Raw genomic sequence first — 55,669 nt, 5'->3', positions numbered from 1 at the left:
AGCATCGCCGGGCCGCCGAAATCGACCGCGATCGCGCCAAACAGCGCCCCGGGGCGCCTCCGGGCCGGCCAGAAGCTCGATAGGTGCCGCGCCACAACGTTGCTGCAGAAATGGCGTAAACCAGACGCTGCGCAACATCGGCGCGGCAAGGCCAACGCCCACCATCCCCCGGCCTGTGCGCTTGCGCGGGGTGGCCGGGGGCGGTGCGATCAATTGGCCGTGTAGGCCGGCGCGCCGTTCTTGTAGCTGATCGTCACGAACGAATTGTCGCAGACGTTGATGCCCGACCAAATCGCGTTCGTGCTGTCCGAAAAGGTGGCGCGCACGTCGTAGCGGCAGGCATTGTCCTTCTTGTCGAAATGGACCGTGGTGCGCCCGCCCACCTTGACCACCTTTTCCTTCTGATCTTCCTCCAGCCTGTTGGTCTGCCAGTCTCCGGCGCCGGTCGGGCTCAGCTCGATCTTCTTGATCTCCTTGCCGGCGTTGTTGACGAGGATGAAGTCCCAATCCTCTGCCGCGGCCGGCGCGGCGATCAGCATCGCGGCAACCGCAGAAATCAGCGCGTAACGCATGTCGCTCCCCTTCCGAATTTCGTTGCGTAGATGCGCCGGTTTCGCGGGCGGGGCAATAGGTGGCTATCCTTAGAGGCCGTGACCGGCGCGGGCTGATTCCGGTCCGCCGAATGTGGGAACGCGCCTAATGCAGCGCGCGGACGAGCCGGACGGCGCGGGCGATCCAGGCCGGATCGGCCACCACCTGCTGCCGCGCGCCCGCGCCGAGGGGCAGGAGATGGAGCTTGCCGCCGCCCTGCGCATTGCCTTCCTCACGCCCGATCAGCCGCCCGAACAGGAAGCGCCCCGCCGGGCGCGGCACCAGCACGTCGCGGTTGAGCGCATGGGCGAAGGCATCGGGCGTAAGCCGCTCGCACCAGATCTCGTCGCCGGCGCGATAATCGCCGATGCCGCCGGTGACGGTCACCGCCACCATCCCCGCATCGGGCGACGGCGCCACCACGCTGGCCGCGCGGCGAGGCGCCTGCGCGCCGTTGCCGTCGATCGCGGCCGCCACGGGGATGGAGGGGCGTTCGGGCAGCGTCACCAGCGCCGCCGCGTCGACGCCCAGCGCCGCAGCGATCCGGTTGAGCCAGGCCACCGATACGGTGCGCGTGCCGGTTTCCAGGCGGCCGATCGTCTGGGCGGTGGTGGGCGGCACGCATCGCTGCGCGACCTCCTCCAGCGTGAGGCCCTTGGCACGCCGGACCTCGCGAATGGCGGTGATCATATGCGCCTCCCCATATAACCCATGTGGTTCGTGTACTTTCCTACATCCTAGCCATTATGGCAAGCCCCCGGCATTCGATTCGACAAGGGAGATTGCGGCATGCGCGAGCTGGTGGAACGGGAGATCGACGGTGACGGGGCGATCGTGGCGCGTCGGGCCGGGGCCGGGCCGCGGCGGCGCAGCGTGACGGTGAACCTGGCGGAATCGCCGCTTTCATGGCTGTTCGCGCGCGGCCACGCCGACGCCCGCCAGTTCGAGGCGGGCGAGCGGCTGCGCGCGGATTACGAGACCGCAGCACTGCCGCCGCGCGTCACGATGCGCTGGGATGCCGGCCCGCGTTCGGCCGGACGGCGCGGGCCGGACGCGCCGCTGGACCCGACCCTGGCGCAGATCGCCGCGCGCCGCCGCTTCGATGCGGCGATGGCCGCGGCCGGCCCGGGGCTGGCCGATATCCTGTGGCGCGTGGTGTGCGCCGGAGAGGGGATGGGGGCGGCGGAGCGCGCGCTAGGCTGGCCCAGCCGCGCGGGCAAGCTGGTGCTGGGGCTGGCGCTCGATCGCGTCGCGGATCATTATGGGCTGCATCGCCAGGCTCGCCCCGCGGCCGGCGGGTGAAGCATGGAGCTTAGTTGCATATTGCAACGCAATTGTTACGATGAGCGCGTCCTGTCATTAGAGGAACCCGGCCATGATCGTATTTGGATCCACGCTCTCCCCCTATGTCCGCAAGGTTATGGTATTCGGCGCGGAGAAGGGCCTCGACCTGGAGCTCAGGCCGGCGGGGATGGGCCGGGGCGGGCCGGATTTCGAGGCCGCGAGCCCGTTCCGCAAGATGCCCGGTTTCATGGACGGCGATTTCAAGATATCTGATTCGACCGCGATTGTAACCTATCTGGAGGCAAAATATCCCGATCCTAACCTGATCCCAGAGGCGGCGGAGGCGCGCGCCCGGACGATCTGGTTCGACGAGCTGGCCGACACGCTGATGATGGCGGCGGGCGGCGCGATCTTCGGGAACCGCTTCGTGCGCCCGCGCGTGCTGAAGCAACAGTGCGACCATGCCGCCGCGATCGCCGCCGAGCGCGAGCTGCTGCCGCCGATCTATGACTATCTGGAGGGCGTGATCCCGCAGAGCGGCTTCCTGATCGAGGACCGGCTGACGCTGGCCGATATCGCGGTGGCCAGCCCTGTGGCGACGCTGGGCACGATCGGCGTGCATATCGACGGCGCGCGCTGGCCGCGCCTGGCGGCGTATGTCGCCGCGCTCCACGCGCGGCCCAGCTTCGCCGAGATCATCGCGCGCGACAATGCGATGGTCCAGGCGATGGGTGGTCCGGTGATCGAAATGGCGGGCGCCGAATAGATTTGCCCGTGACGAACGCCTAGATGGGGGCGATGCGTATCGCCTTCATCAAATGCCACGGATCGGGCAATGATTTTCCGCTGATCGACGCGCGCGCGATCACGCTGGCCGATGCCGAATGGGCGGGCATCGCCCGCGCGCTGGCCGATCGGGCCGGGCCGGTGGGCGGCGACGGACTGCTGCTGCTGACCGCGGGCGACGCCGAACATGGATTCGGCATGCGGATGTTCAATTCCGACGGCAGCGAGGCGGAGACGTGCCTCAACGGGCTGCGCTGCGTGGCGCGGCTGGGGTTCGAGGTGCTGGGGATCGATCGCGCGCGGGTGCGGCTGAAGACGAGCAGCGCCGATGCGGCGCGCGCCGATTCCGTTGCGCCGGGCGTGGTGACGATCGAGACGCGGGCTGGGCCGGCGGGCGTCGGCGCTTTCGCGATCGGACTGCGCACGGGGCTGGATGCGGTGGTGGAGGCGGCGGTGCCCGAGCTGCCCAGCGCGCGGCGCTTCACCGCGGTGGCGATGCCCAACCCCCATCTGGTCGCCTTTGTCGAGCAGGTGGACGAGGACGAACTGGTGGCGCTGGGCGACTGGTGCGAGGCGCGGCCGGAAGCGCTGCCGGAGCGGGCGAATGTGTCGTTCGTCGAGCTGCGCGGGGCCGACCTGTTCGTGCGCACCTATGAGCGTGGCGTGGGGCTGACCGACAGTTGCGGCAGCGCGATGGCGGCGTCGGCGTTCGCGGCGGGGCTGACCGGCCGGATCGGCTTCGGCACCGCGATGACCGTGTTCAACCGGGGCGGGCTGGTCCATGCGGTGGCGGTGGCGCCGGGCGACGGCGGCTGCGTCACCATCCGGGGCAATGCGACCTTCCTCTACGATGCGATGGTGGAGGTGGACCCGGCCGCCGGCGCGGCGCAAGTGCCGGTGATCCTTGCCCGGCGCGACAACGAGGCCGCCGCGTGGGAGGCGGCGGTGGCGGCTATTCGCTGATCGTAGCCGGCGGCGCGATGCGCGCGGCCGCGACCTCTGCGCGGGTGAAGGGCAGGCGGAGCCAGCGCTTGGCGGAGAAATCGCGTGTCCCGTCGGCGAACCAGGGGGATTCGGGGTCGCTCGATTGCGAATAGGCGAGGATCGAATCCGCGACCGGGCCGTGCCGGTCCCAGCCGACGACGAGCAGATAGGAGGTGCCGTGATAGGGCACCACGCCCTCCGGCCCAGCGGCGCTGTGCATCGCGTTGAGCACGCCCGCGGCGCTCGGCCCGCCATGGATGCCGATGCGCTCCCCCAGGCGCGGCGAGACCTGGACCTGGCCCAGCGGCGCGTCGATCGCGATGCCTGCGGCGGCCAGATCGGCGGCGGCGGATTGCAGCGCATCGAGAACCGCGTCCCCCGCGACCGGGTTCAGCATCCGCGGCGTGTTGGCCGGATCGGCGGGATCGAAGGGCACGGCCCAGATGTCGCGGATCGCCGCGGCCTTGCGCCAGAAGGCGAAGAACAGCGCCGCGCCGCGGCTGCCGGTGTCCGCGTGCCGGTCCCATCGCGCCAGCACCTCGCAGGCGCGCGCCAGCGAAGGGCGGCCCGGTCGGATCGCGAGCAGCCCGTTGAGCGTCAGCTCGGCTGCGAGCACGCGGTTCTCCAGCGACAGGCGGCGGACCGCGGCCATGTCCACCGGCCCGGCGGCGAGCGCTCCTTCGATCGCGCCGATCGATGCGCGGGTGCGCAGGGTCTGGCGCTTGCCGTGCGGCCCGAGGATCGGCGACAGCGCGGCCATCGGCTCCGGCGCGTGGGTAAGCCAATAGGAATCATTGGCGTTCTGCACCCAATCCCGCCGGACCATCGCCGGCAGCCGTGCGGGCGGCATCAGGCCGGGGACAGGGCCGGCCGGGTCGACCTCCCAGGCGCAGCCGTTGCGCGTGCCGTCGAGGATGTAGATTGTCGCCGTATCGGCCCCAGGCGTGGCGCCTTCGGCGACGACGCATTCGGACAGCCGCTGGGCGCTGAGGAATGGTATCGCGGAAGTATCCGAGAAGAAGGCGCTTCCCCTGGAATCGGCGGCGATGGTGTTGACATAGGGGATGCCCAGGTTGCGCGTCAGCGCGGCGTGGACCCGGGTGACGTCGCGGGCGCGGGCAAGCGCCAGCCAGGTGTCGCCCGAGCGGACATTGCCCAGCTCCGCATCGCGCAGCGCATAGGCGCGTGCCGCTCCCCAGCCGAGCCCCGCCCCGGGGATCGCGATCATCATCCCGAAGCGGGTTGCATAGACGGTCCGCGTGACCGGCGGCGCGTCTTTAACCGCCACCGTGATCGATCGCCGCGTCATGGACTCATAGGCGCCATCGACGCGGTATCGCGTGGGGTCCGCTGGATCGAGCGCCAGCGCATAGAGCGACTGATGCTGCGAGGTGGAGACGGTGTGCGTCCAGGCGACGTGCCGGTTGTAGCCGATCGACACGAACGGCGAGTAGCTGAGCGCCGCGCCCATCACGTCCATCTTCCCCGGGATGGTGAGCTGGATTCGGCGGAATCGGTTGTGGCCGGACCAGGGGAAGTGGGGGGCGGCGGCTAGGAGGCCGCGGCGGTTGGGGGTGGCGGCGGCGCCGAAGGCCCAGGCGTTGCTGGCGCCCGCCGCGTCCGGGAGCGGGCCGGGGAGGCGCAGGCGCGGCGGGAGGCCGGTGGCGGCGGCCCGCGCGGTTCGTCCGTGGCTGTCCGGCAGGGCGGCGGCGCCCGGTTCGCCGGAGGGGGGCATCACCGGGGCACCGCCGGGCGACGGCGCCGGGCCGGGCGGGGCGGCGCCGGGCACGGGCGGCGCGGCGGCGGCGATATAGCGCGCATAGGGCGCCGAAGCCCCCTGCAGCGCCCCCGCCTGGACCATCAGCAGCACGTCATCCACCGTCATCGGCCGCAGCCACGCCGCGCCCCGGCACGCGGCGGCGAAGCGCCCCGGCTCCATCCGCAACACCCGGTTATAGCCCGCCGCGAACCCCGCGATCATCGCCCGGTGCGCCGCCGATGTGCCCGCCAGCGCCGCGCGCAACGCATCCACGTCGCCCACGATCCGGTGATAGAAATCGCTTTCCAGATTGGCGATTTCGACGAACCCCACGCTCACCCGCCCCGCCGCGCCGAAGAAGCGCGAACGATCGCCCCGCACCGTGAGCAGATGATCGGCGATCACGCAGCCATTGTCCTGCGCCGCGGCATAGCCCGAGCCATAGCCGAGCGACCCCCAGTCGCGCGCGACGACATGCGGCAGGCCCTGTGCCGTGCGCGTGATGGTGGCGGTGTAGCGCGGGCGGGCTGCGGGCGCGGGCACGGGCTGGGCGGGCGCGGCACCGGGGAGCGCGGCGGGGACGGCGGACTGGGGGAACAGGCCCGGGCCGAGGCCCGCGGCGGGCCGCTCAAGCGGACGACCCGGCGTGCGCCGCGCGGGGGCAGGGTTGCGCAGGGATTGCAATGGCGGGGGAGGCACGGCGGACAGCCCCCATGCCAACCCGGCGTCGGGCAGGCCATGCCCACGGCCCGGCCAGAGCGGCGCGGGGCGCGGGGCGCCCGCCGTTTCCGAAGGGGCGGGGCTCAGCGGCGCGGGGCGTGGGGCGATGGGGTCACGCCCGGACTGCGATGGCGGGGGCAATGCCGATGACAGCCCCCACCCCAACCCCTCCCCTGAAGGAGCGGGGCCAAGGGGCGCGGGGCGTGGGGCGCCCGTCGCTCCCGGAAGGGAGGGGCCGAGGGCAGCGGATGCGATAACGGACGCGGCAACCAGCGCGTGACGGACGGACATGCTCCTCCCCGGAGGTTTTGCGGGAGGTTAGGCGGATGGCGGGCGGGAGGGAAGACTGGGGGCTTATGGGTTTCCGGGCTTGTCGGGATCGCGTCCGGATATCGGGAGGGGAAGCGGCGCCTGATCCCAAGTCGTCCCGGCAAGGCGAAGCCCGGCGCGTTCCCATGCGGCGGCGTGTTCGGCATCCGCCTGTGCCGGGGTACGGTAAAGCGATTTGCCGCGCCGCCGTGCCGTCTCTGTCGCGGCCCTGGCGCGCTTTGCCGTTTCCTTCACGCCGACCTGCCGTTCGGCCCGGAGGCGCTGCACCCCCGCCTCCTCGACCAGCATCGTAAGATACTGAGGCGGCAACTGGCACCATTCGAGCTTGTCTTCGTACATCAGCGCGCGGATTCCGGCTGCGTTGGTCCCGGGCAGCCTGGCCGCACGCGGGATCGGGAGCCAGCGGCGTCCGTCGATCCCATAGCTGGGTTTCAGCGCCATCCTCTTTGCCCCCCCCCCCGCCCGGCTTCAGCCCGGCCCAGTCTATTGCCAATCCGGGATTCGGATAGCGGTTTAAACCGGCGGTTGCGCTGCGCGATTGCCCGGCCGTGCAGAACGGCTAGAGTCTGTCCGCCTTTGCCGCCTTTGGCGGAATCGGCACCGGCCCGCTCCCCCACCCGGCCACCCATGGAATAGACTGCCGCTGGGTGGCCGGGTTGGGGAGCGGGCGGAGCAGCCCAAGGTTCCGGCGATGTGCAGCATCGTTGGAAAGGTTGCGGAGGGCGGTGCCGCCTGAACAGGACAGACTCTAGGAACGTTGCATGACCGCCGCGCGAACCGATGGACGAAGGCCCGGATGACCCCGCATGAATTCCTGACCAAGTGGCGCCATGTCGAACTGAAGGAGCGCTCCGCATCGCAGAGCCATTTCAACGACCTGTGCGCGCTGCTGGGCGTGGTGGACCCGGTTTCGGCCGATCCGACGGGCGAATGGTTCACGTTCGACAAGGGCGCGGCGAAGACGAGCGGCGGCGACGGATGGGCCGATGTGTGGCGCCGGGGATGCTTCGCATGGGAATATAAGGGACGGCACGCCAATCTGGACAGCGCATACCGCCAGCTTCAGCAATATGCGGTCGCGCTGGAAAACCCGCCGCTGCTGATCGTTTCCGACATGGACCGGATCGTGATCCGGACCAACTGGACCAACAGCGTGCAGGAGGCGCACGAGTTCGCGCTGGACGACCTGATCGACGGCGCCGTGCGCGACCGGATCAAGGCGGCCTTCACCGATCCCGAACGGTTCCGGCCGAAGAAATCGCGCCAGGAACTGACCGAGGAGACGGCGGGCGAGTTCGCCGGGCTGGCGCAGCGCCTGCGCGACCGGGGGCATGAGCCGCACCGGGTGGCCCATTTCGTCAACCAGCTCGTCTTCTGCATGTTCGCGGAGGACGTGGGGCTGCTGCCCGACAGCCTGTTCAGCAAGATGCTGGAGGTAAGCCGGCGCAATCCGGCGGAGTTCGCCGAGAATGCCCGCACGCTGTTCGGCGCGATGGCGCGGCAGGGCGGCAAGGTGGGCTTCACCCAGATCGAATGGTTCAACGGCGGGCTGTTCGCCGACGATTCGGTGCTGCCGGTCAGCGACGAGGATGTGGACCAACTGCTGAAGGCGGCGGGGCGCGACTGGTCGCAGATCGATCCTTCGATCCTGGGCACGTTGTTCGAACGCGGACTGGACCCGGCGAAGCGCAGCCAGTTGGGCGCGCACTATACCGATCGCGACAAGATCATGATGATCGTGCGCCCGGTGGTGATCGAGCCGCTGGAGGCCGAATGGGCCGGGGCGCTGGAGAAGATGAAGGCGCTGGTGGCGAGCGCGCCCCAGCGCACGGCGGAACGGCTGCTGACCCCGGCGGAGCGCCGCAAGGCGGAGCGGGTGAAGGCGGAAGCCGCGGCGATCCATTCGGCGTTCGTCGAACGGCTGGCGAATTTCCGCGTGCTCGATCCCGCATGCGGATCGGGCAATTTCCTGTATGTGGCGCTGCGTTCGTTGAAGGACCTGGAGCATCGCGCCAACCTGGACGCCGAGGCGCTGGGGCTGCCGCGCGGATTCCCGCGGGTGGGGCCGGAATGCGTGCTGGGGATCGAGCTGAACCCCTATGCCGCCGAACTGGCGCGGGTTTCGGTGTGGATCGGCGAAATCCAGTGGATGCGGCGCAACGGATTCGACGCGGCGAAGAACCCGATATTGCGGCCGCTGGAGACGATTGAGTGCCGGGATGCCGTGCTGAACGCGGACGGCACGCGGGCGGAGTGGCCGGAGGCGGATGCCGTGGTGGGGAATCCGCCGTTTCTGGGCAACAAGAAGATGCTCGCCGAACTGGGCGAGGAATATACGGTTGCCCTGCGCAAGGCGTGGCCCGAGGTGCCGGGCGGCGTCGATCTGGTGTGCTACTGGTTCGCCAAGGCTTGGGCGATGATTGCCAGCGGCGGCGCGCAGCGCGCGGGGTTTGTGGCGACGAACTCGATCCGCAGCGGAAACAACCGTGAAGTCCTCAGGCCCATCGTCGAGCATGGCCGAATCTTCGAGGCGTGGAGTGACCAAGAATGGACAGTCGATGGCGCCGCGGTTCGGGTGTCGCTGGTTTCCTTTGATCTTACGCCTCTGACGCGCGCCACACTGGACGGTCTTCCAGTCGGAAAAGTCTTCGCAGACTTGTCCGTTGAACGGGGCGGCGTCGATCTCACCTCTGCTACGCGCCTCTCTGAGAACCGGGGAGTAGGTTTTCAGGGACCGGTTAAAGTGGGAGCTTTCGACGTAGAAGGCGACGTCGCCCGCCGATGGCTCTCGATGCCGGTAAATCCAAACGGTCGTCCTAATTCAGATGTCGTACGACCGCTCTTAAACGGCCAGGATATCACACAACGAGCGTCTGGCCGCTGGATCATTGATTTTGGAGTTGCGTCCGAAGTCGAGTCAGCGGTCTATGAGGCTCCATTCGAGCATGTTCGCGCGGTCGTAAAACCATTCCGGGACGCAAACCGCCGGGAACGAAGGCGGTTGTTTTGGTGGCAGCACGGCGAAACTGTCCCCGGCATAAAGAAAGCAGCACGAGGACTACAGCGGGCAATCTTCACTCCGCGCGTTGCAAAATATCGTCTGTTTGTTTGGGCCTCTCCAACCGTAGTTCCCGACAGTAGGGTGGTAATCGTATGCCGAGACGACGATACGACATTCGGCATACTTCACTCGAAATTGCACGAGGCTTGGTCGCTCGCGCTCGGCGGCTGGCACGGTGTAGGCAACGACCCTCAGTATACTCCGTCGCTCGGTTTCGAGACCTTCCCCTTCCCCGAAGGGCTGACCCCGGACATCCCTGCGGCCGATTATGCCGATGATCCGCGGGCGCAGGCGATCGCGGCGGCGGCGGCGCGGCTGAACGAACTGCGCGAGAACTGGCTGAACCCGGCCGATCTGGTGGTGCGCGTGCCCGAGGTGGTGGCGGGATATCCCGACCGCATCCTGCCGAAGGACGAGGATGCGGCGAAGGAGCTGAAGAAGCGCACACTGACCAACCTGTATAACGCGCGTCCGCAATGGCTGGCGAACGCCCATGCCGCGCTGGATGCGGCGGTGGCCGATGCCTATGGCTGGGGCGAGGACTGGCGCGCGGGCAGGCTGGACGAGGACGAGATACTGGCCCGGCTGTTCCGCCTGAACCAGCAGCGCGCGGGGAAAATAACCAAATAGGCAAATCGCTCTTGACATCGTCACGCTGTTCCGGTACATAACGGGAACGCTGAAGAATTGCGATTCGGGCCGGGGCGGTGGCGCTTTCCGGCCCTTTTCTTTTCGACATGGAGGGGATGATGGGGGAGCGGCGGGTGACCACCGGATGGACGCGCGTGCGCTGGACGGCGGCGATGCGCGAGGCTTTCCTGGATACGCTGGCGCGCGAATGCAACGTCACCCTGGCCGCCGAGGCCGCGGGCGTGCGCAAGGAGAGCGCCTATCTGCTCCGCCGCAAGGAGCCGGCGTTCCGCGACGCATGGCAGGAGGCGCTGGCGCTGGGATATCAGGCGCTGGAAACGCGGATGCTGGCGCGCGCGATCAACCCGGCGAGCGAGCCGGACCTGGACGAGATGCTGGGCTTTCGCCTGTTGACGCGCCACGGCAACGCGCTGAACGGCAAGGTGCCGCGCACCGGCGTGCTGCCCCGCGCCGCGACGCGCGAGGAGACGGACGCCGCGATCCTGAAGAAGATCGAGATGCTGGAGCGCGCCCGCGCCAAGGGGCTGGCGTGACGGCGGGCGCGGCGGGCGCGGCGGCGGCGCGGCGGCGCGGGCGGCGGCGGCGGCGGAAGGCGGCGCTGACCAGCGGGGAGATCTTCGAACGCTTCCTGGCGCTGGGGGCCGAGGAGCGCGCGGTGGTGGTGCGATCGCTGACCTCGGCGCAGGCGCGCGAGTTCAGCGAACGCTGGTGGCTGTGGGCGCTGAAGGCGCAGCGCGAGCCGGCGGGCGACTGGCTGGTGTGGGTGATCTGCGCCGGGCGCGGCTTTGGCAAGACCCGCGCCGGGGCGGAATGGGTGAGCCAGTTCGCCCGCGACAACCCCGACGCGCGCATCGCGCTGGTGGGCGCCACCGCCGACGACGCGCGCCGCGTGATGGTGGACGGCGAGAGCGGGCTGCTGGCCGTGGCGCGCACCGGCGAGCGCGAGGCGATGCGATGGACGAAGATGGAGGGCGTGCTGCACTTCGCGTCGGGCGCGGTGGCCCAGGTCTATTCGGCCGGCGCCGCGGAGGCGCTGCGCGGGCCGCAGCACCATGCGGCATGGTGTGACGAGCTGGGCAAGTGGCAGCGCGGCCTGGGCGACAAGGCGTGGGACAACCTGAGGCTGGGGCTGAGGCTGGGCGATCGGCCGCGCATCATCGTGACCACCACGCCCCGCCAGACCAGGCTGATGCGCGCCGTGCTGGCGATGGAGGGCGTCCACCAGACGCGCGGGCGCACCACCGACAACGCCTGGCTGCCCAAGAGCTTCATCGAGGCGATGACCGCCGAATATGGCGGCACGCGCATGGGCCGGCAGGAGCTGGACGGCGAGCTGGTGGCCGAGGCGGAGGGCGCGCTGTGGAGCCGCGCGCTGGTCGAGCGGCAGCGGACCCGCGCGGCCCCGGCGCTGGTGCGCGTGGTGGTGGGCGTGGACCCGCCCGCCAGCGCCGACGGCGACGCCTGCGGCATCGTGGCGGTGGGGCGCGACGCGGCCGGGCACGCGCATGTGCTGGAGGACGCGACCGTCGCCGGCGCATCGCCCGAGCGCTGGGCCAGCGCGGTGGCCGGATGCGCGGCGCGATGGCAGGCCGAGCGCGTGATCGCCGAGAAGAACCAGGGCGGCGACATGGTGCGCAGCGTGCTGCTGGCCGCCGACGCCGCGCTGCCCGTGACGCTGGTGAGCGCCAGCCGCGGCAAGGCGGCGCGCGCCGAGCCGGTTTCGATGCTGTACGAACGCGGGGCGGCATGGCACGCGGGCACCTTTCCCGCGCTGGAGGACGAGCTGTGCGGGCTGATGGCGGCGGGGGGCTATGCCGGGCCGGGCCGGTCGCCCGACCGCGCCGACGCGCTCGTCTGGGCGATGAGCGAGCTGATGCTGGGGCGGCGGGCGCGCGCGGCGGTGCGGACGCTGGCGCCGCCGGGCGGTTGACTTGCGCGGCCGGGCGGCGGAACGGGGCGCATGACCCCCCGCGAACTGATCGACACCGCAGAGGTGCCCGGCGGCGAGCCGCTTCGGCTGTTCCGCCGCGGCGGCGACTTCATGATCGTGCTGGAACGCAACGAGCTGATGAACAGCCGGATGAGCGGATCGGAGGAGGCGCTGGCCACCATGACGATCGACCGGCTGAAGGGCGGCTCTCCGCACCTGCTGATCGGCGGATACGGCATGGGCTTCACGCTGCGCGCGGCGCTGGGGCGGCTGGGGGCGGGCGCGAAGGTGACGGTGGCCGAGCTGGTGCCGAAGATCATCGCCTGGGCGCGCGGGCCGATGGCGGAGCTGACCGCCGGATGCCTGGACGATCCGCGCGTGCGCGTGATCGAGGGCGATGTGGGCGCGGCGATCGCGGCGGGGCGCGGCGCCTATGACGCGATCCTGCTGGACGTGGACAACGGCCCGGACGGGCTGACCCGCGCGGGCAACGACGGGCTCTATGCGATGCGCGGGCTGGCGGCGGCGCGGGCGGCGCTGAAGCCGGGGGGCGTGCTGGCGGTGTGGTCGGCGGCGCCCGACGACCGGTTTCGCAGGCGGATGGCGGACGCGGGCTTCCAGGTGGAGGAAGTGGCGGTGCGCGCGCGCAGCAACGGCAAGGGTCCGCGGCACGTGATCTGGTTTGGGCGGCGGGGGTAGGGGGCGGCTGGGCTGCGCCCTTCGACGGGCTCAGGGCGAACGGGTTTGGGGTGCGGCCAGGCCCCTGCCGGCCGCCGTCGAGCGGATTATCTTTCGTCCTCGTCCCATAGCCGGGAATGCAGGTAGCGGGCGAGGTCGCGCAGGTGTTCGCCCCAGTGCATCCGGTACAGAAGCCGGAAATGCCAGTGGGCGTCGTCCGGCCCGAACCTGTCGAACCGCCACAACACCTCCTTCAGGTCATTGGTTATGTCCAGGATGTCGTCGATGGCGTCGCCTATGGTGGCTTCGGCTGGAACCTCATTGGGATCGGCTGAGCCATAGTAGCCGAGACCGGGGAATCGCGAGCCTATGTCCGCATATTCAACCTTATCCTCGGACGTCGGCGCATCGTTGTCAGCAGGGCGGCCGGGAGGTGTGTCGTGATAACTGAGGGCAAGTTCATCCAGCCGCCGCGCGAGCATCGCGATGGAAGGGTTCCCGTCTCTCGTGACAAGGTCAACGAAGCGTTGGGCGGCAGATATGTTTGGCGGCAACATGCCCGCGACCTTACCCGCTGTTGCAACGCCCCGCGACCGCGAAGCGCCTTGCGAGGAAATCGAGCAGCCAGGCGGCGCGGGCGGCGCTGAAGCCGGGGGGCGTGCTGGCGGTGTGGTCGGCGGCGCCCGACGACCGGTTTCGCAGGCGGATGGCGGACGCGGGCTTCCAGGTGGAGGAAGTGGCGGTGCGCGCACGCAGCAACGGCAAGGGGCCGCGGCACGTGATCTGGTTTGGGCGGCGGGGGTAGGGGGCGGCTGGACTGCGCCCTTCGACGGGCTCAGGGCGAACGGGTTTGGGGTGCGGCCAGGCCCCTTCCGTAGGCCGGGGCCGGTTGAACGCATCCTGCGATTTCCGGGCGGGCGGGAACGGCGGTTTCATCAGCATCGGGGTGTAGGACATGAAATGGTTCGGATGGAAATCCGCGCGCGATGGCGCGCGGCCGGCGTTGTCGCGCGTGCCGGCGATGTTTGCCGCGGGCGATTGGCCGAGCGGATATGAGGGCCAGGTGCGCGACGCCTATCTGGGCAATCCGGTGGCGCAGCGCGCGGTGAAGCTGGTGAGCGAGGGCGCGGGGGCGGCGCCGCTGAAGGCCAGCGAGACCGCCGCGCTGGCGCTGGTGCGGGCACGATCGGGCGGGCAGGCGCTGGTGGAGACGCTGGCGGCGCAACTGCTGCTGCACGGCAACGCCTATATCCAGATCCTGACCGATGCCGAGGGGCGGCTGGCCGAGCTGTTCGCGCTGCGGCCCGAGCGGGTGAGCGTGGAGCTGGACGCGGGCGGATGGCCGGTGGCGTACCGCTATCGCGTCGGCAACCACGTCACCCGGCTGATGGCCGAGGAGCCGGGCGGCGTGGCGGGATCGAAGCCGGCGATCGCGCACATCAAGGCGTTCCACCCCGGCGACGATCACTACGGGCTCGGCTGCCTGGGTGCGGCGGCGGGGGCGGTGGCGATCCACAATGCGGCGACGCGCTGGAACAAGGCGCTGCTGGACAATGCCGCGCGGCCATCGGGCGCGCTGGTCTATGATCCCGGCGACGGCAGCACGCTGGCGCCCGACCAGTTCCGCCGGCTGCGCGACGAAATGGAGGCGGCCTTTGCCGGCGCGGGCAACGCCGGGCGGCCGATGCTGCTGGAAGGCGGGCTGAAGTGGCAATCGTTGAGCCTGTCGCCCGCGGACATGGACTTCGTGGGGCTGAAGGCGGCGGCGGCGCGCGAGATCGCGCTGGCGTTCGGCGTGCCGCCGATGCTGCTCGGGCTGCCGGGCGACGCCGCCTATGCCAATTACCGCGAGGCCAATCGCGCGCTGTGGCGGCAGGCGATCCTGCCGCTGGCGGACAAGATATTGAGCGGGATCGCGCAGGCGCTGGAGGGCTGGTTCCCCGGCCTGGCGCTGGCGGTGGACCTGGACCGGGTGCCCGCGCTGGCGGAGGACCGCGAGCGGCTGTGGCGCCAGGTGGGCGGGGCGGAATTCCTGACCGGCGAGGAGAAGCGCGCGATGCTGGGGATCACCGCGTCGCGCAGCGCCAGCGTCGCCTCCGCCAGCAGCGCGCCCGCCGCATCCAGCACGGCGATGTCCGGCGTAGCCGTCATCACCTGCTCGCCGGGATCGCCCAGCGCCGCGCGCGCCGCCGCGTCATGGATGCACAGCCGCCCGTCGGGCATCACCCACCACCAGGGCTCGCCGATCTGGAACTTCACCGCCAGCCCGGCGCCCTGCGCGATCGCGACCAGGGCCAGCGCCACCTGCCGCAGATACGTCATCGCCCCGCCATGCGCGGGGGAGAGCAGCGCCGACGGCGGCTCCCACCCGGTCAGCCCCGCCGATCCGTCCGCCGCGCGCTGCTTCCAGTCGCCCCAGCAATGCTGGTCGAGCAGCTCGAACGACAGCGACCAGATGACTTCGTACCCCAGCGCCTTCGCCCGCGCCGCGAAATCCGCGTGCCACGCCGCGCACGCCGCGTTCAGCGCCCCGCCCGCCAGGCTCGCGCAATATCCGCCGCCGCCGGGCTCCAGCCGGAAATAATGGCTCATCCCGACATAGTGGAGGATCGTTCCGCGCCACCCCAGGTGCAGCATGTTGCGCAGCACGCGCGCGGGGGTGAGGTGATAGCAATCGTCATATCCGGTCGCGATGCCCAGCCCATGCCCGGGCACCGCCACATCGCCGGTGGCCAGCACCGCGCCCGCCCCCTCGCACGCGATGCCGCTCAGCTCGGCCCATGCCTCCACCGGCGCCGCCAGCGCCGCGTCCTCCCCGGTGTAGCCTTCGGGCACCAGCGATACGAACATCCGGTCGACGTCGCCCGCCCACACCGGATCGGCCTCGCCGGGCAACAGGAAGCCGCCGTCCGCCGCGGCGAAGTCGATCGCCACCTCGGCGTCCTCGGGCGTGCCCTCGGCATAGTTCCACAGCCGCACATACCAGGCGCGCGGATCGCCCGCGGCGTCGCGCCCCTCGATCGTCAGCACCGGCCCGTTCACCGCGTCGAGCGCGAGCATGCCCGAGGAGCGCCAGCGGAACCGCAGCCGGCACCCGCGGAAATCGCGCGCCGTCTCGTACCGCAGCAGCACATGGTCGTGCCGGTCCTCTGCCTCCCAGATCAGCCCGGCCAGGTCGTCCTGCCGGTAGAAGACGGCATCCACCCGCAGCGCGTCCGGCGCCGCCACCGTCGCCGCCGCCATCATCGGCCGGGGGAAGTTCACCGTCCAATATACCGGGTCGAACCGCGATATGACGCCCTCGGCCTGCACGGTGCGCGCTTCGGCCAGCCACCATCCCATCGGGGGAACCTCCCTCCAATCGTTCATTGATCGTTACACTTGCGCCAGCTACCGCTTCGGGCCTCAGGGAAGGGGAGTTCCATCCGATGCGTATGTTCCGAATCGCGGCCTTCGCGCCGCTCCTGCTGCTGGCTGCCTGCTACAGCTCCACCCAGCCGCTGTTCGCGCCGTTCGAAGGGCGCCAGCCGGTTCCTGCCGGTGTCTATGTCGGCACCGTTTCCGGCGACGTGATGGATCTCACGCCGCGCGGCCGCGGCGTCTACATGCTCAAGAAGGGCGGCGAGAGCACGCCCACCACGGTCACCATGGTCCCCCTGCGCGGCCAGCGCGACACCTATCTCGTCCAGAACGCGGGCGATTCCAGCGTCGGCTATTCGATCCTGCGCAAGGGCCGCCGCGGCTTCGTGATGCTCACGCCCGATTGCTCGAAGGAGGAGGATCGCGGCCCCGCCCGCGGCCGCGCCGCGAACATCGACGACAGCGAATGCTCGTTCGACAGCCCGCGCGCGCTGCGCGAAGCGGTTTCCGAACTGGCCAGCTCCGCCACCCCGGATCGCTGGGAGCGTTACCGCCCGCAATAACCGCATGGCGGCCCCGGCCCGCTCCCCCACCCGGCCACCCAGTACCATAGTAACCTATGGGTGGCCGGGTGGGGGAGCGGACCGGGGCCGCATCGAAACGCGCGTTTCCGGACAGACTCTCAGTCGAGCCGCTCCAGCGCCGCCTTCACGGCGCGCGCCACCTGGCGGCTCGACTGGGCAAGCGCACGCGGCGCCTCGCCGCCCGGCGCATTCACCGTGATCGCCACGCGCAGCTCGCGCACGCCGCCGCCCGCGGGCGCCGCCGCAATGCCGCCCGCGCTCGCCGGCACGAACAGCTCCGGCCCGCGCTCGCCCACCCAATAGGGGCGTCCGGGGCTCACCGCCCCGCCGGTCGCCCGCCCGGGCGCGCCGAGCAGCGATCCCAGCAGCCCGCCCAGAATCCCCCCGGCACCGCCGCCCCCGCCCAGCAGCGCGCCGATGCCGGTGCGGATCGCCGCCGCGGCGATATCGTCGAGCACCCTCAGCGCCACGCCGCGCAGCTCCTCGAACCCGAACCGCCCGGTGCGCACCGCGCGCAGCAACGCGCCCTCGATCGCCCGCCCCGCGCTCGCCGCGCCCGCGGCCAGCGGCGCGTCCAGCATCGCGCGCATCTCGCCCACGTCGCGCGCCAGCCCCTGGGTGTCGGCGCGCACCTGCACCACCAGCCTCTCGATCACCTCATCCATCGGGGAATTGCTCCTTCAGCTTCGCGATCATGCCCGCGTCGACCGGTGCGGCCTCCGCCCCGCCCAGCGCGCGCGCCAGCGCGCCCAGCTCGGCCGGCGTGGCGTTCCAGAATGCGTCCGGCGCCCATCCGAACATCACCCCGGCCCGGCCCGCCAGCCGCATGGCCTGTCCGGCAAAATCTTCCCCGGCCATGCGCCTCAGCGGCCCGCCAATATCTGGCCCAGCAGCACGCGCAGCGCCGGCGTCGCGGCCGCCAGCCCGCCCGCCGCCAGCCCCTCGCCGAACGCCTCGCGCGTCAGCCCCGCGGGCCGCTCGCGCAGGCAATGCCAGAACAGCCCGGCCATCTCGCCCAGCCCCAGCCGCCCGTCCGCCGCGCGCTCCACCAGCGCGAACAGCGGCCCCAGCTCCTGCTCGGCCGCCACCAGTGCGGCGAAGCTGGGGCGCAGCACCAGCGTCTCGCCCGCGATCCGCACGCTCGCCTCGCCGCGGGCGGGATTGGCCCCGCCGCTCACGCGCTCACCACCGCGCCGGAGCTTTCCAGGCTCAGCGTGTAGGTGCGCTCGCCGTTGAAATCCCCGGCATATTCCAGCCGCGTCACCAGGAATCGGCCGGTCATCGTCTCGCCGCCCTCGAACGCCAGGCGGTAATCGTCGATCGCGCCCGAAAGCGCGTTGGACTTCAGCCGCGTCTCCGCCGCCGATCCGGTGAAGATCCCCGCGTCCGATACGCTCACCGATCGCACGCCCGCGCCGGACATGCGCGCGATCGCGGCGGCGGGGCTGGCGCGCGCCGACGATGTCCGGCCGGGGGACCTGCTGCTGCTGCGCGCCGGGCCGGGGCAGCTTCATTTCGCGATCGATGCGGGCGGCGGGATCATCCACGCCGACGCGATGCTGCGCCGCGTGGTGGAACGGCCGGGCGAACCGTGGCCGGCGATCGGGCGCTGGCGAATGCGGGAGGACTGAAATGGCGACTTTGGTGCTGACCGCGGTAGGCGGGCTGTTCGGGCCGGTAGGCGCTGCGATCGGCGCGATAGCGGGGCAGGCGATCGACCGCGGCGTGCTGTTCAAGCCAGCCGCGCGCGAAGGGCCGCGGCTGACCGAGTTGGCGGTGCAGACATCCTCATACGGCACGGCGATCCCGAAGCTGTTCGGAACGATGCGCGTGGCGGGATCGGTGATCTGGGCGACCGACCTGATCGAGCATCGCAGCAAGGAGGGCGGCGGCAAGGGCCAGCCCTCCACCATAGGCTATAGCTATACGGCGAGCTTCGCGGTCGCGCTTTCGGGGCGGGCGATCCTGGGGGTGGGGCGGATCTGGGCCGACGGCAAGCTGCTGCGCGGCGCGGCGGGCGATTTCAAGACGCGCACGGGGTTCCGCCTCCACCTGGGCGGCGAGGACCAGGGGGCCGATCCGCTGATCGCCGCGGCGGAGGGCATCGCCACGGCGCCCGCGCACCGCGGCATCGCCTATGCCGTGTTCGAGGACATGGAGCTGGGCGATTTCGGCAACCGGATTCCGTCGCTCACCTTCGAGGTAATGGCGGATGCCGCGCCGGTGGCGGCGGGGGCGATCGTGGCGGCTGCGGCGGCCGGGACGGTCGCCGGGGCAGACGCGGTGATCGCGCTCGACGGCTTTGCCGCCAGCGGCAGCGCGCGGGCCGTGGCCGAGATACTGGCGGAGGCCGCGGGCGGCTGGTTTGCCGCGGACGGCGGCGCGCTGGCGCTGCGTGCGGGCGCGGCGGGCGACGCCGTGACGCTGGAGGACGAGGGCGCGCATGCCGGGGGCGGCGCGATGCTGCGCGGCGAACGCGCGATCGCCGCGGCCGATTCGGCGCCGCGCGTGCTGGCGCTGGCCTATCATGACCCCGCCCGCGACTATCAGGCGGGAATCCAGCGCGCAGAACGCCCCGGCGCGGGCAGCCGCGAGGCCCGGATCGAGCTGCCCGCGGCGATCACCGCCGCAGCCGCGCGGCAGGTGGCCGAGGCGATGCTGGCCCGCGCCGAGCTGGACCGCGAGCGCCGCACGCTCTCGCTGGGGCCGGGGGCGATGGCGGTTCCGCCCGGCGCGCGCGTGCGAATCGCGGGCGAGCCCGGGGTGTGGCGCGTCGACCGCAGCACGATCGAGGCGATGGTGGTGAAGCTGGAATGCGTGCGGATCGCGCCCGCCGCCGTGGCAGCCGAGGCGAGCGGCGGGCGCGCGCTTCCGGCCCCGGACCTGGTGGCGGGAACCACGCTGCTGCACGCATTCGAACTGCCGCCGCTGGGCGAGACGCCTGCCGAGGTGCCGCAACTGGCGGTGGCGGCGGCAGGCAGCGCGGCCGGATGGCGCGGCGCGGCGCTGTTGCTCAGCACCGATGGCGGCGCGCGCTGGGAGGCGGCCGGGCCGGCCGCTCTGCCCGCCGTGCTGGGGACGATCGCGGTGCCGCCGGGGCCGGCGCCCGCCGCGCTGGCGGACCGGGCGAATGCGCTGGAGGTGGCGCTGGCGCATGGCGGGATGACGCTGGCGGACGCGGACGCGGCGGCGCTGCATGCCGGGGCGAACCTGGCGATGGCCGGCGGCGAGCTGATCCAGTTCGCTTCGGCGGAGCCGCTGGGCGGCGCCCGCTGGCGGCTGAGCGGACTGTGGCGCGGGCGGCGCGGGACCGAGGCGGCGATCGGCACCCAGATGGCGGGCGACGGCTTTGCGATGATCTCCGCGGAGGCGTTGGCGGTGCTGCCGCTGTCGCTCTCCACGATCGGCGCCACCGCGATGCTGACCGCGCAGGGGCCGGGCGATTCGGAGCCCGCATCGGCAGAGGCGCCGGTCACCGGCCTTTCGGTGGTTCCGCCATCGCCGGTGCATCTGCGCTTCGGCCCCGGAACGGAGGGAACCGAGCTGCGCTGGGTGCGGCGCAGCAGGGCGGGCTGGCGCTGGATCGACGGTGCCGATTCGCCGCTGGGCGAGGAAAGCGAGCGCTATCGCGTCACCATCGCGCCCGAAGGCGGTGAAGCCCGGGTGATCGAGACCGGCGTGCCAGCGGCGGCGGTGACGGACGCCGAGCGCGAATCGCCCTGTCTGGTGACGGTGCGCCAGATCGGCACCCACGGCGTTTCCGCGCCCGCATCGATCCTGCTGCCACCCTTGGGAGAATCATGATGAGCGAGTCCGCAACCGACCGGATGGAGCTGCCGATGCTGCAGCCCGGCCAGGCGCAGAAGGAGATGTCTCATAATGAAGCGCTGGCGCGGCTGGACCTGGCCGTTCAGGCCAGCGTTTCCGCGGCCGGAACGAACGCGCCGCCCGCCGATCCCGCGCCGGGCGACGCCTGGATCGTCGGCGATGCGCCCAGCGGCGCCTGGGCCGGGAACGCGGGCGCCATCGCCGGCTGGACGGCCTCCGGCTGGCGTTTCCTGGCCCCGCGCGAAGGCATGCGCGCATGGATCGCGGAGAGCGGCTTCGCCCTCTATACCGGAGGGGAATGGCGCATCGGCGAAGCACACGGCAGGCTGATCGTCGAAGGTGTTCAGGTTGTCGGCGAACGTGGCGCGGCGATCGCCGATCCTTCGGGTGGCGCCACGGTGGATTCGGAGGCTCGCGCGGCGATCTCGGCGTTGCTTTCGGCAATGCGCGCGCATGGATTGATCGCAGAAGTGTGACCTGTGACGTTCCTGCAACAGTCCCCTGCTTTTGTGCGCTTGCGCGGAAACCTTGGTTTGGCTAGGGAGTTTTCGCTGTCCGTCGTGACACTCTAGAAAGGGGATTAAGATGCGGAAGCTTGCCGTCACACTGGCACTTGCGTCCACCGCGCTGAGCACGCCCGCCCTCGCCCGCGACGATGCGTGGTATGTGGGTGTTGAGGGCGGCGCCATGCTCGTCGAGGACATTCATTTCGACATCGGGGCCGTCGACAACGCCGCTCTGCTTGAGCACGATGCCGGCTGGGACGTCGATGGCACGATCGGCTACGACTTCGGCGGGTTCCGCATCGAGGCCGAGGTTGGCTATCGCGAAGCCGCGATCTCCAGCTACACCTCGAGCCTGTCGACGCCGACGATCACCGGCAACGGCGTGCGCAACGCTCCGCCGCAGACCTTCGGCTATGCCGGCGGCAGCACCTCGGCGCTGAGCTTCATGGTCAACGGCATGCTCGACTTCGGCGAGGATGACGGCGTGCAGGGCTTCGTCGGCGGTGGCGCCGGTGTCGCTCGCGTCGCGACCGACCTGCAGCTCAACACGCTGGGTTCGACGATCGACGACTCGGACACGGTTTTCGCCTGGCAGGCGTTCGCCGGCCTGCGCGCTCCGCTGAGCGACTCGATCGACGTGACCTTCAAGTACCGGTTCTTCAATGCCGACAACTTCAACGTCGTCGACATCACGGGCCGCAGCTTCGAGGGCCGGTTCCGTTCGCACTCCGTGCTGGGCGGCCTGACCTTCAACTTCGGTGCGCCGGCTGCTCCGCCGCCGCCGCCGCCGCCGCCGCCTCCCCCGCCGCCGCCTCCCCCGCCGCCGCCGCCGCCGCCTCCCCCGCCGGAGCCGGAAGTGCAGTGCACCCCGGGGCCGTACATCGTGTTCTTCGACTGGGATAAGTCGGACATCACGCCGGAAGCGGCTGGCATTCTCGACAATGCCATCAGCAACTACCAGAGCTGCGGCAACGCGCAGGTGATGCTGGCGGGCCACGCCGACCGTTCGGGTGCGGCGAGCTACAACGTGGGTCTCTCGCAGCGTCGCGCCGACGCGGTGAAGGGCTACCTGTCGGGCCGCGGCATCCCCGATGGCGTGATCGCGACCGAAGCGTTCGGCGAGAGCCGTCCGCGCGTCGCCACCGCCGACGGTGTCCGCGAGCTGCAGAACCGCCGCGTGGAAGTCTCCTACGGTCCGGGTTCGGGTTACTGAGCCACGGTCCCTTAGGGACGACAGAATTGGGGAGGCCGGGCGACCGGCCTCCCTTTTTCTTTGCGCGGGCGGCGGCGTGGCGGCTCGGGCGGGGCAGTTGCGTGTGGCGGCTTCGGAAATCGCGGCTGGCCTGGTTTGCCTCCGGGCGGCGCCATGGCCGGAGTGGAGGGCCGCCACTACCGTCCGTCGAACCGGAGCGCCGGCCGGCCTCTGCCCTGCATGCCATCCGGGCCGCCAGGCGATGCCGCAGGGGTAGAGCATCGCGCCTCGAATCTAAGCGGCGTTCGTCATCCGTTTGAACGCGCTCCGCTGTAGAGACGGGACGTGGGCGCCCGCCGGCGGCGTTGGCCTTTCGCTATTTGAATCACGCGAAGGCGCGAAGGCGCGAAGCGGTTTTCTTGTTCGCGCAGGGGCAGAGGGGGCGGAGAGGGCCTTGCAGCGACAGCGGCCCGCGATTCCCGGCGGCGGCGCACGCGCGGCCGTTGAGTGGGCGCCTTCGGCGCAAGCCGGCGACGCACCTCCGCGCCCTCTCGGTGAATTCAGTTCGCTAAAATCTTCGCGTCTTCGCGCCTTTGCGTGAAACATAAACTGCGCCGCGACAGCTCAGGGTGAGCGGGGCCGGGCAAACCGCGCCCCGCCGTAGAAAGCGCTCCGGGTCCTGCACGCCGTTCGTGGAACTCTCCCACCCGGAAGCACATGAGATGCTGCCGTTGTGCCGCCGGGCGGAGGATCGCCGGGTGCCGCCCAAGCAGGACAGGCGCTAAGGCCGCGCCTCCCCATCCGTCAGCGCAGGCGCGAGCCAATCCGGCACCAGCGCGTCGCCCAGCGCCTCAACGCGCCGCAATTCCACTATCAGGCCGAGATCGGGATAGAGGGCGCGCGTGCGATCGCCGGCCGCGGCCAGCGGCGCGACGATCAGGCGGCGGTTGACCTTCGCGCGATAATGCATGCGCGCGGTGTTTTCCTGGCCGATGTAGCAGCCCTTGGCGAAGCTGACGCCGTTCAGCTCCGCGGCGTTGCATTCCAGCCAGAGCGTCGCGTCCTGCCCCAGTTCGGCGGTGCCCTCGGTCACCCCTAGCGCCAGCCGGTGCGCGCGCCATGCGCCGTCCGCGGGGGCTCCGCCCGCCGTGCCGAGCCAGCGGCGGCCGAGTGCGGCGAGCCGTGGATCGGGCACGCCCTCCCCGCCATCGCGCGCCCAATGGACGCCGCCTTCCGCCGGCGCGATCACGATCGGGCGGCGCAGGCGATAGATCGACAACCGCCGGGCGAGCGCATCGCGCTGCGTGGCCTCGCAATCGATCAGGATATCGCCGCCATCCTCCCACAGCAGGAAATCGAACAGCGCCTTGCCCTGCGGCGTCAGCAGTCCTGCCCATTGCGGCCGCCCGGCCGCGACCGTGCCCAGGTCCTGCGTCACCAGGCCCTGGAGGAAGCCGCGCACATCCTCGCCGCTGACACGCAGCAGCGCGCGATCGGAAAGCCAGGTCGCCGGGGTGGTGTCGCTCATGCAGGAAAGGTAGGACGCCAGCGACTCCGGCGAAAGAGGCAGCGATGGCGATCGAACTCAAGCTCACGCGCGGGCGCGTCCATCTTCCGGGCGGGCCGGCCGAGGTGGACCTGGGCGTAAGCGGCGGCAGGATCGTGGCGATCGGCGACGTGGGCGACGCGGGCGAGACGATCGACTGCACGGGGCTGGACGTGCTGCCCGGCGTGATCGACAGCCAGGTGCATTTCCGCGAGCCGGGGCTGGAGGCCAAGGAAGACCTGGAGAGCGGCAGCCGCGCCGCCGTGCTGGGCGGGGTGACCGCGGTGTTCGAGATGCCGAACACCAAGCCCAACACCGATTCGGCCGAAGCGGTGACCGACAAGCTGGCCCGCGCCCGGGATCGCATGTGGTGCGACCATGCCTTCTATGTCGGTGCGACCAACCACAATGCCGGGAGCCTGGCCGAGCTGGAGCGGATGCCGGGCACGGCGGGCGTGAAGATCTTCATGGGCGCCTCCACCGGCGACCTGCTGGTTTCCGACGACGCCAATCTGGCGCGCGTGCTGGCATCCGGCCATCGCCGCGTGGCGATCCACGCCGAGGACGAGTTCCGCATGCAGGAACGGCTGGGCGAGCGGATCGCGGGCGATCCTTCCTCCCATCCGGTCTGGCGCGACGACGAGAGCGCGATGCTGGCCACCACGCGCATCCTGCGGCTGGCGCGGGAGGCGCGGCGGCGCATCCATGTGCTCCACGTCACCACGCCCGCCGAGCTGGAGCTGCTGGGCCGGCACAAGGACATCGCGACGTGCGAGGTGACGCCCCAGCACCTGACGCTGGCGGCGGAGGAAGCCTATCCGCGCATCGGCACCTTCGCCCAGATGAACCCGCCGATCCGATCGGGCGCGCACCGCGACGGGCTGTGGCGCTGGCTGGCGCAGGGCGTGCCCGACGTGATCGGATCGGATCACGCGCCGCACACGCGCGAGGAAAAGGCGCAGGAATATCCCAAGAGCCCCAGCGGCATGCCCGGCGTGCAGACGCTGTTGCCGCTGATGCTCGATCATGTCGCCAAGGGGCGGCTGACGCTGGCGCGGCTGATCGACCTGACCAGCGCCGGGCCGCAGCGCGTGTTCGGCATCGCCGGCAAGGGGCGGATCGCGGTGGGCTATGACGCCGATTTCAGCATCGTGGACCTGAAGGCGCGCTGGACGGTGGAGGAAAGCTGGCTCGCCTCGCGCTGCGGCTGGTCGCCGTTCACGGGGATGGAGCTGACCGGGCGGCCGTTGGGCACGATCGTGCGCGGCAACCGCGTGATGTGGGAGGGCGAACTGGCCAACGCCGCGATCGGCGCGCCGGTGAAGTTCGAGAGCGTCGAGTTCGGTTGAGGCGCAAGTTGCGGGCATGATGTGCGACTACTGGCCGGATCGCGGGAAGGTCGGCTAGCATGTTCGCATGGAAACGATCGAAGAAATCTGGGCGGATGATTTTCTGGGGCGCAGACCAGAAGCGGAAGATCTGATCGGCTATCTTGAAAGCGTCGCTTCCCGGCCGCCGCTGCGTGACGATGGGCATGCCCATGTTCTGGCCGTCGATGCCGCCTATGGCCAGGGCAAGTCCTTCTTCCTGAGGCGATTTGTTCGTCACATGCGCACGACCGGCCACGCCGTCGCCTTCGTGGACGCTTGGGTGGACGACCTTGAAGACGAACCGCTGGTTGCGCTGGCGGCGACGCTGGAGGAAGCGCTCAAGCCCTGGACCGCCAAATCCAAGACAGTTGCCGACAGAATGGCGCGTTTTCGCGCCAAGGCGGGGCGCGTTGCGACGATCGTCGGGATGGGCCTGGCCAGACGCGCGGTCGGACTTCTGATCACCCAGGGCGCTGTCGATGCGGCGGGCGAGGTGGTGGCCGGGGCCGACGAGGTCTCGAAGGACGTTCGGACGGATGCGTTGAAAGGGGCAGGATCGGGCATCGCCGACGATGCGGCGACCGCGCTGGGCGCGGCGGTGGCTCCGCCGATGGAGTCGCGGATCCAGCGTTTTCGCGAAGGGAAGGCGGCGATCCGCGAGATGCGCGAGGGGTTGGCTGAGGTGGTCCGGGCACTGGCGGCGGAGGGGATGCAACTGCCCGTCACCATCGTGATCGACGAACTGGACCGCTGCCGCCCTACCTATGCGATCAAGCTGCTGGAGGAGGTGAAGCATCTGTTCGACGTCTCCGGCGTCGCCTTCGTGCTCGGGCTCCATGGCGAGCAGCTCAGCCATTCGGTGAAGGCGGCATATGGCAGCGGATTCGACGGCGCGGCGTATCTCCGCCGCTTCTTCAACCGGCGCTACACGCTTCGGGAGGCGGAGCTGAAGCCGCTGATCGAGCATCTGGTGGTGATGCTTGGAATAGCCGACGATCGCTTCATCCGGCCGCGCATCGAGGCGATTAACGTGCATGGGCAGGATTCGGACGACACGCCATCGTTCATCGCTGCCTATATGCGGCTCTATGGGTTGAAGGCGCGCGATGCGTTCGAACTGATGGAGATGCTGCAGACCGGCGTCGCCCTGTCTGCGCCCCACAAAATCCTGTTACCCTATCTGCTGCCGCTGCTGATCGGTCACATCAAAAGCGAAGCGGGCCTGCCGCCGGTCGTCGGCGAGCCCGATTGGCGCCTTGCACTCGATTTTGTGTCAAAGAAATACGGGCCGGAAAAGTTCGCCAGCGACATCGATCTGCTCGCGAAGTTCTCGGATCAGAAAATACGGGCGAAACTCCTATCAAAATACGACCCGGACCTTCAAAATCTTGTGGTAAACTGTCGTTTCATCAATCCGGATCTGGCGCATGAAGACGAATCCTACGCCCGGCCGGAAAACTACCGCCGCCTGCTCCAGACGGTGAAGCGCTTCACCACCGCCTGAGCGCCGTTCAGAACGGCAGCCAGCGCTTCTTCTCGGTGAATTTCATATAGCCGGCGTTGACGCCCAGCCGCCAGCCGACGCCCAGCCGGATCGGGATCAGCACCACATTGCCGCGGCGCAGATAGGTGGCCGAAAAGCCGCCGACCAGATAGACGCGCCCCTCGCCCGAGGGATAGCGCTTGTACAGGTCCTGGGTGTCGTAGAGGTTGTAGACCAGCACGAACACCTTGGTCGCGTCGCCGCCCAGATCGAAGCCGACCGAGGGGCCGGTCCAATAGACGGGCCGCTCGCCCTCCACCTTGTGGAACATCTTGCCCGAGCCATAGCGCAGGCCGACGACGATCGCGCCCGCGGCCTCGCGCCCGGCGATATAGGCGTTGGGCTCGCCCTGATCGCGCAGGATATTCTCGATGATGCGGGCAAGGCCGGATGCGCCCTTGCCGAACACGCCCTCCGCCGCGCCGATCAGGTCGTCGCGCTGGAAGGTGTTGGTCGCCTGGCGCCGCGCGCTCATCGGATCGGACGAGGGCGGGGGCGCCTCCTGCCCCGGGGCGGGGGCGGCATAGGGATCGTTATAGGGCTGGTCCGGCTGGGGCGGCGCCTCCTGCTGCCGGGGCGGGGCGGGCGGATCGAGGTCCGAATCGATCGCGCTGTTGGGATCGATCGTCCCCACCTGCGCCGAACCGGGCATGGCGGCCAGCACCAGCGCTGCGGCGGCGCCCACCGAAACCCACCTGCGCAATCGCATGGAAACCTCCCCAGACCAATGGCTTGGCGGATGCTATGCCCCGCCGCCTGTCGCGGCAATGAACGCGCGACGACCCGAGTCGAATTCGCGGCCATGCGAGTCGGCAAAAGCTGCGCACGGGCACCGTATCGGCCGTTGATCCGCGCAAACTGCCCCGCTATAGCGCGGCGCTCGGGCCTTCCTCGGAGACGTGGGTGAGTGGCTGAAACCAACGCTTTGCTAAAGCGTCATACGGGAAACCGTATCGAGGGTTCGAATCCCTCCGTCTCCGCCAGAACATCACATAAAGAATTGAAAATAGGTGATTTTCTGAAAACGCTACCCGGCCTACCACCTAAATTGCCACTATAATTCGGCGCTTAATTTTCGCGCTGTTCGGCGAAAATTTGTTACCGCGCCGGGTATGCAGGTTCGCCCTCGCGCTGCCATTCGAACAGATATTCGTAGGGTTCGCCGTCGCCATCGGCGCGAAACTCGTGCGTGAGAGTCCAGCCAAGCGCCTTAAATTGCTCCGCGACGATGTTCGAATGCGCCTTGCCTAGCGGCTTGGGCGCGGCCCGTTCATTCATCGTCCCACTCGTCCAACCCAAGCGATTCCAAATCCCGAAATCGCCCCAAGCCCACAGTATCGAATTCATCCATTCCGCTAGCGGCTTCGACGCCCAACGCCCGAAGTGCGGAATTGATTGGATCGTCTCGACGCACCGGATTTCGCGTTACGGCGGTCGCTGCTTGCATCGCAACTTTTCCACCTGCGATTACGGCTGCGGCTTGGGAACCCGTACCACCGAAATAATTCGTCTCGACGAATGCTAGGGTGCCGCCGTCCACTGCTTTTAGGAGTGCGGCTTGAAGGCCTTCCGAAAACGACTTGAACCCTTCGGAATACCTTCCCGGCTCCAGTCGAGTAAGCTTATCGATCTGCTGATATCCTAGCGGCGCAATATGCAGTCCGCCGTTCAATTCAGTGGGCGCGGGGCATTCGGCAACGCTTACCACTCGCGCGACAACCGCTGGCGAGCCAATAACTGCGGTAATGTCGTGTCCCATGATCCGCCCGATGCCTCATGTAGTGCGCCGCGATGCTTCGAGGACGGCGCGAGTAATTCCCGAATTTTTCGCCCGTCATTCGAAAGCGGTCCTGCGGCCCCGGCGATATCCCTATTGGGGGTGTGGTGGGGGATGGATCGGCGAAGGCTAACAGCAGTCGGACAAACCACTTGCGGACGATCGCTGCACGTTAGATCATCGGATGGCGAAGCGGGTCTATGCCGATGGGTCAAATTGCTGAAGTACAGAAGCGGCTCGCCGCCTACCATGCTCGGGTTCGTGGCACAGCGGAGCATCAGATATGCCCGATGTGCGACGGGCAAGGAGAACTTGTCGATGCGTCAATCGACACAGGAGAGCGCATCCTTATTTGCGACGAGTGCGATAGTCTTTGGCCTTTCAGTGCGCCGGTAGATGCAGCCCATGTTGAGGGCTTCGCGACCTTTATGGAGACGCGCAACAAACAACCCCTATGGACCGAACTCGCTATCGCAGATTGATGCTGTGTCGTTCCCGACCGAACTGCGGGCTGAAAACTGTCAGGGCGAACGCGATCCGGCGGCGGACGTTAGGCCTTATTCAGTATCGCGACGAAATCCGGCATCTCGCCAACGGCCACAATCGGCAAATGGCAGGCGGTTGCTAAGACTGCGGGATCATCCACCCCATCAGTTCAATCCGCCGTTCAGCGTGATCCCGAACTCTTCCATCACCTCCCGGTTGTGTTCGCCCAGCCGGGGCGGCATGCCGACGGGCGGCCGCTCGCCATCGAACAGAACGGGCACCCCGGGCATGAGCAGCTCTCCGAGCGCGGGATCGTGCAGCCGCGAAAAGAAGCCGACCGATTGAAGGTGCGGATCCTCGGCCAGATCGTCGAGCGACAGCACCGGCGAAGCGGGAAGGCCGATCCGATCGCACGCGGCAAGCCAATGCGCGCTGCTCTTGCGCGATACCAGATCGGCGGCAACCGCGTAGAGCGCGTCGATATTGGCGGTGCGGGCGGACATGGTGGCGAAGCGAGGGTCGGCGGCATGTTCCGGCGCGTCTGCCACGGCGAAGAATGCCCGCCAGTGCGCATCCGTATAGGGCATCATGCAGATGTGGCCGTCGAGTGTCCGGTACGGACGACGATGGCGCGAAAGGACGCGCGGATATCCCGTTTCCCCACGGGACGGGACGAACTGGCGGCCATAAAGATGCTCGACGAGGTTGAAGCCCACCATCGTCTCGAACATCGGAATCTCGACGATCGATCCGCGGCCGCTGGCGGCGCGGCCGGTCAGCGCGGCAAGGATGGCCATGGCGGCGACCAGTCCGGTCGTTTTGTCGGCGGTGATCGTCGGGAAATATTGGGGCTCGCCGGTCTGGCGGCGCATCAGGTCCGCGCAGCCCGACAGGCCTTGGATGATGTCGTCATAGGCGGGCCGCCCGCCATAAGGGCCAGCCTCGCCAAATCCGAGCAGCCCGGCATAGATCAGGCGCGGATTGCGCGCGATCAGCTTCTCAGGCTCCAGCCCCAGCTTGGCGAGCTTCTGCGGCCGGATATTGTGCATGAACACATCCGCGCCCCCGATCATCTGCGCCAGCGCGTCGCGCGATGCCGCCTCGGTCAAATCGAGCATCACGCTGCGCTTGTTGCGGTTGGTGCTGAGGAACATCGCGGCCATGCCGGGCTCGATGGCCGGCCCGGTGTGGCGCGTCGAATCGCCCGCGGGTGCCTCGACCTTGATGACGTCGGCGCCGAAATCTCCCAGCCACTGGCTGGCGATCGGCCCCATCGCCACGGTGGTCAGGTCGATGACGCGAATGCCCTTAAGGGGAAGGGAGGCCGTCATGCCGCCGCGTCCGGCCGGCCGCCGATCATCCGGCGCGACGTGTAGCGCAGCACCGCTTCGTTGCGCTGATTGAGGATGGTGATCGTCGAATCGACGATCGCCCGGTTGCCGCTGGAGGTAGGGCGCACGCCGTCCAGTTCGATGATCGCATGCACCGTGTCTCCGACATGCACCGGCGCGATCGCCTCCTGCGTGCAGCCCAGCATCGCGATCCCGGTTCCGCGGATGAGCGACTGGACGATGAACCCTTCGATGATCGAATAGGTCAGTGCGCCCGGAACCGGCCGGGCGCCCATCGCGCCCGCGATCGTAGCATCCAGAAAGGCGCTGTCGATCATGCCCGTCAGCGTGACGAAGGCGACCAGATCGGCCTCGGTAATGGTGCGCGTATAGGTCCGGTATCTCGCGCCGGGCCGCATGTCCTGCCAGTACAGGCCACGGCCGAGAGGAAATGCGTCCTGATCCGTGCCAGGCTGATCGGTCTGCGTCATGCTGTTGGTCCCAATGGCTTGGATCTGGTGTCAGAGCGCGGTGACGACGGTCTTGAGCTCGGTGAAGCTCTCGACCCCCTCGGCGCCATTTTCGCGGCCCCAACCCGATTGCTTGAAGCCGCCGAACGGCAGATTGGCGCCGCCGATCGAGCCGGTGTTGATATTGATCGTCCCCGCCCGGATTTTCCGCGCCAGCCGGTACGCCGCGGAGATGTCGCGCGTGTAGATGCTGGCAGCCAGGCCGTAGATCGAATCATTGGCGAGCGCCGCGAGCTCGTCCAGATCGTCCACTGCGGTCGCCACCAGCACGGGACCGAATATCTCATCCTGCACGACGCGCATGTCCGGGCGAACATCGGCGATGATCGTCGGTTCGACGAAGAAGCCGCGGTTCCCGAAGGATCCGCCGCCGGTGATCACGCTGGCGCCCTCGGCCCGGGCGCTTTCGATGTGGCCGAGCACCCGCTCGTGCTGCCGGTCGGATACCAGCGGCCCCATGGTGGTGCTTGGGTCCAGTCCGGGGCCAAGCTTGTACTGCGCGGCGAAGTCCACCAGGCCTTCCAGCACCTGATCGAACTGGCTGCGCGCGACATAGAGCCGCGATCCGGCGACGCACACCTGGCCGCTGTTGCGAAAGATCGCGTTACCGGCACCCGCCACCGCCCGGCCGATATCCGCGTCCGGAAGGATGATCGTGGGCGATTTGCCGCCGAGTTCGAGCGTCAGCCGCTTCAGGTTTCCCCGGGCCGCGCCGATCAGCGATTTGCCTACCATCGTCGATCCGGTGAAGCTGATCTTGTCCACGCCGTCATGCTCGGCCAGCGCCGCGCCGACGACTGCGCCGATCCCGGTAACGATGTTGACGACGCCGGCGGGCATGCCCGCTTCCTGGATCACCTCGCCAAGGCGCAGCGCGGTGAGCGAGGTCTGCTCGGCGGGCTTCAGGACTGCGGTGCAGCCTGCGGCAAGCGCCGGGCCCAGCTTCGAGACCGCCGACATCAACGGGAAGTTCCAGGGCGTGATCAGCCCCACGACGCCGACCGGTTCGCGCAACGTCATCGCCAGATACTCGCCCGGCAGATCGACGGCGCGCGTCTCCCCCGCGATCTTGGTGCACCAGCCGGCCCAGTATCGCAGCGCCGCCACCGACGCGGGTATGTCGACCCGGCCCGCCATGGTGATCGGCTTGCCGTTGTCGAGGGTCTCCAGCTCGGCGAATTCGACCTGCCGGGCCTCGATCAGGTCGGCGATGCGCCACAGCAGCTTTGCCCGTTCGCCCGGCGGCATGACGGGCCATGGGCCGCTCTCGAACGCGCGGCGGGCGGCCGCCACCGCGCGATCGACGTCCTCCGCGCCCGCGGCGGGTATCGTCGCGATCGTCTGGCCATCGGCGGGATTGATCACATCCAGGCGCCCGCCGCCGGTCGCGTCGCTCCATGCGCCGTCGATGAGCAACTGGAAGGGGCGATCGAGGCTGGCCCGCGTCGGTTCGGCTATGTTGATCGCCATTGGTCGAACTCCTTGGGCTATGCGGCCAGGATCATGGCTGCGGCCTTTTCGCCGATCATGATCGCAGGCGCGTTGGTGTGGCCGCCGATGAGCCGGGGCATGATCGAGGCATCGGCGACGCGCAGGCCATCGATCCCGCGCACGCGCAGTTGCGGATCGACCACCGCATCCTCGCCCCCGCCCATCGCGCAGGTGCCCGCCGGGTGCTGGCCGGTGGTCACGCTGCGCCGGATCGCGGCGTCGAGTTCGGCGTCGGTGCGCGCGTCGGCACCCGGGGACAGCTCTTCGCCGACAAAATCGGCGAGCGGACCTTGCCGGACGAAATCGCGGGTCCAGCGTAGCGCGTGGCGCATGAGGCGCAGGTCCTCGGGCTCCTGGAAGAAGTTGAGCTGGATGCGCGGTGGCGCGAGCGGATCGGCCGAGCGCAGGCGCACGAAGCCGCGGCTTTGCGGCCGGAGCACCATATTGAGCGATGTCAGCATTTCGGGAACCGGAGCGCGCACGCCCGGAAACCACATGCGCGCGGCGACATTGGTGGCGATGAACACATTCTCGAGATCGGGCCGGGCGATCCCCGGGTGCGACTTGTAATAGGCGAAGCTGCTGATCGGCACGCCGGCGGGGGTGCCCCGTCCCGTCAGCAGCCATTCGACGACCGACAGTGCCAGCCGGTCCGCGCGCATCCGGCCGGTGAACCGCGACGGGCGCTTGAGCGCGAAGCCCATCGGGACCAGCGGATGTTCCTGCAGCCCGCCACCGACACCCGGCAGGTCGAGCGTGACGGGCACGCCGATTTCGCGCAGGTGCTCCGCTGGGCCGATACCGGAGAGCAGCAGGATCTGGGGCGACGCATAGGCGCCAGCCGACAGGATGGTATCGCGCCCGGCATAGGCGATCTCCGCCCGGCCTTCGCGGACATATTCCGCGCCCCGGGCGCGCCCGCCCTCGATCAGGATCTTCGTCACCTGCGCGCCGGTGATGACCGTCAGGTTCGGCCGCCGCCGCGCCGGAGCCAGAAATGCCTTGGACGCGCTGGCGCGCCGTCCGCGATGGATGGTGCTGTCGGGAAGCGCGAAGCCCTCGGGGTCTCCCGCCTCGAAATCGTCCAGGACGCGATATTGCATCGATCGCGCGGTCTGGCGGATCGCCTTGGCGACAGGCTCGTCGCTGCGGCCTTGCGTGACGTGGAGCGGCCCGTTTCCGCCATGATGCGGGCCTTCGCCCCTCCAGTTGCGCTCGGATTTTTTGAAATAGGGCAGCACCTCGTCATGGGACCAGCCATGGGCGCCCATCGCGGCCCATTCGTCATAGTCCCGGGGGTGCCCGCGGGAATAGATCATGCCGTTAACCGAGGACGAGCCGCCGAGCACCTTCCCGCGCGGGGCCGGGAAGACGCGGTCGTCCGCGAAAGGCTCCGGATCGGTCTGATACCCCCAGTCGAAGGCGCTGGTGCGTAGCGTGGGGAATAGCAACGGCATGATAAGCGCGATGTTCCGGTCGCGCCCGCCGGGTTCGATCAGTAGCACCCGGTTGGAGGAATCCTCGCTCAGCCGGGCAGCGATCACCGATCCCGCCGACCCTGCGCCGATCACGACATAGTCATAGGTCATGCGCATGGCGGCGGCCCGATCCAAGCGCTTGCGTGCGTCCCGGCCATCGACCGTCACTCTCCCTCTGCCGGGTGGCGCCTGCATGGGGCGGGCCCGTCTCCGTCATGCGGCACATGACGATTCCCGCGGAAATTAGTGGTGGTGAAGGGCGCGATCCAATATTGATTGAATGCATTTCGATTTACGGAGTATATCATGGAACTCAGGCAGGCCCGCCAGTTCGTCGCGCTTGCCGAGGCGCTCAACTTTCACCGGGCGGCTGAGGCATTGGGGATGAGCCAGCCTCCGCTATCGATATCGATGCGCAAGCTGGAACAGGAACTGGGCGTGGCGCTGTTCGTCCGCCAGAGCCGCGGCGTGACGCTGACCGAGGCGGGGCACGCGGCGCTGCCGCATGCGCGCCGGGTGCTGGGCAATGTGGAAGCGATGCGCGATGCGATCCGCGCGACCACCGATGGGATGGGCGGCCGCCTGAGCGTCGGCTTTGTCGGTTCGGCGATCTATGCCCTGCTACCAAAGGTCGTGCCGCTGTTTCGTTCGCAGCGGCCAGCGGTCGACCTGCGACTGCGCGAGGCGACGACGCTCGAGATCCTGAACGGGCTGGAATCGGGCGATCTCGATATCGGCGTCCTGCGCACCCCGGTGCTCGATGCGGGTGACGTCGCGCTGGAACCTCTCATGCGCGAGGAAATGATCCTGCTGATCCCGCGCAACCACTCGCTGCACGGACAGGATCGCCTCCGCCTCGAAGACCTTCGGGATGAGCCGTTCATCGGATATGACCGCGCGCGCCTTCCCAATTACTGCCACCTTTCGCTGAGCGCGTGCGACTCCGCAGGTTTCCAGCCGCGGATCGCGGAGGAGGCGGCGCATCTCCATACCCTGATCGCGCTGGTGGAGAGCGGGATCGGCATTGCCCTGGCCCCGTCGGTTGCGCGCATCCCGGGGGCAAGCCGGGTTGGCTATGCGCGGATAACCGTGCGGGGCGCGCCGATCGTGATCGGTCTCGCGCTGGCGACGCGCCGCGACGACACCCGCCCGTCACGCGACGCCTTCGTGTCCGCGTTGCGGGGGGCCGCCGCCGAACTTGCGGAAGGGGAAACGGTGCTGACCGGCGAGATGCTTCGCTAGCGCGTCTGCCAGCGAAGCTCTGCCGCCGGCCGTCAGAGGCTGACGCCGCCTCCGACGATCAATACCTGTCCGCTGACATAATCGCTTTCGGGAGCGCACATCAGATAGATGCCGCCCGCGGCCTCCTCCGGCGTGCCCGCGCGGCCCAGCGGAACGATCGCCTTGAGCATGCCCAGCGTCTGGGCGGGAACACCGGCCTGGATGGTCTTTCCCTCGATCTCGATCCGGGTTTCGGGATCGTCGTTCGGCTTGGTCAGGCGCGTTTCGATGAAGCCGAACGCGACGCAGTTCACGCAGACCTTGTAGCGGCCCCATTCCTTCGACAGCGTTTTCGTCATGCCGACCAGCGCCGCCTTGGCGGAGGAATAGTTGACCTGGCCCGCATTGCCGTGGGTGCCGGCCATCGAAGAGATGTTGACCACCTTTCGGATGACCTCGCGGCCTTCTTCGGCCTCTTTCCTGGCCATGATGCGGATCGGCTCCGCGGCTGCGCGCAGGATGCGGAACGGCGCGGTCAGATGGACATCGATCATCGCCTGGAATTGTTCGTCGGTCTGCTTCTGGATGACCCCGTCGCGGGTGTAGCCCGCGTTGTTGACGATGATGTCGAGCCCGCCGAAGCTGTCGATCGCGGTCTGGACGAAGCGCTCGCCAAAATCCGCTGCGGTGACGTTGCCGACGCAGGCGACGGCCTTGCCACCCGCCGCCTCGATCGCGGCCACGACTTCGTTCGCGGGGCCTTCGTCGAGGTCGTTGACCACGACGCTCGCCCCTTCCGACGCCAGCTTCAGCGCCAGCGCGCGGCCAATGCCGCGTCCCGATCCGGAGATGATCGCGACCTTGCCCTCGAGTTTGCGCATCCTGTTCCCTTTCAACCGATGGTTACGACGGCTTCGCCGTCGAGTGTCTGAATGTCCTGGCCGGTCCACGCGCCGATCTTCAGCCGGGCGCGGCGTTCGCCATCCTCCTCGAAGAGCTCGGCCACATGGCCCCGGCAATGGACCGTCGCGTGGAGCGGCGTGATCGCGGTGAAGCGCACGTTCCAGTTGCGGATGCGCTCGGCCGGCACCCAACTGCGCAGCGCCTGGGCGAGCCAGGCCATCGACAGCATGCCATGGGCGAACACGTCGTCCATGCCCGCCGACCGGGCGAAATCGCTGTCGATATGGAGCAGCACATGATCGTGGCTTGCCCCGGCAAACAGGGCGAGCATGCCGCGCGTGACGGGGCCGCGGACCAGCTCCGGAAGCGTCTCGTCCTCAACCATTGCGGACTACCGTGACCATGCGCATCTCGGCACACAGTTCGCCTGCGCCGTTGCGCGCCTCTGTATCCTGCACCACGAATTGCAGCGCGCCGCCCTTCTTCGAATAGATGTCGCTGGTCGTGGTGGTCAGCGTCAGCGTGTCGCCGGCATAGATGCGCCGGTGATAGGCGAAGCGCTGTTCGCCGTGCAGCACGCGCGCCATATCGACGCCAAGGCCGTTGGCCTTGTCGAAAATGTCGCCGCGTTTCGCCGGTGCCGACATGGCGAGCGAGAAGAGATAGGTCTCCGGCATCGGAATTGCGGGATGGCCCGCGGCCCTTGCCGCTTCCTCGTCGAAATAGACGGGGTCGGTCTCGCCGGTCGCCTTGGCGAAGAATTTGAGGAAACCCTTCTCCACTTCGACGCGGCGCGGCTCCGACACCACCCCGACATGGGCATCGCGATCGAGCATCAGGCGGCCGCTCCGTAGAGCGTGACGACGCAGGCGCCGCCAAGGCCGACATTGTGCTGAAGCGCATGGCGGACGCCCTCCACCTGGCGCATGCCGGCGGTGCCGCGCAACTGTCGGGTGAGCTCGTAGCATTGGGCGAGGCCGGTGGCACCCAGCGGATGTCCCTTGGAAAGCAGGCCGCCGGAAGGGTTGGTGACGTGTTTGCCACCATAGGTGTTCTGGCCATCGCGGATATAGCGTTCGGCCGTGCCCTCGGGCGTGAGGCCCAGCGCTTCGTAGGAGATCAGTTCGTTCGGGGTGAAGCAGTCGTGCAGTTCGACAGCCTGAACGTCGTCGGGGCCGATGCCGGACGCTTCGTAGACCTGGCGCGCGGCCTCTTTCGCCATGTCATATCCGACAACGCTCATCATCCCGCGATCCTCGAAGGTGCCGGGCATGTCGGTGGTGAGCGCCTGGGCGACAATCTCCACGGATGCGTCGATCCCGTGCTTCGCCGCGAAGGCCGGCGACACCAGCACCGCAGCCGCCGCGCCGCAGGTGGGCGGACAGGCCTGGAAGCGGGTGATCGGGCCATAGAGATGCTTGGAGGCCAGCACCTCCTCCAGCGTCAGCGGTTCACGGAACAGGGCCATCGGATTGTGCGCCGCATGGCGCCGCGCCTTGACGCTGATCATCGCGAACGCTTCGTCGCTGGTGCCGTAGCGCGCCTGGTGATCGCGCCCGCCGCCGCCGAACTGCTGCGCGGCGAACGGCGCCACCGGATCGTGCTCCTGCAGTTCGTCCTGCCGGGTGAGCGCCAGGTCGAGCGTCCGCTTGCGATCGTTGAAGATCATGCCGAGCGCGCCCGGCACCATCTGTTCGAAACCGACCGCGAGCACGCAATCGGCGACCCCGGCCTCCACCATCTGCCGTGCGAGATAGAGCGCGGTCGATCCTGTCGAGCAATTGTTGTTGACGTTGACGATCGGGATGCCGGTGATTCCGACGCGGTAGAGCGCGGACTGGCCCGAGGTGGAATCGCCATAGACGTAACCGGCATAGGCCTGCTGGATCTGATCATAGGAGATCCCGGCATCGGCCAGCGCGAGGCGCACGGCCTTCTCGGCCATCACGTCCCATTCCTCGCTCTGTCCCGGCTTTGTGAAGGGGATCATGCCGACGCCGGCGACGCGAACCTTGGTCATTTCAAACTCCTCGGGGAACCGCGGCTCACAGCGCGCGGGCGATGATCAGCTTCATGATTTCGTTGGTGCCGCCATAGATGCGGCTGACCCGGGCATCGGCGAACATCCGCGCGATCGGATATTCCGTCATATAGCCATAGCCGCCGAACAATTGCTGGCAGGCATCGATGACCTTGCACTGGGTTTCGGTGGTCCACAGTTTCGCCTTGGCGGCGGAGATCGCGTCGAGATTGCCCGCGAGCAGCCTGACCATCAGGCTGTCGGCGAAAGCACGGGCGACGCTCGCCTGGGTGGCGCAATCGGCCAGCACGAACTGGGTGTTCTGGAAATCGAGCAGGGTCTTGCCGAACGCCTTGCGGTCCCGGACGTAATCGGTCGTGAGCGCGACCGCGCGCTCCATGTTGACGACAGCGTCGAGCGCGATCGTCATCCGCTCCCACGCCAACTGGTGCATCAGCAGCGCGAACCCGCCGCCTTCGCTGCCCAGCAGATTGCCGGCCGGCACGAACATGTCGTCGAAGAACAGCTCGGATGTGTCCTGCCCGCGCATGCCGACCTTTTCCAGGTTGCGGCCGCGCCGGAAACCCTCGGCTTCGCCGCCTTCGAGCACCAGCAGCGAGATGCCCTTGGCACCCGCTTCGCCCGTGCGTGCGGCCACGACGATCAGATCGGCGGTCTGGCCGTTCGAGATGAAGGTCTTGGCGCCGCTGAGCAGCCAGCCGCCCTGCGCGGGGTTCGCCCGCGTGCGCAAGCCCTGCAGGTCCGATCCGCCGCCCGGCTCGGTCATCGCGATCGCGCCGATCCGCTCCCCCCGGGCCATCGCGGGCAGCCAGCGCCGTTTCTGCGCTTCGTCGCCATAGGCGAGGATATAATGGGCGACGATCGCCGAATGGATGGTGTTGCCGGTGCCGAAGCTGCCGCCCAGCCCCGCGCGCGACAATTCCTGATGGATCACCGCCTCGTGCGCGAGCGTGCCGCCGCCGCCGCCATATTCCACGGGGATGCTGGCGCAGAGGAGGCCGGCCTCCGCCGCGCGCGCCCAGGATGCGCGATCGACCTGGCCGTTGCGGTCCCAGCGCTCGCGATGCGGCGCGAGTTCGCCGGCGACGAAACGCGCGACATGCTCCTGCAGCATCGCGAGTTCGTCGTCGATCCAGGGCGAGCGTTCAGGCGACATTGCGTGTCCGTCCTTCCCAATAGGGTTTGCGCAGCTCGCCCTTCAGGATCTTGCCAGCCGCGGAGAGGGGCAGCGCTTCGCTGCGGAATTCGATCGAGCGGGGGCATTTGTAGCCGGCGATCCGCGCGCGGCAGTGCGCCACCAGCGCTTCCTCGCTCGGCGCCTCGCCGGGCCGTGGCAGCACCACCGCATGCACGCGCTCGCCCCAGCGCGCATCGGGCACGCCGATCACGGCGACCTGCGCGACGCCCGGATGCAGCGCCAGCACGCTCTCGACCTCAGCCGAAAAGACGTTCTCGCCGCCTGAGACGATCATGTCCTTTACCCGATCGACGACGTAGAGGACGCCGTGGTCATCGAACCGGCCGACATCGCCGGTGTGCATCCATCCGCCGCGCAACGCTTCGGCGGTCAGTTCGGACTGGTTCCAATAGCCGAGCATCAAGCCGGCCCCGCGTACCAGGATCTCGCCCACCTCGCCGGGCGGGACTGCTTCGCCGGCTTCGCCGGCGATCACGATCTCGGCGATCGGCAGCGGCTTTCCCGCGCCGCGGTGGCGCCCGGCTTCGCGGTGCGCGCCCTGGTGGAATTCGGGGCCGAGCAGCGTCGCGGCGCACGAGACCTCGGTCATGCCATAGAGCTGGACGAAATCGATGTGCGGGGCGGCGGCCATGATCCGGTCCAGCGTCGCCTCCGGCATCGGTGAGGCGCCGTAGATCAGCGTGTTCAAGCCTGACAGCCGGGCGGCGTCGAAGCCGGGCGCATCCAGCACCATCTGGATCATTGTCGGCACCAGCAGCAGGTCGGTCACCCCGGCATCGGCGATGGTCTGGAGCGTGGCGGCCGGATCGAACGCCCCGGCGATCACCGCGGTGCCGCCCGCGAGCATCGCCATCGTCAGCATTGCCGCCGCCGCCAGGTGGAAGAGCGGGGGGACGATCAGCGTGCGGCATCCGTCGGGAAACAGCCCGGCCTCCCGCATCGCCAGGCAATTGCGGGTGAACCCGGCGTGGCTGAGCATCACGCCTTTCGGCCGGCCGGTGGTGCCGCCGGTATAGAAGATCGCGAACAGATCGTCTCCGCGGCGGCCGGCATCGGGCGCAGGATCGCTTGCCAGCAGCGTGTCGAGCGTCTTCCAGCCCGGCCGCGGCACGCCGAGCGAAACCAGCGTCAGCCGATCTGCCCAGGCGGCGAGCATCTCCGCGTTCGCTTCCGCCATCGCTTCGCTGACGAACAGCAGCTTGGGCATGCTGTCGCGAATGGCGAAGTCGTTCTCTGCCGGGCTCCAGCGGCAGTTTAGCGGCACCAGCACCGCGCCGGCCCAGGGAATGGCGAGATAGAGCGCCATGAAGTCGTCGCTGTTCGCGCTCAGCACAGCGATCCGGTCGCCAGGGGAAACGTCAAGCGCCGCAAGACCTCCGGCGATCCGCTCCGCGCGCTCCAGCGTTTCCGCCCAAGTCCGCCGCCGCCCTTCGAAGATCGATGCGAGCGTCCCACCCCGCCGCGCGATGGCGGCGCGGATGGCGCTGACATATCCCGGCCCCTCGTCCGCCAACTGCCTCTCCACGGTCGGGCGCGCCACCGCAATCTGACGGCCTCCGCGCCGGACCTAGCAGCGCGGAGGAACGATCAGGCCGGAGTTATCGGCGCCTGCCATGCCTTTCCGGAATGAGGCGCGGGCCCGGGCGGGGAACGAGCCATGCCCTCGAAATGCGTTCGCTGGTCAGCCATGCGGCCCACGCATGGCTGTGGCGTGGAATTCCGTGCTTGCCAGCACGGGTTCCGGCTAGCGATGCGATAGAAGATCAGGTCGCGAAGCTCCCGAAGCGGGGGAGGCGACAGGGAGAGCGACGCCGAATGAGCATGGCAAACGAGCAAGACGGCGAGCCTGGTCGAGGCCCCTTGCGCGCCACTGCGCCAGCCTATGTGCTGACGTTGCTGACCGCTGTCAGCTTCTTCAACTATCTGGACCGCATGGTCATCGCGGTTCTGGTCGAACCGATCAAAGCGGAGCTCGGACTTTCCGATTCCCAGCTTGGGCTGGTGGTCGGGTTCGCGTTCGCGATGCTCTATGCGACGTTGGGTCTGCCCCTGGCGCGGATCGCGGACCGTCGCTCGCGGGTCACGCTGATCTCGATCTGCCTCGTGCTGTGGAGCGGCATGACCGCCGTCACCGGCCTGGTCCGGAACTTCACCGAGCTGTTCCTCGCGCGCGTGGGCGTAGGGGTGGGTGAGGCGGGCTGCGCTCCCGCTGCCCACTCGCTGCTCGGCGACATCTATCCCCGTGAGCGCCGGGCGTTCGCGGTGAGCATGTTCCAGGCGGGCGGAACGCTGGGGCAAAGCGTCGGGCTCGCGCTGGCGGCGATCGTCGCGCAATTCTGGGGCTGGCGCGCGGCATTGGTCGTGGTGGGCCTGTGCGGCATTCCGCTGGCGGTTCTGATGTATTTCACGGTCCGCGAACCGCTGCGAAGCGAAACGCATGCGCGCGACGCGGCGGAGCCGATGCGAGCGACGTTGAGGTCGCTGTTCGTGCGGCCTACCGTGATCCATCTGGTATTCGGAATCTCGATTGCCGCCTTCGGCAGCTATGGGATGAGCCAGTGGCTGCCCGCCTTCTTCATCCGCCTGCATGGGCTGACGCTGGGCCAAGTCGGGCTGTACATCGGCATGACCGGCGCGGTCGGCGCGGTGCTGGGGACGGTTTTCGGCGGCTTCATGCTGACCCGGCTCGGCCGCCGCGACGTGCGGTGGGAGCTGTGGTGGCCGATGCTGGTGTTCGCGCTGTTCCCGCTGCTCATGCTGCCGTCATTCCTGACGCCGGACTGGAGAGTGGCGCTCGGGTTTCAGGTCGTCGCGTTCTTTGTCGGGGCTTCGGGCGGCGGCGTCGCGATGTCGGCGATGCAGACCTATGTCGAGCCGCATCGGCGTGCCACGGCCATCGCGCTGATCCTGCTGAGCTCGTCGCTGCTGGGCCTGGGCCTCGGCCCGGTGGCGGTCGGGGTGATCAGCGACCTGCTTGCCCCCAGCCTCGGGGCGGAGAGCCTGCGCTACGGGCTGATCGCGATGCTGTTCATGCCGTTCTGGGCCGCGGTCCATTTCTATCTTGCCGCCCGTTCGAGCCGGAAATGGAGTCTCGACTGACTCCAGGCTGAAGCATGCGCGGCACCGGCTCCGCGCATCAGTTTCAGACGCCATTATTTTGTTTAGAGAGGTGATTGCCCATGGCCAGTGATTTCAGCGGGTTCCTGCCCGCGGCCCCCGTGATCAGGATCGGCGACGATGGCCGGCCGTTCATCGCTGGGAGCCGATGCTCGAATTGTGGAAACACCTTCCCGGGCGAGCGCATGGCATGTTCCGCCTGCTGCCGCCGCGACACGATCGAGGCGGTGCGGCTCGGCACCAAGGGCAAGCTCTACAACTATACGATCGTCCACCGCAGCTATCCGGGGGTCAAGGTGCCCTTCGTCGCGGCGATCGTGGACCTCGACGAGGGCGGCTCGCTGCGCGGCACGTTGCTGGAGGCCGAGCCCGATCCGGCGAAGCTGCCGCCCGATATGCCGGTCGATGTCGTCTTTCGCGATACCGGCCAAACCGGCCCTGAAGGCAAGCCGTTCGTGAGCTATTTCTTCGTACCCGCCCAGCCGGCTCAAGCACAGGGAGAAGCATGATGAGCGAGGACGTCTATATCGTCGGGATCGATATGACCCCGTTCGGACGCTATCCGAACCGGACCACGGCGCAGCTTGGCGCCGAGGCCGCGCTTCTTGCGCTCGACGACGCGGGGCTGACGATCCAGGACATGCAGGCGCTGTATTGCGGCAACCAGTTGCAGGCGTTCATGATGATCGGCCAGCAGATCCTGCACGAGATCGGCGAGACCGGCATTCCGGTGGTCAACACCGCCAATGCCTGCGCCAGCGGTGGCACGGCGTTCCGCGAGGGCTATTTCGCGGTCAAGGGCGGCATGTACGACCTCGTCCTGGCGGTCGGCGTGGAGCAGATGGGCCGCGGCCTGCTGGGCGCCGCCGGGCGGGGCGACGGTTTCATCGAGGAAGGCGTGATCGGATCGATGACGACGCCCGCGATGTTCTCCCAGATCGGGATGGAGCATCACCGCAAATATGGCACGACCTTTGAGCAGTTCGCGAAGATCGCGGTCAAGAACCACCATCACTCGACCTTCAACCCCAAGGCGATGAGCCGCCGCGAGACTCCGCTGGAGGAGGTGATGGCGTCGGAGATGATCTCCTATCCCAACACCAAGCTGATGTGCTCGATCAACGTCGACGGCGCGGCGGCGGCGATCATCGCTTCGGAGAAGAAGGTGAAGGAACTGGGGCTGATGGGCCGCGCGATCCGCGTGCGTGCGTCGCAGATGACCAGCACGCCCTTTACCCCGCGCCAGGACGCAATCACCGATTTCAATCTGACCACCCGCAACGCCGCCAACGCCGCCTATGAACAGGCCGGCGTGGGCCCGCAGGACGTGCAGTTGATCGAGCTGCACGATTGCTTCGCCACCGCCGAGATGGTGCATTACGAAAACCTCGGCATCTGCGGCGAGGGAGAGGCGGGGATGATGGTGGATACCGGCGCGACCGCGATGGGGGGCCGGATCCCGGTCAACCTCTCAGGCGGCCTGCTTTCCAAGGGCCACCCGCTCGGCGCCACGGGGATCGCAAATCTCTACGAGATCTCGCTCCATCTTCGCGGCGAGGCGGGCGCGCGCCAGGTTGAGAATGCGAAGATCGGGCTGACCCATGTCGTCGGCGGCATGACCGGCCTCGGCACCGCCTGTGTCGTACACGTCCTCGAAAAGGCGTAACGCTGAACCGATCATAGCCGGTTCAGTGCTACGCCTGGCGCGTCGGCCGGACTCAATGCGGGACGGCCGACGCGCGGTTTCGAGGAGCGTGGAATGAGCAGCTATACCCGCCAGCGCTTCGCGACGCCGGATGGTCTCACGCTCGCCGGAGATGCCGGCGGGCGCCCGGGGGCGCCGGCGGTGATCCTGCTCCATGGTGGCGGCCAGACCCGTCATTCCTGGGCGCGAACCATGCATCGGCTGGTCGAGCGCGGCTATTTCGTCATCAACTATGATGCCCGTGGCCATGGCGACAGCGATTGGTCGCCGGAGGGGGATTATTCGATCCAGGCGCTCGCATCCGATCTGCGCGCGGTTCGTGAGACGGTGCCCGGGCCCGCTGCCTTCGTCGGCGCATCAATGGGCGGGATGACCAGCTTCTATGCGATCGGCAGCACCAGCCCGCCCGCCGGGCAGGCGCTGGTGATGGTCGATATCGTCCTGCGCGTCGCGACAGCCGGGGTGCAGAAAATCCGCGATTTCATGACCGGGCACCGCGATGGCTTCGCAACGCTGGAAGAGGCGGTGGAGGCGGTGGTGCGCTACAATCCAGATCGCCCGCGGCCGCGGGACCCGTCCGGTCTGCGCAAGAATCTGCGCCTGCGAGCCGACGGGCGGCTTTACTGGCATTGGGATCCGCGCATGCTGGAGGTGTCGCCGAGCAGTGAGCCGCCGTCGCGTGTCGATGCCTTGATCGAGATCAGCAAGCGGGTGTCCGTGCCGACCCTGGTCGTGCGCGGCGAGCATAGCGACATCGTCGATGACGAAGGCATTGCCGAGATGCGCCGGCTGGTGCCGCAGACCGAAGTCCATGAAGTGCCGGGTGCGGGCCATATGGTCGCGGGCGACCGCAACGACGCATTCAGCGCAGGAGTAGCGTCGTTTCTCGACCGGCATTTTCCGGCGGCATGACGAAGCCGCGCGGCCCGCTGGCTGGCCTTACCCGCCCGCCAGCGGCCTGAGCTTCAGCGCCCCTTCCATTGCGGCAGGCGCTTCGCGGCGAATGCCGCCGGGCCTTCCACCGCATCCTGCGACGCGAGCATCGCCTGCATCGCCGGATAGCTGAACTGCTCGCGGATTCCGTCCGCCAGCGGTGTGTCGAGCCCGCGCAGCGCGGCTTCCTTGGTGGCGCGCACCGACATGGGGCTGCCTTCGAGGATCGTCGCCGCCCAGCACCGGGCAGCGTCCAGCACGTCGCCTTCGACGACCTCGTTGACAAAGCCGAGCGCGAGCCCCTCCGCCGCGGTCACCCGCCTTCCGGTAAGCATCAGTTCCATCGCACGATGGAATCCGATCGCGCGCGGCAGGCGCTGGATTCCGCCGCCCAGCGCCGCAAGGCCGACGCGCGGTTCCGGAAGCGCGAAGACGGCGTTGGACGCGGCGATCACCAGATCGCAGGCGAGCGCGATCTCGAATCCACCCCCCATCGCGACGCCGTTGACGGCGGCGATGACGGGCTTCGCGAGGTCGAAGCGCGAGGTGAGCCCCGCGAACCCCTTGGCTGGCAGATCCAGACCGCCGCCGGCCGCCTGCTGCTTCAGGTCGTGGCCGGCGCAAAAGGCCCTGGAGCCCGCGCCGGTGATGATTGCCACCCATTGCGCGTCGTCGGCGGCGAAATCATCGAATACGGCCTGCAGTTCGAGATGGGACTCGGCGTTCAGCGCATTATGCGCCTCGGGTCGGTTGATCGTGAGGATCGTGAGCGGGCCTTCGCGGCTCACATCTACATAGGTTCGGGTCATCGGGATCTTTCAGGATGCTGGTTGATCTGGGCCGGACACCCGGCCGGGGTCCGCCTATTTCGGCGCCATGCGGATCGCGCCGTCGAGGCGGATCACCTCGCCGTTCAGCATCGGGTTGGTGACGATGCTCTCGACCAGCTGGGCGAACTCGTCGGGCTGGCCCAGGCGGCTCGGGAAGGGGACCTGCCTGCCCAGCGAATCCTGCGCCTCCTGCGGCAATCCGGCGAGGAGCGGGGTCATGAACAGGCCGGGTGCGATCGTCATCACGCGGATCCCATAGCGGGCAAGTTCCCGGGCGACCGGCAGGGTCATCCCAACGACGCCGCCCTTGGACGCGGCATAGGCGGCCTGGCCGATCTGGCCGTCGAAGGCGGCGATGCTGGCGGTGTTGACGATCACGCCGCGTTCCTCTCCCCCGGCGGGTTCGGCATCGTGGATTCGCGCGGCGAATTTCGACAGCACGTTGAAGCTGCCCAGCAGATTGATCCCGACCACGCGGGAAAAGTCGGCGAGCGGGATCGCCTTGCCGTCGCGGCCGATCACCTTGGCCGGCGGGCCGATGCCGGCACAATTCACCAGGATCCGGGCCTTGCCGTTCAGGCCTTCGGCTTGCTCGATCGCAGCCTCGACCGATCGTTCATCGGTGACGTCGACTTTCAGGAATACGCCTCCGATTGCCTTGGCGTGTTGTTCACCCAGATCGGAGTTGAGATCGAAGATCGCTACCTTGGCACCCGCCCTTGCCAGCCGCGCGGCGGTGGCGCCGCCAAGACCCGACGCGCCGCCGGTGACGATCGCGCCGGCTCCGTTGATTTCCATTTTGGGACCTCTCTTCAGTTGGTTTCGATGGCCAGGGCTGGCGCTGTTTCGATCCGCACCCAGGGCTAGGAAGCATGGGCGATCCGCTCGTCGCGAAGCTGCGAGCGGCGGGCCTTTCCGGCATCGTCGCGCAGATTCCGGTCCGCGAATTCGAAGGTGCGGGGAATCTTGTACCGGACCAGCCTGCTCGACAGGAATTCGCGCAGGGCATCGGCATCGGTGCGTCCGCGCGCCTCCTCCGCGATCTGGACGATGGCGTGGGTGCGCTGGACGAGATCGGGGTCGGGCAGGCCGATCACGATCGAGGAGAGGACGTCCGGATGCTGATCCAGCGCGGCTTCCACTTCGGCGGGGAAGATGTTCGCCCCGCCCGATACGATCATGTCGGTCCGCCGGTCGGCGATATAGAGATAGCCGTCCGCATCGACATGGCCGAGATCGCCATAGGTTTCCCAGTCGCCGACCCGTTTCGCCTCGGCGCCGATATATTCGTAGGTCGAGTTCGGGCCCTTCTCCGGCAGGAAATAGATCTCGCCGACCTCGCCAGGCGCGCATTCGCGGCCCTGTTCGTCCAGCACGCACATCTTCGCTCCGGCCTGGATCTTGCCGACCGAGCCCTTGTGCGTGAGCCATTCGCGGCCGGTGATCACGGTCACTCCGGTCACCTCTGTCCCGCCATACATCTCGAAGATCCTGTCGGGGCCCAGCCAGTCGATCCACGCCTGTTTCAGCCATTGCGGGCAGACCGAGGCCATGTGCCAGACGACGCGGAGGCTCGAGACGTCGAAGGCGGTGCGCCGGTCGGCCGGCAATCGCCAGATGCGGTGCATCATCGTCGGCACGAAATTGACCCAGCCGACCCTGTGCCGCTCGATCAGTTCCAGCGCGCGCAGGGGATCGAACCGCCCCATTTCAACGACATGCCCGCCGGTGAACAGGCAGTGGCAGGACGCCACGAACGGGGCGTTGTGATACATCGGCCCGGGGTTCAACATCGTCTCGCCGGAAACCTGACCCATAAGCGGCAAATCCGGATCGAAAAGGCCGGGATTGCGGTCGACGATCAGCTTGGGCCGTCCTGTCGATCCGCCACTTGTCTGGATCTTCCATCGTGGCGCGGTTCTGGACGGCAGCGCGCCGGCGGACAGCGTGGCGTCGGGGCACGCGCTGGTGGACAGGAAATCCCATCCCTCGACCCGCGCATTCTCCTCGCCGATGATCAGGCGCGGCCTGGCAAGTTCCACGATCGCGCGCAGCTCGGCCGGAGGCAATTTCGAGGAGACGTTGTTCGGCGTCGCGCCGAGCTTCCAGACCGCGAATACGGTTTCGAAAAAGCCGGTGCCGTTCGGCACGGCAAGCGTGACGACATCGCCTTCTCCGACCCCAAGCGCCGCGAGCTGGCGCGCCTTGCGGTTCGATCGGGCGTCGAGCTCGGCATAGCTGGTTGAAACGCCGTCGAAGGTCACCGCGGGCCGCGCCGGACCCCGGGCCGCGTGATAGGCGAGCAGTTCGCCGACCGGCCTTGGCGAACTTCCCGCCGGCGCGAGGTCCAGACTGTCGTTCTCCAACTCCACGCTCCTCTCGCGGGCGGCGAATATGGCGCGCGATCTACCGGTCCATTCGCTCTGGTCTTGTCGAATGCTAACCGGAAGCGGCTGGCTTGAGGCCGGATAAAACCGGGCCACACATGCCTGGCGCGCATGGCTGTCGGGCGGATCCGGGACGCGAGGCCGCGATGGCCAGGCATTCCCGCCGGGCATTGCCCATCCGGTCTTTGCATTTCGCGAATGGCTGGCGCTGGCCTAGCGTTCCAGCGGGATCACGCTCCTTGCCCCTGTGCGGAAGCGATGGTTTTTCGCCAGAAACGAAGTTGGGAGAGGCTTATATGACCGACGTGCAAGGGCGCACCGCATTCATCACGGGCGGGGCCAACGGCATCGGTCTGGGCATTGCGCGGAGCTTCGCGCGCGCCGGCGCCAAGCTGGCCCTGGTCGATCTCGACGCCGCAGCGCTCGCTCGCGCCAAGGCCGAACTGGAAGCGATCACCCCGGTAGAGACCTATCAGCTCGACGTGCGCGACCGCGAAGCCTATGCGGCGACCGCGGAGGCGGTCGAGAGCGCCCTGGGCCCCGTATCGCTGCTGTTCAACAATGCCGGCGTCGCGGGCGGCGCCCCGGCCGACAAGATGACCTATGATCTCTGGGACTGGGGGATCGGCATCAATCTGTATGGCGTGATCAACGGCATCCAGACCTTCCTGCCGCGCATGGTCGAGCGCCGGCAGGGCGGGCACATCGTCAACACCGCCTCCGGCGCGGGCCTCGTCGCGACCGGTTCGGGCGTGCTGTACTGCACCGCCAAATATGGCGTGGTGGGCATGTCGGAATCGCTGAACGCCGAGCTGGCGCCCGCGGGGATCGGCGTGACCGTGCTCTGCCCGGGGCCGGTCGCGACCGACATCGTCCAGCGTTCGGCGGATAATGCGCCCACCGTCGGCCTGGCGCTGTCCGAAGAGCAGAAGAAGCGCGGGGCGGAACGGCGGGCGATGATGACCGAATATCTGAAGCAGGGCGTCAGCATCGACGATGTCGGCGAGATGGTGCTGAAGGCGGTGCGCGAGAACGGATTGTATATCCACACCGATCGCGTGGTGAAGGAGCTGATAGAGGCGCGGACCAAGGCGTTGCTCGACGCCATGCCGGCCTGAGCCCGCCCAGCGAACCGGAAACGCAAGACATGGCGCTCAAGTCCCTATCGTCGATCATTCAGGACCACGCCCGGCGAAAGGGCTCGGCACCTGCGGTGACCTATCCGGACGGCTCGCTGACCTGGGACGAGCTCGACCGGCGCTCCAACCGGCGCGCGCGGATGCTCGCCTCGCTGGGCGTGAAGCAGGACGATCTGGTGGTGGTGATGCTGCCCAACGGCAGCGAGTTCCATGAGGCGGTTATCGGCGTGTGGAAGGCGGGGGCGACGCCGTGCCTGTTGCCGCCCAAGCTGCCCGGCCGGGAAGCGGGGGAAATGCTCGCGCTCGCTCGGCCTGCCGCGGTGATCGGCACGCTTCCGGCGGCTTATGACGGCCCGCAGATAGCCCCCGGCACCGCGCTGGACGCATTCAGCGACGCCCCGGTGGAAGACGCCGCAGCCAAGCATTGGAAGGCGGTCGCGAGTGGTGGCTCCAGCGGGCGGCCGAAGATCATCCTGGACAATATGCCGGCCTCTATCGATCCCGACGCTCCGCTCTTTGCGGGGCTGGGATTGCCACCCGAGGGAGCGATGCTCAACCCGGGGCCGCTCTATCACAACATGCCGTTCCTATTCACCAGCTTCGCGCTGCTGGCGGGCACGCATGTGGTTGGCCTGACGCGGTTCGACGCCGAGGAATGCCTGCGGCTGATCGAGCGCCACCGGATCGAGTTCACCGTAATGGTGCCGACGATGATGCAACGCATCTGGGCGCTGCCGGAAAGCGTGCGCAACGCCTATGATGTCTCGTCGCTCAAATTCGTCTGGCACATGTCGGCGCCGTGCCCGCAATGGGTGAAGCGTGCCTGGATCGACTGGCTGGGGCCGGACAGGATCTTCGAGGCTTATGGCGGCACCGAAGGCGGCGGCGGTTCCGCGATCACCGGGCGGGAATGGCTCCTCAAGCCGGGTTCGGTCGGCAAGCCCGCGCCGGGTGTGGTGCGGATCCTTCGCGAGGACGGGAGCGAGGCCGCCCCGGGTGAGGTCGGCGAAGTCCATTTCCCGGCCGCGGGCTCAGGCAAGTTCCGCTACATCGGCGCGGATGCCAAGAAGGACGCATCGGGCGGCTATTCGATCGGCGACCTGGGCCATCTCGACGAGGATGGGTATCTGTTCCTGGCCGATCGCCGCTCGGACCTGATCATCCGCGGAGGCGTCAACGTCTATCCGGCCGAGGTCGAGGCGACGCTGGAGGAGCATCCCATGGTCTCCACCTCGGCGGTCATCGGACTGCCGGACGCGGACCTGGGCGAGCGCGTCCATGCGATCATCCATCCACGCGAAGGCGCGGCGGCCGATCTCACGGCGATCGCAGCGCATGTCGCCGAACGGCTGGCCAAATATAAATGGCCAGCATCCTATGAAGTCAGCGAGACGCCGTTGCGGGACGATGCCGGCAAGGTTCGCAGGACGGCGCTGAAGGAGGAGCGGCGGGCCTGGCTGGCGGCCGGGCGCGCGTTCCAGTTCGAACCGGCATGACCGCCCAGGCCTTCGATCGCGCGCTCATCGGGCGGCGGTCGGAACCCTCGGTCGTGCGCGTCGATACCGCGCAACTGAAATTCTTCGCGAAGGCGACCGACCAGCGCGATCCGGTCTATTTCGACGAGGCGGCGGCGCGGGCGGCCGGGCATCGCGCGATCCCGGTGCCGCCGACATTCGCCTTCTCCTTGTCGAACGCGGCGCCGGAGCAGGCCGCTTACGGGCTGGTCCAGGTAAGGGCCGATGTCCGTTACCTGCTCCACGCCGAGCAGGGCTTCAATCACTACGCCACGCTCTATGCCGAGGACGAAGTCACGATCACCACCCAGATCCTCGACCTGTACGAGAAGAAGGGCGGGGCGTTGCGCTTCATCGCGCAGCGGACGGACCTTGCGAACAAGGCGGGCATCTTGTGCATCGAATGCGATTCCACCTTCGTGCTGCGCGCCCCGGCGCCCGGGGCATGATGGAGCGCTGGAACCCGGCCATCGGCGATACGCTGCCCGAAGTCGAGCGCGGCCCGATCAGCCGCGGCACGCTGGCGCTGTTCGCCGGGGCCTCGAACGACCATGTCCTCCTGCATATCGACAGCGACTATGCCAAGGCCGCCGGCATGCCCGATGTCTTTGCGCAGGGCATGCTGGTGATGGCCTATCTGGGGCATCTGCTCACCTCGACGATCCGGCAGGAAGACATTGTGTCGTGGAAGGTGCGCTTCGTCGCCATCACGCCGGTCCATGCCACGGTGCGCTGCTCCGGCGTGGTCAGGGACATCGTCGGTCGCGGCGGCGAGCGCTGCGCGGTGCTGGATATCGCCGCGCGCATCGGGGACGGCCGGATCGTGCTGTCCGGCGAAGCGCTGATCGCGCTGCCTTGACCGGTTCAGCCATGCGCGCGGGTCCCGCAAACGGCCGGAGGGCATTCCTCTGGCTCATACCGGCGGGGCCGTTGGCATTTGACAGCGCAGCGGCGCTCGGGGAGCTTCCCGCCAGGCGCCGGAGCGCGCGATATCGACAGCAGATCAATCAGTAAGCAGATTTTCAGGAGGGGACGGCATGGCCGCGCAAAGCCGTGAATATGAGCAACTGATCTACGAAACGCCGGCCCCGAAAGTGGCGCGCATCGTGATGAACCGGCCAGGCCGGCGCAATGCGCAGGGCATCACCATGACCTATGAGCTGGACGACGCATTCAAGCGCGCCTGCCATGACGAAGCGATCAACGTGATCATCCTTGCCGGTTCGGGCGACCACTGGAATTCGGGACATGACGTCAGCGGGGACGGGCCAGACAATCCCTCGCCCGATCAGGTCGTGGGGCTTTGCGGCTGCTTCACTGGCAAGGGCTGGGACGGCCCCTATTGCCGCGAGCGCGAAATCTATCTGGAAATCACCGAGCGCTGGCGCAACGCGCCGAAGCCGGTGATCGCCGAGATCCAGGGCTCGGTGATATCGGGCGGGATGATGCTCACCTGGCTGTGCGACCTTATCGTCTGTTCGGACGATGCCCGCTTTCGCGACGCCACGGCGGCGGAGATGGGCATTCCCGGCGCCGAATTCTGGCAGCATCCCTATGAGATGAGCGTTCGCCAGGCAAAGGAATGGCTGATGACGGGGGGCTGGATGAGCGCCCAGGAAGCCAAGGCCCGGGGCATGGTGAACCATGTCGTTCCGCGCGAGGAGCTTGCCGCCAGGGCGCTGGCGCTGGCCGAGAACATCGCCGCGAAGAACCCGTTCACGATGAAACTGGTGAAGCAGGCGATGAACTTCGCGCAGGACCAGATGGGACGCAAGGCATCGATGGATTTCGGCTTCCACCTCCACCAGATGGGCCACATGCAGGCGATGCTCACCAACGGCTTCCCTGTCGATATCGAAAGCCTGCCGCCCGTGATCCGCGCGAATATCGAAAGGCTGCTGGCCGCGCGCAAGGCGGCCCCCGCGGAATAGAACCGGACCCTGCCGCGCGCCCGCAGCGGCGCCGGAAGCATCGGATGGAACGCATATGACGGATATCGCAAATCGCACCGCCTTCATTACCGGGGGCGCCAACGGCATCGGCCTGGGCATCGCGCGATCGCTGGCGCGTCAGGGAGCGAAGGTCGCCCTGATCGATCTCGACGCGGAAGCCCTTGCGCGCGCCGAGGCCGAGCTGAGCCAGCTTACAGAGGTGTTCACCGCCGTCCTCGATGTCCGCGATCGCGGCGCCTATGCGCGGATCGCGGATGCGGCAGAGGCCGTGCTCGGACCGGTATCGATCCTGGTCAACAATGCCGGCGTCGCGGGCGGCGCCCCCGCCAACAAGCTCACCTATGAACTGTGGGACTGGGGGATGGGGATCAACCTGGACGGCGTGATCAACGGCGTACAGACCTTCCTGCCGCGGATCGCAGCGCGGGGCGAGGGCGGCCATATCGTCAACACCGCGTCCGGTGCAGGGCTTTATACCGGCCCCGGAAATTCGCTTTACTGCACCGCCAAGTTCGCGGTGGTCGGCATGAGCGAGGCGCTCCATCTGGAACTGGGAGCGCAGGGGATCGGCGTCAGCGTGCTCTGCCCCGGCCCGGTCGCGACCGATATCATCGCGCGCACGCGCGCCGTGCAGCCGAAGGTGACGAAGACGCTGACCCCGGAACAGCGCGAAAGGGCGTTCGCCCGGAACGAGGAGATGAAGAACTATCTCGCCAACGGCGTCCAGCCGGATGCGGTGGGCGACATGGTTCGCGACGCGATCCTCGGCAACCGCCTGTATATCCACACCGACCGCACTTCGATCGTCAAGATCGAGGAACGCAGCAAGGCGCTGCTCGACGCGATGTGCGATTGAGCCATGGCTGGCGGCGGCGAAGCGCGGGCAGCACGGGGACGGCTCCTCGGCGAAGGGATGTTCTGGGATGATCTGACGTCCGGCGACTGGATCCGCACGATGGGCCGCACCGTCACCGAGACCGATCTTGTCCAGTTCTGCAACCTCACCTGGTTGACCGAAGAGCTGTTCACCAACATCGCGGATAGCGAGCATCGGGCGATCAAGGGGCGGGTGGTGCCTGGCGCGCTCGTCTACAGCTTCGCCGAAGGACTGATGCTGCCCTTCATGCAGCGGACCGGACTCGCCTTCCTGGAGGCCGGGCTGAACGTTCATGCGCCGACCTTCGTGGGCGATACCATCCATGTCGAGTGCGAGGTCGCCGAACTGCGGCCGGCCTCATCGCCCGAACGCGGGCTGTCTCGGACCAGAAACCATGTAATCAACGATCGGGGCGAGACGGTGATGACCTACTCGCCGCTCCGCCTCATGCGCCGCCGCGCGCGATCCACCGGGCGCTGACCGGCCCCCGCCACGGCGGAAGGGGCTGGTTCGTCAGGCCTGGGCCAGGATCGCGAACGTCGCCGCATAGACCTCGTCCATCGGCGCCATGCCGTCGGTGCGGCTGACCAGTCCCCGGGCCTCGTAATAGGGCAGGATCGGCGCGGTCTTCGCGCGATATTCGGCAAGGCGGGTGCGCACCGTAGCGGCGTTGTCGTCGGGCCGGCGCGTGAACCTGTCGTGCCCGCATTCGTCGCAACGGCCTTCTGCCTTCGGCAGTTTGAAGCGGTCGTGATAGCCTTCGCCGCACTGGGCGCATGCGAATCGGCCGACGATCCGCTCGACCAGCGCCTCTTCCTCGACATCGAGCTCGATCACGCGGTCGAGCCTGGTCCCGCGTTCGGCGAGCAGCCTGTCCAGCGCCTCGGCCTGGGCGCGGGTGCGCGGAAATCCGTCAAAGATCACGCCGTTCGCGGTATCGGGCTGGTCGAGCCGTTCGCCGATGAGCGCCACCATGATGTCGTCCGAAACGAGCTCGCCCGCGTCGAGCACCGCCTTTACCTGGACGCCCACCGGCGTTCCCTCCCGGATCGCGGCGCGCAGCATGTCGCCGGTCGAAAGCTGGACCATGCCGCGTTCGCGCTGGAGGCGCTGCGCCTGGGTGCCCTTGCCGGCGCCCGGCGGTCCAAGCAGGATGATGTTCATTGTCGCGGAACTCCTGTCGAGAGCGGATCAGCGGTGGAACGTAACGGCTTCGCTCAGCGCGGCGCGATCGGTCCGCGCGGCGTTGGCCGGATGCGCCGGGTCCTCATATCCGAAGGCCAGGCCGAACAGCAGCTTGTGCCCGGAAGGAATGCCCAGCAGATCGCGCACGAGCGATGGATTGAAGCTGAGCGCCGTCTGCGCGCAGGAGGCCAGCCCATTGGCGGCCAGCGCCAGCATGAGCGTCTGGGCGAACATGCCGCAATCGGCCGCCTCCCGGATGCCGAACCGCTCGTCGAGGAAGACAAAGGCGGCGTGCGGCGCGTCGAAGAAGCGGAAGTTGCGCAGGAACGAGCGTTTGCGCCCCTCCACATCGTCGCGCGCGATCCCCTGCGCGCCGAACAGGGCCTTGGCCGATCCGATCTGCCGCGCGCGATATTCGTCCGGGTAGCTTCCCGTCATCGCGAAATCGCCGGCGGGGGCGCCGCCGGTTCGAGCGGCGTCGTACAGCCCGCTTCGCAGGCGTTCCGCCGCCTCGCCCGAGACGACATGGACGATCCACGGCTGGGCATTGCAATTGGAGGGCGCCAATTGCGCGACCGTAAAGACTTCCTCCAGCAAGCTTTGCGGTACGGGCGTTGGCAGAAAGCCCCTTACCGACCGGCGCTCTTTCGCCAGCGCCGCGAAGAATGCCGCCTGATCCGTCACGCCGGCGCGGCTCCGCTTGTCCCCCGCGCTCACGCGACGGCACCCGCCGCGCGCATCTCCGCGATCCGCGCTTCGTCATAGCCCAGGCCGGCGAGCAGCATATCGGTGTCGGCGCCCGCTTGCGGGGCGGGGCGCGGCGTCGCTGTGGGCGTCGCCGAATAGCGCGGGGCCGGCATGGGCTGCGTCA

Annotated in this window: 54 protein-coding genes, 1 tRNA gene and 4 pseudogenes (1 of these 59 running past the window's edge); 29 read left to right on the top strand and 30 right to left on the bottom strand. The window is 68.4% G+C overall.

Going from position 1 to position 55,669, the window contains the following annotated elements:
* Positions 1–209: 209 nt before the first annotated feature.
* Positions 210–572 carry a hypothetical protein gene (locus OM513_RS00530; protein ID WP_264942192.1) on the bottom strand — a complete coding sequence of 121 codons (363 nt, stop codon included), beginning with the start codon at positions 570–572 and terminating at the stop codon, positions 210–212.
* Positions 573–696: 124 nt separating this feature from the next.
* Positions 697–1,281, bottom strand: coding sequence for a helix-turn-helix domain-containing protein (locus OM513_RS00525; RefSeq protein ID WP_264942191.1), 585 nt, complete (start codon positions 1,279–1,281; stop codon positions 697–699).
* A 99-nt stretch (positions 1,282–1,380) separates the two neighbouring features.
* On the opposite strand from OM513_RS00525, the gene OM513_RS00520 reads away from it, so the two are divergent.
* The 3 genes from OM513_RS00520 to dapF all read left to right on the top strand — a co-directional run bounded on the left by OM513_RS00520 (position 1,381) and on the right by dapF (position 3,624).
* Entirely contained in the window at positions 1,381–1,893 is a 513-nt protein-coding gene (locus OM513_RS00520; protein WP_264942190.1) for a DUF6456 domain-containing protein, read from the top strand.
* Positions 1,894–1,966: 73 nt separating this feature from the next.
* A complete protein-coding gene (locus OM513_RS00515; protein WP_264942189.1) occupies positions 1,967–2,641 on the top strand; it encodes a glutathione S-transferase family protein in 675 nt (224 codons plus the stop codon).
* Positions 2,642–2,673: 32 nt separating this feature from the next.
* Complete coding sequence (gene dapF, locus OM513_RS00510; RefSeq protein WP_264942188.1) at positions 2,674–3,624, top strand: diaminopimelate epimerase; 951 nt, start codon at positions 2,674–2,676, stop codon at positions 3,622–3,624.
* Here dapF and OM513_RS00505 read toward each other — a convergent pair.
* The gene (locus tag OM513_RS00505) at positions 3,614–6,088 is read right to left on the bottom strand and encodes a penicillin acylase family protein (RefSeq protein ID WP_264942187.1); all 2,475 of its coding nucleotides are present in this window, start codon (positions 6,086–6,088) and stop codon (positions 3,614–3,616) included. The genes dapF and OM513_RS00505 overlap by 11 nt on opposite strands.
* Before the next feature lie 390 nt (positions 6,089–6,478).
* On the bottom strand, positions 6,479–6,793 hold the full coding sequence (locus OM513_RS00500) for a hypothetical protein (RefSeq protein WP_264942186.1): 315 nt from the start codon (positions 6,791–6,793) through the stop codon (positions 6,479–6,481).
* Between the two features lie 457 nt (positions 6,794–7,250).
* On the opposite strand from OM513_RS00500, the gene OM513_RS00495 reads away from it, so the two are divergent.
* The 4 genes from OM513_RS00495 to OM513_RS00480 all read left to right on the top strand — a co-directional run bounded on the left by OM513_RS00495 (position 7,251) and on the right by OM513_RS00480 (position 12,795).
* Positions 7,251–10,145 (top strand): class I SAM-dependent DNA methyltransferase, encoded by a 2,895-nt coding sequence (locus OM513_RS00495; RefSeq protein ID WP_264942185.1) that lies wholly within the window; start codon positions 7,251–7,253, stop codon positions 10,143–10,145.
* A gap of 107 nt (positions 10,146–10,252) precedes the next feature.
* On the top strand, positions 10,253–10,699 hold the full coding sequence (locus OM513_RS00490; protein WP_264942184.1) for a hypothetical protein: 447 nt from the start codon (positions 10,253–10,255) through the stop codon (positions 10,697–10,699).
* Between the two features lie 65 nt (positions 10,700–10,764).
* Positions 10,765–12,096, top strand: a complete 1,332-nt coding sequence (locus OM513_RS00485) for a DNA-packaging protein (RefSeq protein ID WP_380916265.1) — start codon at positions 10,765–10,767, stop codon at positions 12,094–12,096.
* Between the two features lie 30 nt (positions 12,097–12,126).
* Positions 12,127–12,795, top strand: a complete 669-nt coding sequence (locus OM513_RS00480; protein WP_264942183.1) for a spermine/spermidine synthase domain-containing protein — start codon at positions 12,127–12,129, stop codon at positions 12,793–12,795.
* A gap of 86 nt (positions 12,796–12,881) precedes the next feature.
* Here OM513_RS00480 and OM513_RS00475 read toward each other — a convergent pair whose 3' ends face one another.
* Positions 12,882–13,256, bottom strand: a complete 375-nt coding sequence (locus OM513_RS00475; protein ID WP_264942182.1) for a hypothetical protein — start codon at positions 13,254–13,256, stop codon at positions 12,882–12,884.
* Positions 13,257–13,402: 146 nt separating this feature from the next.
* Here OM513_RS00475 and OM513_RS00470 point away from each other — a divergent pair.
* Together OM513_RS00470 and OM513_RS00465 are read left to right on the top strand one after the other, a co-directional pair.
* Positions 13,403–13,579 (top strand): annotated as a pseudogene (locus OM513_RS00470) (spermidine synthase); the annotation flags it as partial.
* Positions 13,580–13,729: 150 nt separating this feature from the next.
* A pseudogene (locus OM513_RS00465) lies at positions 13,730–14,842 on the top strand (phage portal protein); the annotation flags it as partial.
* Here the strand turns inward: OM513_RS00465 and OM513_RS00460 are convergent.
* Positions 14,842–16,116, bottom strand: a pseudogene (locus tag OM513_RS00460) (non-contractile tail sheath protein); the annotation flags it as partial. The pseudogenes OM513_RS00465 and OM513_RS00460 overlap by 1 nt on opposite strands.
* A gap of 86 nt (positions 16,117–16,202) precedes the next feature.
* Between OM513_RS00460 and OM513_RS00455 the strand changes: the two are divergent.
* Positions 16,203–16,697: a hypothetical protein gene (locus OM513_RS00455; RefSeq protein WP_264942181.1), complete on the top strand. Its 495-nt coding sequence runs from the start codon at positions 16,203–16,205 to the stop codon at positions 16,695–16,697.
* A gap of 119 nt (positions 16,698–16,816) precedes the next feature.
* Here OM513_RS00455 and OM513_RS00450 read toward each other — a convergent pair whose 3' ends face one another.
* The 4 genes and pseudogenes from OM513_RS00450 to OM513_RS00435 all read right to left on the bottom strand — a co-directional run.
* The gene (locus OM513_RS00450) at positions 16,817–17,383 is read right to left on the bottom strand and encodes a tail tape measure protein (RefSeq protein ID WP_264942180.1); all 567 of its coding nucleotides are present in this window, start codon (positions 17,381–17,383) and stop codon (positions 16,817–16,819) included.
* Positions 17,376–17,576, bottom strand: a complete 201-nt coding sequence (locus OM513_RS00445; RefSeq protein ID WP_264942179.1) for a phage tail assembly chaperone — start codon at positions 17,574–17,576, stop codon at positions 17,376–17,378. The genes OM513_RS00450 and OM513_RS00445 overlap by 8 nt, the downstream gene beginning before the upstream one ends.
* Before the next feature lie 5 nt (positions 17,577–17,581).
* The gene (locus tag OM513_RS00440; protein WP_264942178.1) at positions 17,582–17,896 is read right to left on the bottom strand and encodes a gene transfer agent family protein; all 315 of its coding nucleotides are present in this window, start codon (positions 17,894–17,896) and stop codon (positions 17,582–17,584) included.
* A pseudogene (locus OM513_RS00435) lies at positions 17,893–18,141 on the bottom strand (phage tail tube protein); the annotation flags it as partial. The gene OM513_RS00440 and the pseudogene OM513_RS00435, both read right to left, overlap by 4 nt.
* On the opposite strand from OM513_RS00435, the gene OM513_RS00430 reads away from it, so the two are divergent.
* The 4 genes from OM513_RS00430 (at position 18,089) to OM513_RS00415 (ending at position 22,265) form a co-directional block, all read left to right on the top strand.
* Positions 18,089–18,349: a hypothetical protein gene (locus OM513_RS00430; protein WP_264943051.1), complete on the top strand. Its 261-nt coding sequence runs from the start codon at positions 18,089–18,091 to the stop codon at positions 18,347–18,349. The pseudogene OM513_RS00435 and the gene OM513_RS00430 sit on opposite strands and share 53 nt — an antisense overlap.
* A 1-nt stretch (position 18,350) precedes the next feature.
* A complete protein-coding gene (locus OM513_RS00425; protein WP_264942177.1) occupies positions 18,351–20,522 on the top strand; it encodes a phage tail protein in 2,172 nt (723 codons plus the stop codon).
* Positions 20,522–21,022, top strand: a complete 501-nt coding sequence (locus tag OM513_RS00420) for a DUF2793 domain-containing protein (protein ID WP_264942176.1) — start codon at positions 20,522–20,524, stop codon at positions 21,020–21,022. Before OM513_RS00425 ends, OM513_RS00420 begins: the two co-directional genes overlap by 1 nt.
* 109 nt (positions 21,023–21,131) lie before the next feature.
* On the top strand, positions 21,132–22,265 hold the full coding sequence (locus tag OM513_RS00415) for an OmpA family protein (protein ID WP_264942175.1): 1,134 nt from the start codon (positions 21,132–21,134) through the stop codon (positions 22,263–22,265).
* 760 nt (positions 22,266–23,025) lie between these two features.
* Here OM513_RS00415 and ygfZ read toward each other — a convergent pair.
* The gene (gene ygfZ / locus OM513_RS00410) at positions 23,026–23,772 is read right to left on the bottom strand and encodes a CAF17-like 4Fe-4S cluster assembly/insertion protein YgfZ (protein ID WP_264942174.1); all 747 of its coding nucleotides are present in this window, start codon (positions 23,770–23,772) and stop codon (positions 23,026–23,028) included.
* Positions 23,773–23,816: 44 nt separating this feature from the next.
* Here ygfZ and OM513_RS00405 point away from each other — a divergent pair, with 44 nt between their 5' ends.
* Both OM513_RS00405 and OM513_RS00400 read left to right on the top strand, forming a co-directional pair.
* On the top strand, positions 23,817–25,139 hold the full coding sequence (locus OM513_RS00405) for a dihydroorotase (RefSeq protein WP_264942173.1): 1,323 nt from the start codon (positions 23,817–23,819) through the stop codon (positions 25,137–25,139).
* A gap of 67 nt (positions 25,140–25,206) precedes the next feature.
* Positions 25,207–26,664: a KAP family P-loop NTPase fold protein gene (locus OM513_RS00400; RefSeq protein ID WP_264942172.1), complete on the top strand. Its 1,458-nt coding sequence runs from the start codon at positions 25,207–25,209 to the stop codon at positions 26,662–26,664.
* Positions 26,665–26,671: 7 nt separating this feature from the next.
* On the opposite strand, the gene OM513_RS00395 is transcribed toward OM513_RS00400, so the two are convergent.
* A complete protein-coding gene (locus tag OM513_RS00395) occupies positions 26,672–27,412 on the bottom strand; it encodes a DUF1134 domain-containing protein (RefSeq protein WP_264942171.1) in 741 nt (246 codons plus the stop codon).
* A gap of 184 nt (positions 27,413–27,596) precedes the next feature.
* On the opposite strand from OM513_RS00395, the gene OM513_RS00390 reads away from it, so the two are divergent.
* Positions 27,597–27,686 (top strand) — tRNA-Ser (locus OM513_RS00390).
* A 115-nt stretch (positions 27,687–27,801) separates the two neighbouring features.
* On the opposite strand, the gene OM513_RS00385 is transcribed toward OM513_RS00390, so the two are convergent.
* From OM513_RS00385 to OM513_RS00360, 6 genes are all read right to left on the bottom strand, one after another.
* Positions 27,802–27,981, bottom strand: coding sequence for a hypothetical protein (locus OM513_RS00385; RefSeq protein ID WP_264942170.1), 180 nt, complete (start codon positions 27,979–27,981; stop codon positions 27,802–27,804).
* Complete coding sequence (locus OM513_RS00380) at positions 27,974–28,375, bottom strand: hypothetical protein (RefSeq protein WP_264942169.1); 402 nt, start codon at positions 28,373–28,375, stop codon at positions 27,974–27,976. The genes OM513_RS00385 and OM513_RS00380 overlap by 8 nt, the downstream gene beginning before the upstream one ends.
* Before the next feature lie 755 nt (positions 28,376–29,130).
* On the bottom strand, positions 29,131–30,297 hold the full coding sequence (locus tag OM513_RS00375) for a CaiB/BaiF CoA transferase family protein (protein WP_264942168.1): 1,167 nt from the start codon (positions 30,295–30,297) through the stop codon (positions 29,131–29,133).
* Positions 30,294–30,788 (bottom strand): MaoC family dehydratase, encoded by a 495-nt coding sequence (locus tag OM513_RS00370; RefSeq protein WP_264942167.1) that lies wholly within the window; start codon positions 30,786–30,788, stop codon positions 30,294–30,296. The genes OM513_RS00375 and OM513_RS00370 overlap by 4 nt, the downstream gene beginning before the upstream one ends.
* Positions 30,789–30,818: 30 nt before the next feature.
* Positions 30,819–32,297, bottom strand: a complete 1,479-nt coding sequence (locus OM513_RS00365; RefSeq protein WP_264942166.1) for an aldehyde dehydrogenase family protein — start codon at positions 32,295–32,297, stop codon at positions 30,819–30,821.
* Positions 32,298–32,314: 17 nt separating this feature from the next.
* Positions 32,315–33,907 (bottom strand): GMC family oxidoreductase, encoded by a 1,593-nt coding sequence (locus tag OM513_RS00360; RefSeq protein ID WP_264942165.1) that lies wholly within the window; start codon positions 33,905–33,907, stop codon positions 32,315–32,317.
* A gap of 165 nt (positions 33,908–34,072) precedes the next feature.
* On the opposite strand from OM513_RS00360, the gene OM513_RS00355 reads away from it, so the two are divergent.
* The gene (locus OM513_RS00355; RefSeq protein WP_264942164.1) at positions 34,073–35,038 is read left to right on the top strand and encodes a LysR family transcriptional regulator; all 966 of its coding nucleotides are present in this window, start codon (positions 34,073–34,075) and stop codon (positions 35,036–35,038) included.
* 32 nt (positions 35,039–35,070) lie between these two features.
* On the opposite strand, the gene OM513_RS00350 is transcribed toward OM513_RS00355, so the two are convergent.
* Genes OM513_RS00350 through OM513_RS00325 form a run of 6 tightly spaced genes read right to left on the bottom strand, consistent with a single transcriptional unit; the run spans position 35,071 to position 40,684 of the window.
* The gene (locus OM513_RS00350) at positions 35,071–35,898 is read right to left on the bottom strand and encodes an SDR family NAD(P)-dependent oxidoreductase (protein WP_264942163.1); all 828 of its coding nucleotides are present in this window, start codon (positions 35,896–35,898) and stop codon (positions 35,071–35,073) included.
* A gap of 11 nt (positions 35,899–35,909) precedes the next feature.
* Positions 35,910–36,305, bottom strand: coding sequence for a MaoC/PaaZ C-terminal domain-containing protein (locus OM513_RS00345; protein WP_264942162.1), 396 nt, complete (start codon positions 36,303–36,305; stop codon positions 35,910–35,912).
* Complete coding sequence (locus OM513_RS00340) at positions 36,298–36,756, bottom strand: MaoC family dehydratase N-terminal domain-containing protein (protein WP_264942161.1); 459 nt, start codon at positions 36,754–36,756, stop codon at positions 36,298–36,300. Before OM513_RS00340 ends, OM513_RS00345 begins: the two co-directional genes overlap by 8 nt.
* Positions 36,756–37,940 (bottom strand): lipid-transfer protein, encoded by a 1,185-nt coding sequence (locus OM513_RS00335; RefSeq protein WP_264942160.1) that lies wholly within the window; start codon positions 37,938–37,940, stop codon positions 36,756–36,758. Before OM513_RS00335 ends, OM513_RS00340 begins: the two co-directional genes overlap by 1 nt.
* A 25-nt stretch (positions 37,941–37,965) precedes the next feature.
* Positions 37,966–39,117 carry an acyl-CoA dehydrogenase family protein gene (locus OM513_RS00330; RefSeq protein WP_264942159.1) on the bottom strand — a complete coding sequence of 384 codons (1,152 nt, stop codon included), beginning with the start codon at positions 39,115–39,117 and terminating at the stop codon, positions 37,966–37,968.
* Complete coding sequence (locus OM513_RS00325; RefSeq protein WP_264942158.1) at positions 39,107–40,684, bottom strand: AMP-binding protein; 1,578 nt, start codon at positions 40,682–40,684, stop codon at positions 39,107–39,109. The genes OM513_RS00330 and OM513_RS00325 overlap by 11 nt, the downstream gene beginning before the upstream one ends.
* 290 nt (positions 40,685–40,974) lie before the next feature.
* Here OM513_RS00325 and OM513_RS00320 point away from each other — a divergent pair, with 290 nt between their 5' ends.
* From OM513_RS00320 to OM513_RS00305, 4 genes are all read left to right on the top strand, one after another.
* The gene (locus tag OM513_RS00320) at positions 40,975–42,258 is read left to right on the top strand and encodes a spinster family MFS transporter (RefSeq protein WP_264942157.1); all 1,284 of its coding nucleotides are present in this window, start codon (positions 40,975–40,977) and stop codon (positions 42,256–42,258) included.
* A 203-nt stretch (positions 42,259–42,461) separates the two neighbouring features.
* Positions 42,462–42,785: a Zn-ribbon domain-containing OB-fold protein gene (locus OM513_RS00315; RefSeq protein ID WP_264942156.1), complete on the top strand. Its 324-nt coding sequence runs from the start codon at positions 42,462–42,464 to the stop codon at positions 42,783–42,785.
* Positions 42,785–43,942, top strand: a complete 1,158-nt coding sequence (locus tag OM513_RS00310) for a thiolase family protein (protein WP_264942155.1) — start codon at positions 42,785–42,787, stop codon at positions 43,940–43,942. The genes OM513_RS00315 and OM513_RS00310 overlap by 1 nt, the downstream gene beginning before the upstream one ends.
* Before the next feature lie 180 nt (positions 43,943–44,122).
* Entirely contained in the window at positions 44,123–44,893 is a 771-nt protein-coding gene (locus OM513_RS00305) for an alpha/beta fold hydrolase (RefSeq protein WP_264942154.1), read from the top strand.
* A 53-nt stretch (positions 44,894–44,946) separates the two neighbouring features.
* Here the strand turns inward: OM513_RS00305 and OM513_RS00300 are convergent, their stop codons facing one another.
* The 3 genes from OM513_RS00300 to OM513_RS00290 form a co-directional block, all read right to left on the bottom strand.
* The gene (locus OM513_RS00300; RefSeq protein ID WP_264942153.1) at positions 44,947–45,723 is read right to left on the bottom strand and encodes an enoyl-CoA hydratase-related protein; all 777 of its coding nucleotides are present in this window, start codon (positions 45,721–45,723) and stop codon (positions 44,947–44,949) included.
* A 54-nt stretch (positions 45,724–45,777) separates the two neighbouring features.
* Positions 45,778–46,542, bottom strand: a complete 765-nt coding sequence (locus OM513_RS00295) for a 3-hydroxyacyl-CoA dehydrogenase (RefSeq protein ID WP_264942152.1) — start codon at positions 46,540–46,542, stop codon at positions 45,778–45,780.
* Between the two features lie 65 nt (positions 46,543–46,607).
* Positions 46,608–48,110, bottom strand: a complete 1,503-nt coding sequence (locus tag OM513_RS00290; protein WP_264942151.1) for an AMP-binding protein — start codon at positions 48,108–48,110, stop codon at positions 46,608–46,610.
* A gap of 317 nt (positions 48,111–48,427) precedes the next feature.
* Here OM513_RS00290 and OM513_RS00285 point away from each other — a divergent pair, with 317 nt between their 5' ends.
* The 7 genes from OM513_RS00285 to OM513_RS00255 all read left to right on the top strand — a co-directional run bounded on the left by OM513_RS00285 (position 48,428) and on the right by OM513_RS00255 (position 54,093).
* On the top strand, positions 48,428–49,249 hold the full coding sequence (locus OM513_RS00285; RefSeq protein WP_264942150.1) for an SDR family oxidoreductase: 822 nt from the start codon (positions 48,428–48,430) through the stop codon (positions 49,247–49,249).
* A 29-nt stretch (positions 49,250–49,278) separates the two neighbouring features.
* Positions 49,279–50,766, top strand: a complete 1,488-nt coding sequence (locus tag OM513_RS00280) for an AMP-binding protein (protein ID WP_264942149.1) — start codon at positions 49,279–49,281, stop codon at positions 50,764–50,766.
* The gene (locus OM513_RS00275) at positions 50,763–51,233 is read left to right on the top strand and encodes a MaoC family dehydratase N-terminal domain-containing protein (RefSeq protein WP_264942148.1); all 471 of its coding nucleotides are present in this window, start codon (positions 50,763–50,765) and stop codon (positions 51,231–51,233) included. The genes OM513_RS00280 and OM513_RS00275 overlap by 4 nt, the downstream gene beginning before the upstream one ends.
* Positions 51,233–51,643 (top strand): MaoC/PaaZ C-terminal domain-containing protein, encoded by a 411-nt coding sequence (locus tag OM513_RS00270; RefSeq protein ID WP_264942147.1) that lies wholly within the window; start codon positions 51,233–51,235, stop codon positions 51,641–51,643. Before OM513_RS00275 ends, OM513_RS00270 begins: the two co-directional genes overlap by 1 nt.
* Positions 51,644–51,821: 178 nt before the next feature.
* On the top strand, positions 51,822–52,715 hold the full coding sequence (locus OM513_RS00265) for an enoyl-CoA hydratase (RefSeq protein WP_264942146.1): 894 nt from the start codon (positions 51,822–51,824) through the stop codon (positions 52,713–52,715).
* A gap of 55 nt (positions 52,716–52,770) precedes the next feature.
* Positions 52,771–53,592 (top strand): SDR family oxidoreductase, encoded by an 822-nt coding sequence (locus OM513_RS00260; RefSeq protein WP_264942145.1) that lies wholly within the window; start codon positions 52,771–52,773, stop codon positions 53,590–53,592.
* Between the two features lie 3 nt (positions 53,593–53,595).
* Complete coding sequence (locus tag OM513_RS00255; RefSeq protein WP_264942144.1) at positions 53,596–54,093, top strand: hotdog family protein; 498 nt, start codon at positions 53,596–53,598, stop codon at positions 54,091–54,093.
* A gap of 33 nt (positions 54,094–54,126) precedes the next feature.
* On the opposite strand, the gene OM513_RS00250 is transcribed toward OM513_RS00255, so the two are convergent.
* The 3 genes in view from OM513_RS00250 to OM513_RS00240 are tightly spaced (at most 29 nt apart) and all read right to left on the bottom strand, a layout consistent with a single transcriptional unit that may run on beyond the window.
* On the bottom strand, positions 54,127–54,777 hold the full coding sequence (locus tag OM513_RS00250; protein WP_264942143.1) for an adenylate kinase: 651 nt from the start codon (positions 54,775–54,777) through the stop codon (positions 54,127–54,129).
* 27 nt (positions 54,778–54,804) lie between these two features.
* On the bottom strand, positions 54,805–55,482 hold the full coding sequence (locus tag OM513_RS00245; protein ID WP_264942142.1) for a nitroreductase: 678 nt from the start codon (positions 55,480–55,482) through the stop codon (positions 54,805–54,807).
* 29 nt (positions 55,483–55,511) lie between these two features.
* Positions 55,512–55,669 carry the 3' end of a CaiB/BaiF CoA transferase family protein gene (locus OM513_RS00240; RefSeq protein ID WP_264942141.1) on the bottom strand. The gene runs 991 nt beyond the window's last position, so the window shows 158 of its 1,149 coding nt (coding positions 992–1,149); its start codon lies off the right edge, out of view; its stop codon occupies positions 55,512–55,514.

Source organism: Sphingomonas canadensis, from assembly GCF_026013525.1.
In the GTDB taxonomy this organism is placed as follows: Bacteria; Pseudomonadota; Alphaproteobacteria; order Sphingomonadales; family Sphingomonadaceae; genus Sphingomonas; species Sphingomonas canadensis.
The sequence above is the reverse complement of the archived record's forward strand: the minus strand, read 5'-3'. Positions and strand labels throughout refer to the sequence as shown.

Coding starts and splice junctions, on each gene's coding strand:
- OM513_RS00530 (WP_264942192.1), bottom strand. CDS start 572: ATGCGTTACGCGCTGATTTCTGCGGTTGCCGCGATGCTGATCGCCGCG.
- OM513_RS00525 (WP_264942191.1), bottom strand. CDS start 1,281: ATGATCACCGCCATTCGCGAGGTCCGGCGTGCCAAGGGCCTCACGCTG.
- OM513_RS00520 (WP_264942190.1), top strand. CDS start 1,381: ATGCGCGAGCTGGTGGAACGGGAGATCGACGGTGACGGGGCGATCGTG.
- OM513_RS00515 (WP_264942189.1), top strand. CDS start 1,967: ATGATCGTATTTGGATCCACGCTCTCCCCCTATGTCCGCAAGGTTATG.
- dapF (WP_264942188.1), top strand. CDS start 2,674: ATGCGTATCGCCTTCATCAAATGCCACGGATCGGGCAATGATTTTCCG.
- OM513_RS00500 (WP_264942186.1), bottom strand. CDS start 6,793: ATGTACGAAGACAAGCTCGAATGGTGCCAGTTGCCGCCTCAGTATCTT.
- OM513_RS00495 (WP_264942185.1), top strand. CDS start 7,251: ATGACCCCGCATGAATTCCTGACCAAGTGGCGCCATGTCGAACTGAAG.
- OM513_RS00490 (WP_264942184.1), top strand. CDS start 10,253: ATGGAGGGGATGATGGGGGAGCGGCGGGTGACCACCGGATGGACGCGC.
- OM513_RS00480 (WP_264942183.1), top strand. CDS start 12,127: ATGACCCCCCGCGAACTGATCGACACCGCAGAGGTGCCCGGCGGCGAG.
- OM513_RS00475 (WP_264942182.1), bottom strand. CDS start 13,256: ATGCTCGCGCGGCGGCTGGATGAACTTGCCCTCAGTTATCACGACACA.
- OM513_RS00455 (WP_264942181.1), top strand. CDS start 16,203: ATGCGTATGTTCCGAATCGCGGCCTTCGCGCCGCTCCTGCTGCTGGCT.
- OM513_RS00450 (WP_264942180.1), bottom strand. CDS start 17,383: ATGGATGAGGTGATCGAGAGGCTGGTGGTGCAGGTGCGCGCCGACACC.
- OM513_RS00445 (WP_264942179.1), bottom strand. CDS start 17,576: ATGGCCGGGGAAGATTTTGCCGGACAGGCCATGCGGCTGGCGGGCCGG.
- OM513_RS00425 (WP_264942177.1), top strand. CDS start 18,351: ATGGCGACTTTGGTGCTGACCGCGGTAGGCGGGCTGTTCGGGCCGGTA.
- OM513_RS00420 (WP_264942176.1), top strand. CDS start 20,522: ATGAGCGAGTCCGCAACCGACCGGATGGAGCTGCCGATGCTGCAGCCC.
- OM513_RS00415 (WP_264942175.1), top strand. CDS start 21,132: ATGCGGAAGCTTGCCGTCACACTGGCACTTGCGTCCACCGCGCTGAGC.
- ygfZ (WP_264942174.1), bottom strand. CDS start 23,772: ATGAGCGACACCACCCCGGCGACCTGGCTTTCCGATCGCGCGCTGCTG.
- OM513_RS00405 (WP_264942173.1), top strand. CDS start 23,817: ATGGCGATCGAACTCAAGCTCACGCGCGGGCGCGTCCATCTTCCGGGC.
- OM513_RS00400 (WP_264942172.1), top strand. CDS start 25,207: ATGGAAACGATCGAAGAAATCTGGGCGGATGATTTTCTGGGGCGCAGA.
- OM513_RS00395 (WP_264942171.1), bottom strand. CDS start 27,412: ATGCGATTGCGCAGGTGGGTTTCGGTGGGCGCCGCCGCAGCGCTGGTG.
- OM513_RS00385 (WP_264942170.1), bottom strand. CDS start 27,981: ATGAATGAACGGGCCGCGCCCAAGCCGCTAGGCAAGGCGCATTCGAAC.
- OM513_RS00375 (WP_264942168.1), bottom strand. CDS start 30,297: ATGACGGCCTCCCTTCCCCTTAAGGGCATTCGCGTCATCGACCTGACC.
- OM513_RS00370 (WP_264942167.1), bottom strand. CDS start 30,788: ATGACGCAGACCGATCAGCCTGGCACGGATCAGGACGCATTTCCTCTC.
- OM513_RS00365 (WP_264942166.1), bottom strand. CDS start 32,297: ATGGCGATCAACATAGCCGAACCGACGCGGGCCAGCCTCGATCGCCCC.
- OM513_RS00360 (WP_264942165.1), bottom strand. CDS start 33,907: ATGACCTATGACTATGTCGTGATCGGCGCAGGGTCGGCGGGATCGGTG.
- OM513_RS00350 (WP_264942163.1), bottom strand. CDS start 35,898: ATGCGCAAACTCGAGGGCAAGGTCGCGATCATCTCCGGATCGGGACGC.
- OM513_RS00345 (WP_264942162.1), bottom strand. CDS start 36,305: ATGGTTGAGGACGAGACGCTTCCGGAGCTGGTCCGCGGCCCCGTCACG.
- OM513_RS00340 (WP_264942161.1), bottom strand. CDS start 36,756: ATGCTCGATCGCGATGCCCATGTCGGGGTGGTGTCGGAGCCGCGCCGC.
- OM513_RS00335 (WP_264942160.1), bottom strand. CDS start 37,940: ATGACCAAGGTTCGCGTCGCCGGCGTCGGCATGATCCCCTTCACAAAG.
- OM513_RS00330 (WP_264942159.1), bottom strand. CDS start 39,117: ATGTCGCCTGAACGCTCGCCCTGGATCGACGACGAACTCGCGATGCTG.
- OM513_RS00320 (WP_264942157.1), top strand. CDS start 40,975: ATGAGCATGGCAAACGAGCAAGACGGCGAGCCTGGTCGAGGCCCCTTG.
- OM513_RS00315 (WP_264942156.1), top strand. CDS start 42,462: ATGGCATGTTCCGCCTGCTGCCGCCGCGACACGATCGAGGCGGTGCGG.
- OM513_RS00310 (WP_264942155.1), top strand. CDS start 42,785: ATGAGCGAGGACGTCTATATCGTCGGGATCGATATGACCCCGTTCGGA.
- OM513_RS00300 (WP_264942153.1), bottom strand. CDS start 45,723: ATGACCCGAACCTATGTAGATGTGAGCCGCGAAGGCCCGCTCACGATC.
- OM513_RS00295 (WP_264942152.1), bottom strand. CDS start 46,542: ATGGAAATCAACGGAGCCGGCGCGATCGTCACCGGCGGCGCGTCGGGT.
- OM513_RS00285 (WP_264942150.1), top strand. CDS start 48,428: ATGACCGACGTGCAAGGGCGCACCGCATTCATCACGGGCGGGGCCAAC.
- OM513_RS00280 (WP_264942149.1), top strand. CDS start 49,279: ATGGCGCTCAAGTCCCTATCGTCGATCATTCAGGACCACGCCCGGCGA.
- OM513_RS00275 (WP_264942148.1), top strand. CDS start 50,763: ATGACCGCCCAGGCCTTCGATCGCGCGCTCATCGGGCGGCGGTCGGAA.
- OM513_RS00270 (WP_264942147.1), top strand. CDS start 51,233: ATGGAGCGCTGGAACCCGGCCATCGGCGATACGCTGCCCGAAGTCGAG.
- OM513_RS00265 (WP_264942146.1), top strand. CDS start 51,822: ATGGCCGCGCAAAGCCGTGAATATGAGCAACTGATCTACGAAACGCCG.
- OM513_RS00260 (WP_264942145.1), top strand. CDS start 52,771: ATGACGGATATCGCAAATCGCACCGCCTTCATTACCGGGGGCGCCAAC.
- OM513_RS00255 (WP_264942144.1), top strand. CDS start 53,596: ATGGCTGGCGGCGGCGAAGCGCGGGCAGCACGGGGACGGCTCCTCGGC.
- OM513_RS00250 (WP_264942143.1), bottom strand. CDS start 54,777: ATGAACATCATCCTGCTTGGACCGCCGGGCGCCGGCAAGGGCACCCAG.